Genomic DNA, 57,671 nt, shown 5'->3' with positions numbered 1-57,671 from the left:
CCGCGGCTTCGACGGTACGGACGTGCTGCCGGGGTCGGTGGAGGAGATGGTCGACGACTACATCACCCAGATGCTGCGCATCCAGCCGGAAGGGCCCTTCGACCTGATCGGCTGGTCCTACGGCGGTACCGTCGCGCACGCCATCGCCGCCGAGCTGGAACGGCGCGGGCACCAGGTCGCCTTCCTGGCCATCCTGGACTCCCTGCCCGCGCAGGAAGGGTTCGCGCAGCTGGCCGGCCGGGCGGTGGCGGAATACCGGGCGGACCTGGAGGAGTACTTCGGCCAGTTCGTGAAGACCGACAACAAGGAACAGTTCCTGGACACCATGTCGAAGGTGCTGGCCAACAACCAGGCCGTCATGGCGAAGTACCACTCGCCGGTCTACGGCGGCGACGTGCTGTTCTTCAACGCGGCGCTGAAGGACGAGGGGACGTGGGCGCCCCTGTGGCGGCCGTACGTCCGAGGTTCCATCGAGGAGCACGACGTGCAGGCCACCCACGGCGACCTGCACATGCCCGGACCCGTGTCCGAGATCTTCGCGGTGATCAACCGCAAGCTGGCCGATTGACCGGGCAACTCCGGGACATCTTGCCGAGATGTCCCGGAGCCGGTCCGACGAACCATCGAACGCATGATTGGGGTCGGTTGTGAAAGAACCCGGCACATCCGAGGAGAACCGGGACCGGACCACGCTGCTGTGCGTGCCGTTCGCGGGAGCAGGTCCTTCCTTCTTCCATCCGTGGCAGAAGCCCGCCGGGGACCGGTGGCGAGTCGTCTCGGTCGAACTGCCCGGCAGGGAACGGCGCATCCTGGAAACGCCGTACCGCAATGTCGTCGAGGCGGCCAAGAACGAGATCGACGGCATCGTCGCGGAACTGGGCGAGGGGGCGCGGACCGTCCTGTTCGGGCACAGCCTGGGCGCGGTGCTCGCCTACGAGCTGACGCATCTGCTGGGCGTGCGCGGTGTGCACGTCGAGCGGCTGGTCGTCAGCGGTTCGCCGGGGCCGTGGACGCAGCGCGAGAGGCGCGCGGCGGGGCTCGAGGGCGACGAGTTCCTGGCCCGGGTCGAGGAGTTCGCCGGGTTCCGGCACGAGGCCCTCGACCACCCGGAGATGCGGGAACTGATCCTCCCCACCCTGCAGGCCGACTGCGAGATGCACGAGGCCTACGTCCCGAGCACGGACGTACCGGTGTCGGTGCCGATCACCTCGCTGCGAGGCGCGAGCGACGGCCTGGTCACCGCGGAGGAGGCCCAGCAGTGGCGGGATGCGACCACGGGTGAGTTCGGCTACGTGGAATTCCCGGGCGATCACATGTACCTGGTCGATCTCGGCCGCGAGGTGCTGGACGTGATCGAGGCGGAGTCCGCCCGCGGCCGCTGACCCCGGGACGCCCCCGTCCCCGCCCCCCTCGCACGCCGCCCCGGCGCACCACCCGCCGGGGCGGCGCCGTGCTGCCGGCCGGCGCCCCTGCCCGTGCACGACGACGAAGGCCGCCAGGACCACGACGTGGTTCTGACGGCCTTCGTGACACGGAGCATCGGCCCGGCCGACGGCATCCGTGGACCGGTCACCAGGGGCGTGCGTTCAGCCGCGCAGTGCCGGGCCGAACCAGGTGGCGAGGGCGGTCCGCAGCGCGTCGGTGCCGCCCGCGCCGCCCTCGTCGGCCGCCCAGGCGACATGGCCGTCGGGGCGGATCAGCAGCGCGGCCGGAGCGGGGACCTCGCCGATGGCCGGGACGGTCCAGTGGTCGTCCTCGCCGCGCGCCTCGACCAGGTCCACGCGGTCGGCCCAGCCGCCGGCGACCGCCGCCACCTCGGGGCTGCCGTGCAGGTCGAGCAGGACGGGGCGGGCGGCGTGCAGCAGCTCGTGGACGCCGATGACCCCGTCGGCCGTCTTCAGGTCGGCGTCGGGGACCCGGCGGCCCTCCAGCGGGTGGTCGCCGTCGGCCGGGTAGCGGATGTCCAGCGCGGTCAGCAGGTGGCGCAGGTACCGGTTGACGTCGTCGAACACCATGAGGGAGCCGAACACCTCGCGCAGCGCGTCCGTCTGCGGGCCGGGGCGGACCAGCGCCGACTGCGCCCGGGTGTTGTGCAGCACGCGCGCCGCGACCGGGTGGCGCTCGGCGTGGTAGGTGTCCAGGAGGCTCTCGGGCGCCCGGCCGCGCACCACCGAGGCGAGCTTCCAGCCGAGGTTGACCGCGTCCTGCACGCCCATGTTCAGGCCCTGCCCGCCGGCCGGGAAGTGGACGTGCGCCGCGTCGCCCGCGAGCAGCACCCGGCCCTTGCGGTACTCGGCGGCCTGCCGCGCGGCGTCGCTGAACCGGGAGACCCACCGTGGGTTGCGCATCCCGAAGTCGGTCCCCGCGACCCTGATCAGCGACTCCCGCAGCTGCTCGAACGTCACGGCGTCGTCGCGGCCCGCGACCCGGTCGAACTCGGAGGTGATCACCCGGAACCAGCCCGGCTCGAAGGCGATCGCCGAGTAGTCGCCGGCCGGAGTGCGCCGCACCCAGACGTAGTCCTCGGTCAGCTCCGGGAGTTCGACGTCGCCGATCAGCGCGGTCATCGTCGCCTCGGTGCCGGGGAAGTCGATACCCGCCAGCTTGCGCACGGTGCTGCGCCCGCCGTCGCAGCCCACGAGGTAGTGGGCGCGCAGCGTCGCGGGCCCGGCGTCCGGTGTGTTCAGCTCGACCGTCACGCCGTCGTCGTCCTGGCGGACGCCGCTGATCTCGGCCGACCTGCGCACCCGCACGCCGAGTTCGGCGGCCCATTCCTCCAGCAGCCGCTCGATGGTGGACTGGAGGATCATCAGCGGGTAGGGGTGGCGGGACTCGGACTCGTCGAACTCCAGGTAAAGGCCGGCGAAATGGCCCACCGGTTGGAGCTCGCCCTCCGCCAGGAAGCGGTCCAGGATCCCGCGCTGGTCCAGCACCTCCAGGGTGCGGGAGTGGATCCCGCCGGCCCGTGACTCGCCCGTCGGTTCCGCGAGCCGCTCGGCCACCACCACGTCGACGCCGGCCAGCCGCAGTTCACAGGCGAGCATCAGGCCGGTCGGCCCGGCGCCCGCGACCACCACGTCCGCGTCCATGCCGGTGTGTTCCACGTCGTTGCCCCTTCATTTCCAGTGCTGTTCCACTGATATTCCAGTGCCGCTTCACTGAGCCTGTGGCGGCGTCGGGTCATTTCCGTATGCACGGAACGCGAGCCGCGTGCTTACTTCCCCTGTCCCGCCGGCGGGACGGCTGTTCGGGGAGCGGATGTTCCGGAAGTGTCAGCGTGCGGGCGTACCGGTGCGCTCTCAACCCCACCGGCCGGCGGGCGCAGCACACCGCCGGCAGCGGTGTGCGGAAAGGCGAACGCACGCGACACTCAATTCGGCCATTCGAGGAATGTGTCTCGCCGGCGGGACAGTGCGAAGGAAGGGCTGGAAATGGAATCCTCACCGCAGGTGCTCCACGAGCGAGGTGGGCAGGAAGAGACGCCGCAGCGGCAGGCCGGGCCTTCGGGCGTATCGGCGACCCTGGCGCAGGAGATCGCCGAGCTGTGGGGGGAACACCTCGACAGCCCCGAGGTGGGCCCGGAGGACGACTTCTTCGCGCTCGGCGGCAATTCACTGGCCGGAATCAAGATCATCGAACGGGTGCTCCAGGACCACGGCGTCCGGCTTTCCGTGCGCGACTTCTACCTCGCGGGGACCCCCACCAAGGTCGCCGAGCTGATCGAGCAGGGGAGGGCCGGGGCGTGAGGCTGACGCCGGGTCCCGCGCGCGACGTCGACCTCGACAGCGTCGATCTGTTCGACCTGGACCTCTACTCCACGGGCGATCCGCACCCGATCTGGGACGTGATGCGCGAGCAGGCGCCCGTGCACCACCAGGTCCTCCCGGACGGCCGGGAGTTCTGGTCGGTCACCCGCTACGAGGACGTCCGCCGGGTGCTCGGCGACCACCGGGAGTTCACCTCGGAGCGCGGCACGGTCCCGACCCACCTCGGGACGGACGACGCCGCCGCCGGCGTACTGATGACCTCCACCGACCCGCCCCGGCACACCGAGGTCCGCCGGCCGCTCAACGCCAAGCTCACCGCCCGGGCCGTGCGCTCCTGGGAGGACAAGATCCGCGCGACGGTCCGCCGCTTCCTGGAACCGGCGCTCGACGGCGGGACCTTCGACCTGGCCGAGCAGGCGCTGCTGCTCCCCGCGCTGGTCACCGGCCCGCTCCTCGGCATCCCCGAGAAGGACTGGGCGGAACTCGTCCAGCTCACCGCGATGGTGACGGCCCCCTCGGACCCGCACTTCCTGGTGGGCAGCGAAGCGGCGACCCTGGCCATCTCCCACCACGAACTGCTCAACTACGTCCGGGACTGGGCCACCACGCGGCGGGCGGACGGCGGCGAGGACGACAGCCTGCTGCACCACCTCATGAGCGTCCGCCCCGGAGGCGAGCCGCTGACCGACGAGGAGATCGCCCTCGACGGCTACAGCATCCTCCTGGGTGCCAACGTGACCACCCCGCACACCGTCTCCGGCACCGTGCAGGCGCTCATCGAACGGCCCGAGCAGTTCGCCAAGGCCCAGGCCGACCCGACGCTGATCCCCAACCTGGTCGAGGAAGGGCTGCGCTGGACCTCGGCCGCCTGCAACTTCATGCGGTACGCGGTCGACGACGTCCAGATCGGCGGGGGCACGATCCCGGCACGCGGGGCGGTCGTCGCGTGGATCGGATCGGCCAACCGGGACGCGTCCGTGTTCCCCGACCCGCACACCTTCGACATCACGCGCGACGGCGCCAAGCGCCACGGCGCGTTCGGATTCGGACCGCACTTCTGCATCGGGGCGCCACTGGCCCGGATGACGCTGCGCATCTTCTTCGAGGAACTGCTCGATCAGTTCGCGTCGATCGAGCTCGCCGGTGAACCGCAGCACCTGCGGTCGTACTTCATCGCCGGGATGACCCACCTCCCCGTCGCCGCCCAGAAACGGCACACCCCATGACATCCGGTCCCTCCACCGCCACCGCCACCGCCACCGCGTCGCCGTGGTTCGTGCGGCCGCCGTCCGCCGGGAGCGCCGCCCGGCTCTTCTGCTTCCCCTTCTCCGGTTCCGGTGCGTCGGCCTTCAGCGCCTGGCCCACCGCCCTCGACGACGTCGAGGTCTGCCCGGTGCAGTTCCCCGGCCGCGAGAACCGGCTCGCCCACCCCCACTACGGCACCTACGAGAACCTCGCCGCCGACCTCACCGGAGCGCTGGCGCCGCTGCTGGAGCGGCCGTACGCGTTCTTCGGGCACTGCGCGGGCGCCCTGCCCGCCTACGAGACCGTGCTCGGGCTCGCCGCACTCGGCCTGCCCGCACCGAAGTGCCTCTTCGTGTCGGGCCAGCCCGCACCGCACGACGCCTCGCGCGACCGGATGCTCACCATGACCGAGCCCGAACTGCGCGCCGAGGTGGAAAAGTTCATCCGCGGCCGGGGCATCGAGCCGCGGCCGGACATGGTCGAGCTGGGCCTCATGGTGCTGCTGCGCGACCACGCCGCGGCGGGCGCGTACCGCAGACAGGACCCGGCCCCGGTGCCCTGCCCCATCGTCGTCCTGCACTGGCGGGACGACCCCGACGTGAGCCTCGACGACCTCCAGGGCTGGCGCCGGTACGCCGACTCCGTCGAGTTCCGGGTCGTCGACGGCGGCCACTACGACTTCATGGACGCGCCGGAAGAGCTGCTGAAGACGCTGACCCGTTGGCGGTGACAGGAGTGCAGCCCGTAAGAGCCGTACGCCGAGGGAACCGGAAGGACATCACATGAGTGGCGCAGCCACCGATATTGCCGTCATCGGGATGTCGTGCCGCTTCCCCGGTGTGCACGACCTGGACGCGTTCTGGCGCCTGCTGCTCGACGGGCGGTCGACCGTCGGCCGGTTCCCCGCGCACCGGGCGGCCGACACGCAGCGCACGTCCCCGCCCCACCCGGACGCCGACACGGTGAACGCGGGGTCCTTCCTGGAGGCGATCGACGGCTTCGACGCGGAGTTCTTCGGTACGTCCCCCGGCGAGGCGGCCGCGATGGACCCCGTGCAGCGGCTGGGCCTGGAACTCGCCTGGGAGGCCGTCGAGGACGCCGGGCTGCCGGCGGCCACGCTCGCGGGCCGCGACATCGACGTCGTGGTCGGCGCCGCGCCCTCCGGGTACGACCTGCTGCGCAAGCTGTCCGGCAGCGACCGGGACGACCACTACGCCGCGCTCGGCTCGTCCGGTGCGCTGATCGCCAACCGGATCTCCAACCTCTTCGACGTCCGCGGCATGAGTTTCTGCGCGGACTCCGGCCAGTCCTCCTCCCTGGTCTCGCTGGCCCTGGCCTGCGACCGGATCCGCGGCGGTGCGGTCGACACGGCGCTCGTGGGCGGCGTGCACCTGATCGCCGACCCGGAGGCGGGACTGGGCCTCGCCAACCTGGGCGCACTGTCGCCGGCCGGCGACTGCTTCCCCTTCGACGAACGGGCGGGCGGCTTCGTCCGCGGCGAGGGCGGGGCGTTCGTCCTGCTGAAGCGGCTCGACCTCGCCGTCGCCGACGGCGACCACGTCTACGCGGTGGTGCGCGGCTGGGGCGTCGGCAGCGGCGGCGCCTCCTCCCGGATGCCGGACCCCAGCCCCGCCGGGCAGGCGGCCGCCGTACTGTCCGCGCTGACGCGCTCGGCGGTCCCCTTCGACTCGGTCGACTACGTCGAGGCCCACGGCACCGGCACCCGGCTCGGCGACCCGGCGGAGCTCGCCGGGTTGCGCGAGGTGTTCCGGGAGACCGGACGCGGCCGCCCCCTTGTGGTCGGCTCGGTGAAGGCGAACGTCGGGCACCTGGAGCCGGCCGCGGGCATCACCGGCTTCGTGAAGGCCGCGCTGTGCCTGGACCGCGCCCACCTGGTCCCGCAGGTGAACTTCCGGTCCCCGAACCCGGCCGTCCCCGACTTCGACGAGCACTTCGAAGTGGTCCGGGCCGCGCGGCCCTGGCCGGGCACGCCCGAGAGGCCGCGGCGGGCGGGAGTGACGTCGATCGGGATGGGCGGCACCAACGCGCACGTCATCCTCGAACAGGCCCCCGAGACGCCGACGCGGGCCGAGCCCCGTGCCACGGACGAGGACCCGGCTCTCGCCGCCGCGCCCGGAGTGGTGCCGTGGGTGCTGTCGGCGCGGTCGGAGCAGGCGCTGCGGGAACAGGCGGCGCGGCTGCGGGACTTCGTCGCCGCCGACGCGTCGCTGTCGACGGCCGACGTCGGGCAGGCACTGGTGTCGACACGGTCGTCGTTCGAGCACCGGGCGGTGCTGCTGACCGGTGACCGTGACGAGGCGCTCACCGGCCTCGGAACGCTGGCCGCGGGCGGTGACCCGGCACGCGCGGTGCGCGGCACGGCCGCGGGGCGGACCGGCCCGGTCGTCTTCGTCTTCCCCGGCCAGGGCTCGCAGTGGCTCGGCATGGGCAGGCGGCTGTACGCGGAGTCGGACGTCTTCGCACGCTCGATCGACGCCTGCGCGCGTGCCCTGGAACCGTGGCTGGACTGGTCCCTCCTGGACCTGGTGACCGGCGCGGACACGGCGCCGTCGCTGGAGGGCGGGGACACCGTGGTGCAGCCGGCGCTGTTCGCGATGATGGTGTCCCTGGCCCGGGTCTGGGAGTCGCTGGGCGTGGTCCCCGACGCGGTGGTGGGCCACTCGCAGGGAGAGATCGCCGCCGCGTGCGCCTCGGGCGCCCTCGGTCTCGAGGACGCGGCGCGGGTCGTCGCCCTGCGCAGCCGGGTCCTGGCCGCCCTGGCCGGCCAGGGCGGGATGAGCGCGGTGGCCGAGCCCCTCGCCCGGGTCGAGGACCGGCTGCGGCGGTGGCCCGGGCGGCTCTCGGTGGCCACGGTCAACGGACCGGCCTCCGTGGTGGTCTCCGGGGACCTCGAAGCACTGGACGAGTTCGCCGCGTCGGCGGCCGCCGACGGTGTCCGGGTGCGCCGGCTCAAGGTCGCGTACGCGTCCCACTCCCACCAGGTCGAACGCATCCGCGACCAGGTCATCGAGGCGACCTCGGGTGTCTCGCCGCGGCGGACGGCGGTGGAGTTCCACTCCACGGTCACCGCCGAGCCGCTCGACACACGCCTGCTCGGCGGCTCGTACTGGTACGACAACCTGCGCTCGACGGTGCGGTTCGGCGAGGTCGTCGACAAGCTGATGCGCGAGCGAGGCGGCGTGTACGTGGAGATCAGCCCGCACCCCGTGCTCCGGGTGGCGATGGAGGAGACCGCCGACGCGCTGGCGGACCCGCCGGTGGTGGCCAGCACCCTGCACAAGGACGACGGCAGCGCCGGCAAGATCCTCGCGTCCCTGGCCGAACTGCACGTGCGGGGCGTGCCGGTGGACTGGGAACCGGTGTTCGCCGCGCACAGGCCGCGCCGGATAGGCCTGCCGACCTACCCGTTCCAGCGCCGGCGGTACTGGCTGGCGGCGCCCGGGAGCACCGGTACCGCGCACACCGACCCCGACGCGCGGGCGGGCGGACCGGGCACGCGCACCGGGGCGGCCGGCCTGGACACGAAGTCCTCGGTCCTCGACCTCGTGTGCGCCGAGACGGCGGCGCTGCTCAGCGTGAAGGACCCGGACGTGACGGGCCACGCTCTCGTGGCGCGGTCGGCCGAGACCTTCAAGGACCTGGGCTTCGACTCCTCGACGGCCGTGGCACTGCGCAACCGGCTCACCGCGGCGACCGGAGTGCGGCTTGCGGCCACCGTCGCCTTCACCTATCCCAGCCCGCGCACGCTCGCCGCCCACATCTTCTCCCTCCTCGAACCGGAAGAGCCCGAGGCCCCTGAGGCGCCTGACGTGTTCGAGGCGCCCGAGGCGCCCGGGGGACCGGAAACGGCGGAGGAAACGACACCGGAAAGCGGTAATGACGACGATCTGTACGCATTGATCGACCGCGGATACGTGTAGCCACATCTGTTCTTCTGAATCACCGTTGGGGGAGGCCCTGGTGGAGGACGTCGACAAGCTCCGTTCCTACTTGCGACGCGCCGTAGGCGACGCGCAGCAGCTGCGGGAGCGGGTCCGTGAGCTGGAGGAGTCCGCTCACGAGCCCATCGCGGTCGTGGGCGTGGGGTGTCGCTTCCCCGGTGGGGTGACGACCCCCGAGGGGCTCTGGTCGGTCGTGTCCGACGAGGTGGACGCGATCAGCGACTTCCCGACGGACCGCGGTTGGGACCTGGAGGCGCTGTACTCCCCGGACCCGCAGACGCACGGGACGACGTACACCCGCTCGGGCGGGTTCCTGCACGACCTCCCGGAGTTCGACGCGCCGTTCTTCGGCATCAGCCCGCGCGAGGCGCTGGCGATGGACCCGCAGCAGCGGCTGGTGCTGGAGACGTCGTGGGAAGCCCTGGAGCGGGCGGGCATCGACCCGGCCGCGCTGCGGGGCTCGGCGACCGGGGTGTTCACCGGGCTCTACGCCGTCGACTACGGCCCCCGGACGGGCGGCGGGGCGGGCGGTGAGGTGGAGGGCTTCGCGGCCACCGGCACGTACACCAGCGTGGCCTCGGGCCGGGTGTCGTACACGCTGGGTCTGCACGGCCCGGCGGTGTCCACCGACACCGCGTGCTCGTCGTCGCTGGTCGCCGTCCACCAGGCCATGCGGTCCCTGCGGTCCGGGGAGTGCACGCTGGCGCTGGCCGGCGGGGTGTCGACGCTGTCCACGCCGGGACTGCTCGTGGAGTTCTCGCGGCAGCGGGGCCTGTCCGCCGACGGACGGTGCAAGGCGTTCGCCGACGCGGCGGACGGCACCGGCTTCGCCGAGGGCGTCGGCATGCTGGTCCTGGAGCGGCTGTCGGACGCGCGGCGCAACGGACGCCGGATCTGGGCCGTCGTCCGCGGCTCGGCGATCAATCAGGACGGCGCCTCCAACGGCCTGACCGCACCGAACGAACTGGCGCAGCGCCGGGTGATCCGGGCGGCCCTGGCCGATGCCGGGCTCCAGGCGGCCGACGTGGACGTGGTGGAGGCCCACGGCACCGGCACGAGGCTGGGCGACCCCATGGAGGCGGAAGCGCTGCTGGCCACCTACGGGCAGGACCGGGACCCGGACGCCCCGCTGTGGCTGGGCTCGCTGAAGTCGAACATCGGGCACACGCAGGCCGCCGCCGGTGTCGGCGGCATCATCAAGATGATCATGGCGATGCGGCACGGCGTCATGCCCAGGACGCTGCACGTGGACCGCCCCTCGACCCACGTGGACTGGTCGGCCGGCGCGGTCGAGCTGCTCACCGAGGCCAGGGAGTGGCCCGGCACACCGGAACGCCCCCGCCGGGCCGGCGTCTCCAGCTTCGGCATCAGCGGCACCAACGCCCACCTCATCCTGGAGCAGGTCCCCGAGCCCGCCGAGCAGGAGTCCGCCGAGGCCACCGGCCCGGTGCCGTGGGTGCTGTCGGCGCGCTCGGAGCAGGCGCTGCGCGCGCAGGCGGCGCGGCTGCGGGACTTCGTCGACGCCGACCCGTCGCTGTCGGCGGCCGACGTGGGGCGTTCGCTGGTGGCGACACGCTCGCTGTTCGAGCACCGCCAGGTCGTGATCGGCACCGGCCGGGACGACCTGCTCGCCGCCCTGTCCGCCGTCGCCGCCGGCGACGACAACGGCGTCGCCGGCGCGGTGGCGGGAGTCGCGCGGCCGGTCGGCCGGACCGTGTTCGTCTTCCCCGGCCAGGGCTCGCAGTGGACCGGCATGGGACGGGAACTGTGGGAGTCCTCCCCGGTGTTCGCCGAGCGGATGCGGGAGTGCGCCGACGCGCTGGCACCCTACGTGGACTGGTCCCTCCCCGACGTGCTCGGGGACGCCGAGGCGCTGGAGCGCGTCGATGTCGTCCAGCCCGCGCTGTGGGCCGTGATGGTGTCGCTGGCCGAGCTGTGGCGCTCCTACGGCGTGGAGCCCGAGGCCGTCGTGGGCCACTCGCAGGGGGAGATCGCCGCCGCGTGTGTCGCGGGCGCCCTGTCCGTCGAGGACGCCGCGAAGGTGGTGGCGCTGCGGTCGAAGGCGATCCTGGCGCTGTCGGGACGCGGCGGCATGGTGTCGGTCGCGCTGCCGGCCCAGGAGGTGGCGGAGCGCCTCACGGACGGCCTGTCGATCGCGACGGTCAACGGGCCCTCGTCCGTGGTGGTCTCGGGCGACGTGGCCGAGCTGGACGCCCTGCTGGCCGCGTGCAAGGAGGACGGTGTCCGGGCCCGCAAGGTCCCGGTGGACTACGCCTCGCACTCGGCACACGTTGAGGCGATCCACGAGGAACTGGGGCGCGTCCTGGCGGGACTGGAGCCGCGCCCGGCGAAGGTGCCGTTCTTCTCGACGGTGACGGCCGACTGGCTGGACACGACGACACTGGACGCCGAGTACTGGTACACCAACCTGCGCCGCACGGTCCGCTTCGAGGAGGCGGTCAGGGCCCTGGCCGGGCAGGGCTTCCGGTGCTTCGTCGAGGCGTCCGCCCACCCCGTCCTGACGATCGGTGTGGAACAGACCCTGGACAGCGAGGGCGCCGAGGCCGTCGTCACGGGTACCCTGCGCCGCGACGAGGGCGGCCTCGCCCGCTTCCACCGCTCGGCGGCCGAGGCCTTCACGGCGGGCGTCGCGGTGTCGTGGGAGGCGGCCTTCCCGGGCGGCGGCGGCCGGTTCGTCGACCTGCCCACGTACGCCTTCCAGCGGCAGCGCTACTGGATGGACACACCCGCCGAGACCACCGCCGCGAGCACGTCGGACCACCCGCTGCTCGACGCCGTGATCGACCTGCCCGACGACGCGGAGCACGGCGGGATCGTGGGCAGCGGGCGCCTGTCGCCGGAGCGCCACCCCTGGCTCGCCGACCACGTGGTCCACGGCGCCGTCCTGGTACCGGCGGCGGTGCTGGCGGAGCTGGCGGTGTGGGCGGCGCACAAGGCGGGCTGCGACACCGTCGACGAGCTCACCCTGGAAACCCCGCTGGTGCTGTCCCGGACGGCCGACCGCGAGATCCGCGTCGTCGTCGACGCCCGGCGGGCGATCAGCGTGCACTCGCGGGGCGAGGGCGACGCCGGGTGGACGCGGAACGTTGTCGGCGTCGCCGGATCCGGCAGCGCGGACCCCCGCGAGGAGGAAAGCCTCGTCGCGTGGCCTCCCGCGGGCGCGGTCGGCGTCCCCTTCGAGGACGAGTACGACAGGCTGTCCGCCCTCGGATTCGGCCACGGGCCCCTGCTGCGCGGTCTGAAGCAGGTGTGGCGCCGCGACGACGTCCTGTTCGCTGAGGTGGAACTGCCCACGCCCGACGGCGCCGACCGCGGCGCGTTCCGGATCCACCCGGCCCTGCTCCACGCCGCGCTGCTCCCGCTCGGCCTCGGACGGATCGTCGACAACTCCCGTCCCGAGGGCTGGCTGCCGTACCGCTGCACGGGCCTGCGCGTCGACTCCACCGGGACCGCGGTGCTGCGCGTCCGCCTCGCTCCCGCCGGGGAGAACACGCTGTCCCTCACCCTCGCCGACCAGAAGGGGACCCCGGTCGGCGGCGTCGCGTCGCTGAGCCTGAGGCCCGCCGACGTCGAGGAGCTGACCGAGCTGGGCTTCGACCACCAGGACTCGCTGTTCCGGCTGGACTGGGCTGCCCTCCCGGTCCCGTCCGGCGGGTCCAGCAGTCCGTACGCGGTGCTGGGCGAGGGCGGGGGCGGGGGCGGGGGCACCCCGGACGCACCCCTGGGGGAACCCGACACGGTCACCGCGGCCCTGGGACGGGGCGCGAAGGTCTTCACCGACCTCGCGGAACTCGCCGCGACCGACGGGGAGATACCCCCCGTCGTCATCGCCGCCCTGGACGGGACCGGCACGGACGGCGACGACACGCCCGCCATCGTCGAGCGGACCCTCCACCGCGTGCTGCGCTGGACGCGGGAGTGGCTCACCGACGACCGGTTCTCCGATTCCCGCCTGGTCGTCGTGACGCGGGACGCGATCAACGACGACCGGCACCCCCGCACCGACCCGGCGGCGGCCGCCGTCTGGGGATTCGTGCGCACCGCGCAGACCGAGAACCCGGGCCGCTTCACCCTCGTGGACACGGACGGCAGGCCCGCCTCGTGGGCCCGCGTCCCGGCCGCGGCCGCCACCGGCGAAGCACAGCTCAAGGTCCGGGACGGACAGGTGGCCGTACCGCACCTGGTCCGCGCCCCCGGCACGGTCCCGGGCCACGACGGAGCCGAGGACGCCCCCGCGCTCGGCACCGGGACGGTCCTGATCACAGGCGGCACCAGCGGCCTGGGCGCGAAGCTGGCCCGGCACCTGGTGGCCCGGCACGGCGTGCACCGCCTGCTGCTCACCAGCAGGCGCGGACCGGCGGCCCCGGAGGCGGCGGCGCTGCGGGAGGAACTCACCGGCGCCGGCGCCCACGTCGAGGTCGTCGCCTGCGACGTCACCAGCCGGGACTCCGTCGCCGGGCTGATCGCCTCGGTGCCGTCCGCACACCCGCTCACGGCGGTGATCCACTGCGCGGGCGTGCTGGACGACGGCGTCGTCCAGACGCTCACCGAGGACCGCGTGGACGCGGTGCTCGCGCCGAAGGTGCGCGGCGCGTGGCACCTGCACGAGCTGACCGCGCACCTCGACCTGTCCGCGTTCGTGCTGTTCTCCTCCGTCGCGAGCGTGCTCGGCACGGCCGGACAGGCCAACTACGCGGCGGCCAACGCCTTCCTCAACGGCCTCGCCGAGGCCCGCCACGCCGCCGGACAGGCGGCCGCCTCGCTGTGCTGGGGCTTCTGGGCGGAACGCAGCGAGATGGTCGCCGACCTCGTCGACGCGGACCTCGTCCGCCTGCGACGCCAGGGCGTGCTGCCGATGTCGTCGCAGGAGGGGCTCGCCCTCTTCGACGCGGCGCTCACCCTGGACGAACCGGTGCTCGTGCCCGCCCGCCTGAGCCTCGCGGCGCCCGACGCCGCGTCGCCGCTCCTGCGCGGCCTGGCCGGCGGACCCGCCGGACCCGGCGGCCCGGCGAACCCGGGCGGCACCGACGGCGGACTCGCCCAGCGGCTGACGTCGCTGCCGCCCCACGAGGCGGAGGCGGCGCTGCTCACCGCCGTCCGGGAGCAGACCGCGCTGGTCCTCGGCCACCCCGACACCGGGCGGATCAGCCCGACCGCGGCGTTCAAGCAACTGGGGATCGACTCGCTCACGGCGCTGGAGCTGCGCAACAAACTGGCGTCGGTGACCGGTCTGAAGCTGCCCGCCACGATCGTGTTCGACCACCCGAACGCGAGCGCCCTCGCGCGGTTCCTGAGCGCGAGCATCGCCCCCGGCCCGGAATCACCGGCCGGTCTCCTGGTCAAGGAGATCGAAGAACTGGGCGCCCGCCTGGAGGACGCGTTCCTCGACCTCGAAGGGGCGGACCAGGCGGCCATTTCCACTCTGCTCGGCGAGCTGCAGGGCCGAGTCCGTTCGATGGCGGGCGCCGGAGCACCCGTCGGCATCGCCGACCAGATCACCTCGGCAGCCTCGGCGGGAGAGCTTCTCGCGCTGCTGGACCAAGAGCTCGGCTAGGGGAGAACGATGACCAACGACAACAACGCCGATGTTCTCGAGTACCTGAAACGGACATCGATCGAGCTGCTCGAAACGCGCAAGCGCCTCCAGGAGGTGACGGAGGCCGCCGCCGAACCCATCGCCGTCGTGGGCGTGGCCTGCCGCTTCCCGGGCGGGGCCTCGACCCCGGAGGCGCTGTGGGAGCTGGTGCGGGCGGGCGCGGACGCCATGTCGGACTTCCCCGACGACCGCAACTGGGACCTGGAGAACCTGTACGACCCGGACCCGGACCGGCCCAACAGCTGCTACGCGCGCTCGGGCGGTTTCCTCTACGACGCGGGCGACTTCGACGCCGACTTCTTCGGCATCAACCCGCGCGAGGCGCTGGCCGCCGACCCGCAGCAGCGGCTGCTCCTGGAGACCTCGTGGGAGTCCCTGGAGCGGGCCGGTATCGACCCGGAGAAGCTGCGCGGCAGCGACACCGGCGTGTTCGCCGGCCTCGCCTACTTCGGCTACGGCAACCACTTCACCACCCCCGAGGCCATCTCGGGCTACGCGCAGACCGGTTCCCTGCTGAGCGTGGCCTCGGGCCGGGTGTCGTACACGCTGGGCCTGGAGGGCCCGGCGGTGTCCACCGACACCGCGTGCTCGTCGTCGCTGGTGGCGGTGCACCAGGCGGTGCAGTCGCTGCGGCAGGGCGAATGCGGCCTGGCCCTGGCCGGCGGCGTCACCGTCGTGGGGATGCCGCAGGTGTTCCGGGAGTTCTCGCGGCAGCGGGGCCTGTCCGCCGACGGACGGTGCAAGGCGTTCGCCGACGCGGCGGACGGCACCGGCTTCGCCGAGGGCGTCGGCATGCTGGTCCTGGAGCGGCTGTCGGACGCGCGGCGCAACGGACGCCGGATCTGGGCCGTCATCCGCGGCTCGGCGATCAATCAGGACGGCGCCTCCAACGGCCTGACCGCACCGAACGGACCGGCCCAGCAGCGCGTCATCCGGGCGGCCCTGGCCAACGCCCGGCTCCAGGCGGCCGACGTGGACGTGGTGGAGGCCCACGGCACCGGCACGACGCTGGGCGACCCCATCGAGGCGCAGGCGCTGCTGGCCACCTACGGGCAGGACCGGGACCCGGACGCCCCGCTGTGGCTGGGCTCGCTGAAGTCGAACATCGGGCACACGCAGGCCGCCGCCGGTGTCGGCGGCATCATCAAGATGATCATGGCGATGCGGCACGGCGTCATGCCCAGGACGCTGCACGTGGACCGCCCCTCGACCCACGTGGACTGGTCGGCCGGCGCGGTCGAGCTGCTCACCGAGGCCAGGCAGTGGCCCGGCACACCGGAACGCCCCCGCCGGGCCGGCGTCTCCAGCTTCGGCGCCAGCGGCACCAACGCCCACCTCATCCTCGAAGAGGCACCCGAGCCCGAACCGGCCGCCGACACCGCCGGGGCCGGGCAGCCGGCCGACACCGCCGACCCCGCACCGGCCGCCACCGGCGGCCCCGTGCCGTGGGTGCTGTCCGCGCGCTCGCAGCAGGCACTGCGCGCGCAGGCCGCCAAGCTGCGCGAGTTCGTCGCCGCCGACCCCGACGCGGATTTCGCCGACATCGGCGCCTCGCTGGTGTCGACCCGATCGTCCTTCGAGCACCGCGCGGTGGTCGTGGGCCGCGACCGCGACGACCTCCTGAACGCTCTCACGGCCCTCGGCGACGGCGCGGAATCCCCCGCCGTCGTACGGGGCGAGGCCGGTGAACCCGGCGAGCGCGTCTTCATGTTCCCCGGCCAGGGCGCCAAGTGGACCGGCGTGGCGCGGGAGCTGTACGACACCTTCCCCGTCTTCGCGCAAACCCTCGACGAGGTCTGCCGGCACTTCGACGCGCACCTCCCCTTCGCCCTGAAGCCCCTGCTCCTCGCCGACGAGCCCGAGGGACGCGGACGCACCGACGTCATGCAGCCGGCGCTGTTCGCCCTCCAGGTCGCCCTGTACCGGCTCCTCACCCGGTACACCCCCCGGCCGGACCGTCTGATCGGCCACTCCGTCGGCGAGATCGCCGCCGCCCACGTCTCCGGCGTCCTCGACCTGGACACCGCGACCCGGCTCGTCGCCGCCCGTGGACGCGTCATGCAGACCGTCACCGAGCCCGGCGCCATGCTCGCCGTACGCGCCCCGCTCGCCGAGGCCGACACGCTGCTCGCCCCGTACACCCGGGTGGGTCTCGCCGTCGTCAACGGCCCCGAGTCGGTGGTGCTCGCGGGCCTGCGCGACGAGGTCCACGACCTGCGCGACCGGCTCGTCGCCGACGGCAGGTCCGCGAAGCTGCTCCCGGTCGACCACGCCTTCCACTCCCCGCTCATGGACCCCGTCCTGGACGAGTTCGCGCAGGCCCTCGGCGCGTTGCCCACCGACGGCGAGTTGTCGATCCCGATCGTCTCGACGCGCCTGGGCCGCGAGGCCACGTTCGAGGAGTTGACGTCCGTCGAGCACTGGGTGCGGCACGTCCGCGAGCCCGTGCGCTTCCACGACGCGGTGGAGCGGGCCCGCGAGGCGGGGGCGAACGTCTTCGTCGAGGTCGGTCCGGGCTCGACGCTCGCCGGCCTCGTCAAGGACGCCTTCGCCGGCCAGGGCGTCGCCGACGCGGTGGTCCTCTCCACCTCGCGCACGGGCCGCGGGACGGCCGAGGCGCTGACCGGCGCCCTCGCCGGACTCCACGTCAGGGGCGGGTCGGTGGACTGGGCCGCCCTGTTCGGGCCGCGCCCGCCGGTCGACCTCCCGACGTACGCGTTCCAGCGGCAGCGGTACTGGATGGACTTCCTGGCCGGACAGCGGTCGGCGGACGTCACCTCGGCCGGCCTGTCGGCCCCCGGCCACCCCCTCCTGAGCGCCGTGGTGGAGCACCCCGGCACCGACGAGGTGGTCTTCACCGACCTGTGGTCCCTGCGGACCCACGACTGGGTGGCCGACCACGCCGTGTTCGGCGCGGTCGTCGTACCGGCCACCGCCTACCTGGACCTGGCGCTGTCGGTGGGCGAGCGCGTCGGGTGCGGCGCGGTCGAGGAACTCACCCTGGCGGTACCCCTGATCCTGCCCGACACCGGCGACGTGCGGGTGCGGGTCGTCGTCGGCGCGGAGGACGAGACCGGTCGCCGCTCCCTGGAGGTGTACGCGCGCCCCGACGAGGACGGCCCGACGGCGGGCGGCTGGACCCGTCACGCGGCGGGAACCCTGTCACCGGACACGCCGGACGCCTCGGGCACACCCGCCGCCGATGCCGAGGACACCCGCGCGTTCGCCGCATGGCCCCCGGCCGGGGCGGAGCGGATCGGCATCGAGGACCTCTACGACTCCTTCGCCGACGCGGGCTTCGACTACGGCCCGGCGTTCCGCGGGCTGCGCGAGGTCTGGCGCCGCGGCGACGACCTGTTCGCCCTCGCCACCCTGCCCGAGAGCGCCGAAGCGGCCGGCGGCGGGTTCGTCCTGCACCCGGCGCTGATGGACACCGTCCTGCACGCGGCCGTGGCCGGCGGAGCCGTCCCGGTGACCGGCGGCCAGGGCTGGATGCCCTTCTCGTGGTCCGGCGTGCACGCGCCCGGCGCGTGCGGGGCGACCGTACGCGTCCGGCTCTCCGCCGCCGCCGAGGGCGTCGTGTCCCTGACGCTCGCCGACGAGCGCGGCCGCCGCGTCGCGCACGTCGAGGCGCTGACGTTCCGGCCGGCCGGCGCCGAGCAGGTGCACGCGGCGCACGGCGGACAGCAGCGGTCGCTGTACGAACCGCACTGGCGGCCGGCCCGGCAGGGCGAACGCGAGACCCACCGCGGGCCGTGGGCCGTACTCGGCGCGAAGGACGGCCGGGCCGCCCTGCTTGCCGCGGCCGGCGACGAACGCGTCTCCCTTTACGAGTCCCTCGACGAGGTCTTCCAGGGGGAGCCGCCCCGGCACCTCGTCCTGTGCCTGGACGACATCGTCACCGACGGCGCCGACCCGCTCACCGCGGCCGGCGACGCGGACAAGCACGTCCTCGCCCTCGTCCAGCGCTTCCTCGCCGAGGAACGGCTCGCCGACTCCACCCTGGTCGTCCTCACCCGCCTGGCCCTGGACACCGGCGTGGGGGAGAGCCTCGAGAGCCTCCCCGGCGCGTCCGTGTGGGGCCTGGTCCGCTCCGCCCAGACCGAGCACCCCGGCAGGTTCCGGCTGCTGGACATCGACGACGAGGAGACCTCCCGCTCCCGCCTCGCGGACGCCCTCGCCCTCGCCGAGGACCAGCTCGCCCTGCGCGACGGCACGGCCCTCGTCCCCCGCCTCGCGCCGGCCGCGCCCGCGGACCACCGGATCGAGCCGCCGGCGGACGGCACCCACCGCCTCGGCATCCCGAACAAGGGAACCCTGGAGAACCTGACCTGGGTGCCCTGCCCCGAGGTGGCAGAGCCCCTGACGAGCGGGCAGGTCCGCATCGCCGTGCACGCCGCCGGGCTCAACTTCCGCGACGTCACCATCGCCCTGGGCCTGATCGACCGTACGGCCATCGACGCCGGACTCGGCAGCGAGGGCGCCGGCGTCGTCCTCGAGGTGGCGGACGACGTGACCGGCTTCGCGCCGGGCGACCGCGTGACCGGCATCTTCTCCGGTGCCTTCGGCCCCGTGGCCGTCGCCGACCACCGCATGCTCGTGCCCGTCCCCGACGGCTGGAGCTACGCCGAGGCCGCGTCCGTGCCGTGCACCTTCCTCACCGCCTACTACGCGCTCTTCCGCGCCACGAAGCTGGAGAAGGGACAGCGGATCCTCGTCCACGCCGCGGCCGGCGGCGTCGGCATGGCCGCCGTCCAGCTCGCCCGGCACATCGGCGCCGAGGTCTACGCCACCGCCAGCCCGGCCAAGTGGCCCACCCTGCGCGCCCTGGGCATCGACGACGCGCACCTGGCGTCCTCGCGCGACCTGGAGTTCGCCGGGAAGTTCCTGGACTCCACCGACGGGCGCGGCGTGGACGTCGTACTCAACTCCCTCGCGCACGACTTCGTCGACGCCTCCCTGACCCTGCTCCCCGGCGGCGGCACGTTCCTCGAGATGGGCAAGACCGACATCCGCGACCCCCAGAGGGTGGCGGCCGGCCACCCCGGAGTCGACTACCGGGCCTTCGACCTCTACGCGTCCGGCCCGGACACCATCCACGCCATGTTCCAGGAGGTCATGGCGCTGTTCGCCGACGGACGGGTGCGGCTGAGCCCGGTCTCCGTGCGTCACATCCGCGACGCGCGCAGGACGTTCCGCGAGATGAGCCAGGGCCGCCACGTCGGCAAGCTGGTCTTCGAACTGGGCGACGCCCTCGGCGGCGGCACGGTGCTGGTCACCGGCGGAACCGGCGGCGTCGGCTCGATCGTGGCGCGGCACCTCGTCGCCGAACGCGGTGTGCGCAGCCTCGTCCTGGCCAGCCGCCGGGGCACGGCGGCCGACGGCGTGCCGGAACTGGTCGCGGACCTCGAGGGCGCGGGCGCCACCGTCCGGGTCGTGGCCTGCGACGTCGCGGACCGGGCCGCCGTGGCGGACCTGCTCGCGGACATGCCGCCCCGGTACCCGCTGACGGCCGTCGTCCACGCGGCGGGCACGCTGGCGGACGGCACCGTGGAGTCACTGACCGCCGAGAGCCTCGACCACGTGCTGGCCGCCAAGGCCCGCGGCGCGGTCAACCTGCACGAGCTGACCCGGGACCGCCCCCTGTCGGCGTTCGTCCAGTTCTCCGCCCTCGCCGGCACGCTCGGAACCGCCGGACAGGCCAACTACGCCGCCGCCAACGCCTTCCTGGACGGACTGGCGGCGCGCCGCAGGGCGTCCGGCCTGCCCGGCACCTCGCTGTGCTGGGGCTGGTGGGAACAGAGCAGCGGCATGACCGGGGACCTGGACCAGGCCGACCTCTCCCGGCTGCGGCGGATGGGCATCGCCCCGATGCCGACCCCCGAGGCACTGGCGCTGTTCGACGCGGCGTGCGCCCTCGACAAGCCGGTCCTCGTACCGGCCCGGGTGGACGTCGCCGCGCTGCGGGGCAGGACCGGCGACGACGTGCCGCCGCTCCTGCGCGACCTCGCCGACGGCGGCCGCCCGCGCCGCAACCGGTCGGGCACCGCCGGGGACGGCGGCTCCCAGGCCCTGGCCGCCAGGCTTGCCGCCCTGCCGGCCGACGAGGCGGAGGCGGCCGTCCTGGACTGGGTCCGCGACCAGGTCGCCGTCGTGCTCGGACACCCCTCCGGCGCCGTCGTCAACGTCGACCAGGCCTTCACCCAGCTCGGATTCGACTCGCTGACCTCGGTCGAACTGTGCAACCGCCTGGCCTCCTCGACCGGCCTGCGCCTGCCGACCACCCTCGTCTTCAGCTACCCGACCCCGCGCGAGCTGAGCGAGTACCTGTCCGGCCTGCTGCGCCCGGCCGCGGACCCCGGCACGGACACGGACGGGGACGAGGACGCGCGGATCCGCGAAGCGCTGCGGAACGTGTCGATCGACAGCCTGCGCGCCGCCGGCCTCCTGGACCTGGTCCTGGCCTGCGCGGACCCGCACCCGGCGGACGACGACACGCCGGCGGCGGACGCGGACACCGGCGCGGACGAACTGACGGACCTGGACCTGGAAGCACTGGTCGACCTGGCCTTGGACGAGAAGAGGTAAGTGACATGACCAACTCCGCGGATCGCACAGCGGACGGCGCGGACCGGGTCCAGCGGGCGCTCCGCACGCTGCTGGAGGAGCGCGACCGCCTCCGGCAGGAGAACGAAGCCATGAAGGCCGGCCGCGGCGAGCCCATCGCCGTGGTGGCCATGGCGTGCCGCTACCCGGGCGGCGTGTCGTCGCCCGAGGACCTGTGGGGCGTGGTCCGCGGCGGCCTGGACGTCGTGGACGACTTCCCGAAGGACCGCGGCTGGCGCGACGTGTACGACCCCGATCCTGACGCCGCCGGCAGCTCGCACACCCGCCAGGGCGGCTTCCTGAGCGACGTGGCGGGCTTCGACGCCGAGTTCTTCGGCATCAGCCCGCGCGAGGCACTGGCGGTCGACCCGCACCACCGCCTGCTGCTGGAGACGTCCTGGGAGGTCTTCGAACGGGCCGGCATCGTCCCCGCCGACGTGCGCGGCGCCGACGTCGGCGTCTTCTCCGGCGTCAGCTCCTCCGAGTACGGCTGGCGCTTCCTGAACAACAGCCCCGAGGAACTGGAGGGCTACCTGCTGTACGGCAGCGCGCTGAGCGTCGCCTCCGGCAGGGTGGCGTACCAACTGGGCCTGACGGGACCTGCGGTGTCCGTGGACACGGCGTGCTCGTCGTCGCTGGTGGCCCTGCACATGGCGGTGCAGTCACTGCGCTCGGGGGAGTGCTCCCTCGCGCTGGCGGGCGGCGCGTCGGTCATCTCGACGCCCGCGATGTTCGTGGAGTTCTCCCGGCTGGGCGCCCTGTCGGCGGGCGGCCGGTGCAAGGCCTTCGCGGACGGCGCCGACGGCACCGGCTGGGCCGAGGGCGTGGGCGTCCTGCTGCTGGAGCGGCTGTCCGACGCCCGCCGCAACGGCCACCCGGTGCTGGCCGTCGTCCGCGGCAGCGCGGTCAACCAGGACGGGGCCAGCAACGGCCTGACCGCCCCCAACGGCCGTGCCCAGGAGAAGGTGATCCGCAAGGCACTGGCCAACGCCGGCGTCGCCCCTTCCGAGGTCGACCTGGTCGAGGCCCACGGCACCGGGACCGTCCTCGGCGACCCCATCGAGGCGGGCGCGGTGCTCGCCGCCTACGGGCAGGGCCGGGCCGAGGACCGGCCGCTGTGGCTGGGGTCCCTGAAGTCGAACCTCGGGCACGCCATGGCCGCCGCCGGTGTCGGCGGCGTCATCAAGGCCGTGATGGCCCTGCGCCACGGGTACCTCCCCAAGACCCTGCACGTGGACGCGCCCACCTCGCACGTCGACTGGTCCTCCGGCGACGTCGAGCTGCTCGTGGAGGGCCGCGAGTGGACCCGCGCGGAGGCTCCCCGGCGGGCCGGGGTGTCGTCCTTCGGCGTCAGCGGCACCAACGCGCACGTCGTCCTGGAGGAAGGACCGCCCGAGGAGGAGCGGGCGGCCGAGGACGGGCCCGAGGCGGGCGTCGTCGGCGGACTCGTGCCGTGGGTGGTGTCGGGCAGGAGCGCGGCGGCCCTGCGGGCCCAGGCGGGCAGGCTCCGTGACGTCGCCGCCGCCGGCGCGGACCTGGACCTCGCCGGCGTCGGCTGGTCGCTGGTGTCGGGCCGGTCGACGTTCGAGCACCGCGCGGTGGTGCTGGGCCGCGACCAGGACGAGCTGCTGAGCGGTCTGACGGCGCTCGGCGACGGTGCGGAGTCCGCCGCCGTGGTGAGCGGCGTCGCCGCCGGGACGGGCCCGGTCGCCTTCGTGTTCCCCGGCCAGGGCTCGCAGTGGGCCGGCATGGGCCGGCAACTGTACGACGCCTTCCCGGTCTTCACCGAGGCTCTCGACGCGTGCGCGGACGCCCTGGCCGAGTGGGTCGACTGGTCGCTGCTCGACGTGGTGCGCGGCGTGGAGGGGGCACCGGGCCTGGACCGGGTGGACGTGGTCCAGCCGGCGCTGTTCTCGGTGATGGTGTCCATGGCCGCCCTGTGGCGGTCCTGGGGTGTGGAGCCGGCCGCGGTGGTCGGACACAGCCAGGGCGAGATCGCCGCCGCGTACGTGTGCGGCGCGTTGTCCCTGCGGGACGCCACCCGGGTCGTCGCGCTGCGCAGCAAGGCCCTCGTGGACCTGATCGGCCACGGCGGCATGGCATCGGTCGCGGAATCCGCCGAGGTCGTGGCGGAACGCCTCGCTCCGTGGGAGGGGAGGGTCAGCGTCGCCGTCGTCAACGGCCCCCGCTCCGTGGTGGTGTCCGGCGAACCGGACGCGCTCGACGAGTTCGTCGAGAAGATGAAGGCCGACGGCGCCCAGGCCCGGCGGATATCCGTCGACTACGCCTCCCACTCCCACCACGTGGCCCGGGTCCGCGACCAGGTGACCGGCGCGCTGTCCGACGTGAGCCCGAGCACCTCGAAGCTGCCCTTCTACTCGACCCTGTACGGCGAGAAGACCGACAGCGCGCGGCTGGACGCCGGCTACTGGTACGACAACCTGCGCGAGAAGGTCGTCTTCGAGACGTCCGTGCGGCGGCTGGCCGAGGACGGCTTCCGGGTTTTCGTCGAGATGAGCCCGCACCCCGTGCTGACCGTCCCGGTGCAGGAGACCGTCGAGGACGTGGCCGACGCGCTGGTCCTGTCGTCGACGCGACGGGACCGCGACGAGGTGGAGGCCGTGCTCGGCTCGCTGGCCCAGCTCCACGTCCACGGCGGATTTGTCGACTGGTCCGCCCTGTTCGCCGCCCGCCGGCGGGTGGACCTCCCGACGTACGCGTTCCAGCGGCGGCGGTACTGGCTGAACCCCACGCACACGGCACCCACCGCGCAGCTGCCCGCGACGGAGCCCCCCGCCGCCGACGACGACACCCTCGTCCCCCTGGCGGACCGGATCGCCGGCCTCTCCGACGACGACGCGCGCTCCCTCGTCCTCGACCACGTCCTGGAGCGGGTCGCCCTCGTCCTCGGACACTCCGCCGACCAGGTGGTCGACCCCGACGAGGAGGTCCTGAAGATGGGCTTCGACTCGATGCTCTCGGCGGAACTGAGCAAACGCCTCACCGCGTCCACCGGGCTCAAACTGCGGGCGAACATGGTGCTGCGGCACCCGACCCCGCGCCTGATCGCCGAGCACGTCACGACCTCACTGGCGGGGCGCGGCACACGCTGAACGACCGCGCGCCGGGGCGTCGGACCGCCGGCGGGACTGTCCCGCCGGCGGGACACCGCGAGGCCGGCGGCGGCCTGTCCCGCCGGGTACCGACTTGTCTTGTACGGCAGGTACACCCCCCGGAAGATGGGGGCGATCTGTGAATTCTTCCGTTACCCGGGCCTGTCTGCTGAGGGGTTGATCTGTGTGCCTTCGTTCGGTGCGTCGTCTGCGCATGAAGGGATGTGGCGGGCGCAGCACATGGCTCCCGACACGCCGAATCACGCGCTGACCATGTGGGATGTGGACGGGGAACTGGACACGGCGGTCATGGAGTCCGCGTTCCGGCACGTCATGGGCGAAGCGGAAGTGCTGCGCGTCAACTTCGCCGACCACGACGGCGAACTGCGGCTCGTACCCCGGGAACTGGGGGACTGGCGGCCCTTCCACCTCGACCTCAGCGCCGAGGCCGACCCCGAGCAGGCGGCCCGCGACGCGCTCGCCGACCTGGTGCGGCAGCCGTTCGACCTGGAACGGGACCTGCTGTTCCGGCTGGGCGTGGTCCGGCTCGCCGCCGACCGCTCCCTCCTGGTGATCGCCTACCACCACCTCATATCCGACGGGTTCGGCGCGGGCGGCCTGCTGTCCCGGCGCCTCGCCGAGGTCTACACGGCCCTGGTCCGCGGAGAGCAGGTCCCTGAGCTGCCGCACCCGTGGGACATCGAGTCCTTCGCGGCCGAGGCCGTCGAGTACCGAGGCTCGCAGCGGTTCACCGAGGACTCCGAGTTCTGGCGCGACTACCTGAAGGACGCGCCGGCGCCCGCCCAGGTTCCCCGCATCGCCCTGTCCGACGCGCAGCGCTCCGCGCTCTCCGAACCGCTGAGCAGCGCCGACCGCTGGTCGGAAGTGGCCGAGACCATCGGTATGGTCAGCCGCACGCTGACCGTCCCGCGGGCCGAGGCCGACACGTGGACCCGGACCGCGAAGTCCATGGGCCTGTGGATGTCGCAGCTGATCACCGCTGCCGCGGCGGTCTACTTCCGGCACCGCTGCGACCGCCCCGAGTTCCTCCTCTCGCTCGCCGTGGGCAACCGCGTCGGCGTGGCCAGCAGGACACCCGGCCTGGCCGTCAACGTGGTGCCGGTGCGCGTCGGCATCCCGCTCGGCGCGACCTTCACCGACATCGCCGACCAGCTCGTCGACGAGACGTACGAGATCTTCGACCACGCCGCCTGCCACTACTCGGACATCCAGCGCGCCGCCGGCACCGTCCTGAGCGGCCGCGGCAGCTTCGGCACCGTCATCAACGTCGTCGAGTTCGTGGAGCGGCTCCACTTCGGCGACAGCCCGGCCCGCTACTCGGGCGCGACGACCGGAACCTTCGAGGAACTGTCGATCGGCGTCTACACCGACGGCAGCGCCGACAGCGACCTCTACATCCGCCTCGACGCCCCCGCCAACCTCTACCACCGCGCGGAGCTGCGCTTCATCGGCGAGGAGCTGATCGCGCACATCCGCGCCACGGTCACCGCCGGCGCGCAGCCGGTCGGCGCCCTGGACGTGGTCGGCGGCGCCGAACGGCACCAGGTGCTCCGGGCGCCCAACGACACCCAGGCACCGCTGCCAGAAACGACGGTCGCGCACCTGTTCGCCCGGCAGACGGAGCGGGACCCCGACGCCGTCGCGCTGGTCCACGGCGACGCGGTCCTCACCTACCGGGAACTGGACGAGCGGTCGGACCGCCTCGCCGAGGAACTGCGCCGGCGGGGCGTCGGCCCCGAGACGGTCGTGGCGGTCGCGCTGCCCCGGTCGGCCGGCCTGGTCACCGCCCTGCTGGCCGTGGCGAAGGCGGGCGGAGCCTACCTGCCCGTCGACCCGGCCTCCCCGGCCGAGCGGATCCGATCCCAGGCCGGCACCGGCACGGCACTCCTCCTGCTCACCGACACGGCGAGTGCCGGCACGCTCCCCGCCGGCCTCGCCGTGCCCGTACTCGTGTGCGACGACATCCGCCCGGACTCCGCCGCCGACGCCGCGTCCGATGCCCCGGCCCCGTCGCCCGCCCACCCGGACAGCCTGCTGGCCGTGCTGTACGGCTCCGGATCGACCGACGGGGCCACGGCGGTCGCGCTGACCCACCGGAACATGCTCCGGTTCGTCCTGGACCGGCACTGGAAGGAGGCCGGCCCCGCCACCGTGCTGTGGCACGCGCCGCACACCTCCGACGCCCTCGCCCTCGAGGTGTGGGCGCCGCTGCTGAACGGCGGCCGCGTGGTCGTCGCCCCCGAGGGACGGCTCGACGCGGACGTGCTGACCGCGGCGCGAGCGGCGCACGGCATCACCACCGTGTGGCTGCCCGCGGGCCTGTTCTCGGCGATCGCGGCGGGACACCCCGAGCGCCTCGCCGGGTTGTGCGAGGTCTGGACCGGCGGTGACCGCGTGTCCGCGGCGGCGCTGCGCCGGGTCCGCGAGGCCTGCCCCGAGCTGACGATCGTCCACGGCCACGGCCCGAGGGAGACGACCGTGTTCGCCGCCCGCCACCGCCTGCCCGCCGGCGATCCGGTGCGCCACGCGGACGCGGTCGGCCGCCCCATGGACAACACCGCCCTCTACGTCCTGGGCCCGGGACTGGCGCCGGTCCCGGCCGGCGTGACCGGTGAGCTGTACGTGGCCGGGCCCGGCGTGGCACGCGGCTACGCCGAACACCCCGGACGGACCGCCGAGCGCTTCGTGCCCTGCCCGTTCGGTCCGGCCGGTGCGCTCATGTACCGGACCGGGGACCGGGTCCGCTGGGGCACCGACGGCCGCCTCGACTACGTGGCCCGGGCCGACGCCCAGGCGGACGTGCGCGGCGTGCGGGTCGAGCTGGCCGAGGTCGAGGAGGTGCTGTCCGAGTACAGCGGCCTCGCCCGCTCCGTCGTGGTCGTCCGGGAGGACGCCACAGGCCAGCAGCGGCTGGTGGCCTACGTGGTCCCGGCGGCCGGCCGGACCGTCACCGCCGACGAACTGCGCCGCTTCGCCGCGGGATGGCTGCCGGAGTCCATGGTGCCGTCACTGTTCATGGTGCTGGAGCGCCTGCCGGAGACGGCCGAGGGCAGGGTCGACCGGGCGTCGCTGCCGGAACCCCGGTTCGACGACGGGACGTACCGCGCACCGCGCAACGACACCGAACGGGCCCTGGCCAAGGCCTTCGCCGAGGTGCTCGAACTGGACCGGGTGGGCATCGACGACGACTTCTTCGACCTCGGCGGCAACTCGCTGCGGGCGATCCGCCTGGTCGGCCTGATCCGGGCCGAGCTGGACCAGGAGGTGTCCATCCGCAGGCTGTTCGCGGCGCGCACCGTCACCGGCCTGTCCGACATGTGGCGGGACCTCGCCCAGTCCGGCAGGCCGGCCCTGCGCAGGAGGACGAAGGCGGGCGCGGTCCTCTGAGGGCCGTCCGCGCCGGGACCCCCGGGGCACCCGGCGACGCCAGTCGCCGCAGGTGCCGGGAGGTCCTGGTGCCGGGAGGCCTGTGCCGCGAGGGCCCGGCGCCGGGTGGTCCAGGCTGGTCGCCCCGGCCGGTCCGGCCGGGCGGGCCGTCACTGGTACGGGATGTCGACGCCGGCCGCGCGCAGGTTCGCCTCGAGCAGCTCGGTCAGCCGGGCAGCCGCCGGCGCCTGGTCCTCCCGGTGGTGGTTGATCAGCCCGTAGCGGGTGGCGGCGTCGGGCCTGGCCCGGAACTCGGCCGGCATCGTCAGCAGTTCGCGGTCGGCCAGCAGTTCGGCGGACAGGTCGGACGCGAGCTGGTCGAGCCGCGGATCGTCCGGAGCCCACGACTCGACGTCCTGGCAGAGCTTCATCAGCTCGATGTACCGGGGATGGGCGAGCTGGCGTTCGAGCTGGACCACGAGGCTGTCGAAGATCTCCGGTACCAGGGTACGGGCCAGCATCAGGGCTTCCTGCTGGAGGGCCACGTAGTCGGCGCTGAAGCCGAGCTCGGCGAGCCGGTCCAAGGCCGTACAGGCGCGCTCGGGCAGCAGGAGCCGGTCGCCTGCGGCGAGCCGGCGCAGCGCCGCGCGGCGCGCGATCAGTTCCTCGATCCGGTCGTTGAGCCGCCGCTCCACGTCCTCCAGGGCGGCGGCGAACCGCTCGGGACCGGCGTCGAGCAGGTCCCTGACCTCGGCCAGCGGCACTCCCGCGCCTGCGAGCGTGCGGACCTGGACCAGACGCAGCATGTCGGACGATCCGTAGCGGCGGTAACCGGAGCTGTCGCGTTCCGGTTCGTCGACCAGACCGAGCCGGTGGTAGTGGCGCACGGCCTTCACCGTGACGCCGGCGAACGCGGCCGCCTGACCGATCGTCAGTCCGTACACCATCTGCTCAGCGGGCCCCTTGGTCGTGCGTGGCCGCGATCTCGCGCACGGCCTCGGCGACGGCCCGGAAGTCCTTGCGCAGAATGCGGGAGTGGTTGCTCGCGACCTTCGCGCTGACCTGGAGGTGCGGGTTCCGGGCGAGCACCGGGTCGAGCGAGGCCCGCATCCGCTCCATCTCCTCCCGGTCCCCGCCGAGGTTGCCGTCCGTGGCCAGGACGTACCGTACCGGGTAGGTCGCGCGGTCGAGGACCGGCCCGAGGGCGGCGCAGATCTCGTTGATCTCGATGTTGACCTCGGCATGCTGGTCGGCGGTCATCCGCGCGGACAGACCGAGCGGGCGCAGCAGCGGCAGCAGCAGGCGCATCCGGCGGAACAGGCGCCGGATCCGCTCACGGGCCTCCTCGCCGGTGATGCCGTACGGAACGGCGCCGTCCACGGACACCACACCCAGGACGCGGTCGGGGTTCCGGTCGGCCCAGTGGACGGCCAGAGCCGCGCCGTAGGACCACCCGACGAGCAGCGGACGGTCCACGCCGGTCGCCTCGAGAACGGCGTCGAGGTCTCGGACACACGCTTCGAAGGAGTAGTCCGCCGACCGCCTGGACCGGCCGCGAGCCCGCTCGTCGTACGTGATGTGCCGCCAGCCGGAGCCGAGTTCGGAGATCACGGGCCGCCAGGGCCGGTGGCCGCAGTAGGAGCCGTTCAGGTAGACGACGGGAAGGCCGGGGCCGCGCGTGTCGGTGACGGACAGGGCCGTGTCGTCGACGGGGAGCATGCCGGCCCGGGACGAAGCGGTGGAAGTGGTCATGGACGTCAGCGTCCACCCTGACCCTGGGTCAGGGTCAACCGACGACATCGAGCCAGGACCCGAGCCCGGCCGCCGGCCCGCGCGCTCAGGAAGCGGCGGTACCGGCGAGCCACCCTTCGGTGACGACCACGGCTATCCGGTGGATGTGGTCGGCGAGGTAGAAGTGGCCGCCGGGGAACACCTTCAGCGCGAAGTCACCACTGGTGTGCTCCCGCCAGGTCCGAGCCTCCCGCACCGTCACCATCGGGTCGCGGTCCCCGATCAGGGCGGTGATCGGAGCGGTGAGCGGCTCTCCCGCGCGCCAGTCGTACGAGGCGAGGGCCCGGTAGTCGGCCCGCAACGCCGGCAGCACCAGCTCCAGGAGGTCGGGGTTGTCGAGCATGGCCTGGTCGGTGCCGCCCAGCCTGCGTACCTCGGCCAGCACGTCGGCGTCGTCGTAGTGGACGTAGTGGGCGCTCTTCCCGGTGTCCGGAGCGCCCCGGCCGGACAGGAACAGCCGCTCGGGGGCCGGCAGTCCGGCCGTGCGGAGCCGCCGGGCCGTCTCGAAGGCGACGAGCGCGCCCATGCTGTGGCCGAACAGGGCGTACGGCCGTCCGGGGTCCGCGGCCAGCTCGCGGGCCAGCTCCTCGGCCACCGCCTCGACGAGCCGGTCCAGGCTCGTGAACGGCGCCTCGTTGTACCGGTCCTGGCGCCCCGGGTACTGCACCGCCACCACGTCGAAGTCCGCCGGCAGTGTACGCGCGAGCTGGGTGTAGGCCGTCGCGGAGCCCCCCGCGTGCGGGAAGCACACGAGCCGCGGCCCGTCCCCCGCGGTCGTGGTGAAGCGCCGGAACCACTCGCTGTTCACAGTTGGTGCGTCCCTTCGTCTGTGCCGGCCGACCGGTCCGGCACTGCGCGGAAGGCCCGCCGGTGCCCACGGGGGTGGGGGGCGCCGACGGGCGACCGGATGCCCCGCGAGGGCTCATGCCCGTCCACACCGGAGCTCACGACCCGAGCGTCGCGCCCCGTCCTCGACGGCTGCTCGCAGGCCGGTGGAGAGCCACCCGGCCGGCGTCATCCCGCGCTCCATCCGGCTTCGAGCGACATGACGGAGGCTTCTCGGTGGTTCATGACGACGGCCGGAAGGGGACCTCATGACCGCCCTGGACGACAAGCCGGCCGGGCAGCGGCTCGGCACGGTCGCCGAGCTCGAGGCCGTACGGGTCGCCATGCGTGAGGGTCCCGGCGTGCGGGCCACCGAGGCGCAGCACGCCAAGGGCAAGCTCACCGCCCGCGAACGGCTCGCACTCCTCTTCGACGACGGCCGCTTCACCGAGGTCGAAGGGCTGCGCCGGCACCGGGCGACCGGATTCGGCCTGGAGGACAGGCGCCCCCACACCGACGGTGTGGTCACCGGCTGGGGCCGGGTGTCCGGACGCACCGTCTTCGCGTACGCCCACGATTTCAGGATCTTCGGAGGCTCCCTCGGCGAGGCGCACGCCGACAAGATCCACAAGATCATGGACATGGCCGCCACCGCCGGGGCCCCCATCGTGGGCCTGTGCGACGGCGCCGGGGCGCGCATCCAGGAAGGCGTGACCGCGCTCGCCGGCTACGGCGGGATCTTCCAGCGCAACGTCCGCAACTCCGGGGTGGTCCCGCAGATCAGCGTCATGATGGGTCCCTGCGCGGGCGGGGCGGCCTACTCCCCGGCGCTGACCGACTTCGTGTTCATGGTGCGCGGCACCTCGCAGATGTTCATCACGGGGCCGGAGGTGGTGAAGGCCGTCACCGGAGAACGGATCAGCCAGGACGAACTGGGCGGCGCCGACGTCCACGCCGCCTGCTCCGGGGTCGCCCACTTCGCCTACGACGACGAGGAGAGCTGCCTCGCCGACGTCCGCCACCTGCTGTCCTACCTGCCCGCCAACAACCGCGAGCTGCCGCCGTCGCAGCCCTGCGCCGACCGGCCCGACCGGCTCACCCCGGCCCTGTACGACCTGGTGCCGACCGAGCCCAAACACGCGTACGACATGCGGAAGGTCATCGAGGAGTTCGTCGACGCGGGCGACTACTTCGAGGTGCACGAGGCCTGGGCGCCCAACATGGTGTGCGCCCTGGCCCGACTGGACGGCCACACCGTCGGCATCGTCGCCAACCAGCCAGCCTCCTTCGCCGGGGTCCTCGACATCAAGGGCAGCGAGAAGGCGGCCGGCTTCGTTCAGATGTGCGACTCCTTCAACATCCCGCTCGTGACACTGGTGGACGTGCCGGGGTTCCTGCCCGGCGTCGACCAGGAGCACGGCGGCATCATCCGGCACGGCGCGAAACTCCTCTACGCGTACTGCAACGCCACCGTCCCCCGCGTCCAGCTCATCCTGCGCAAGGCCTACGGGGGCGCCTACATCGTCATGGACTCCCGCTCCATCGGCTCGGACCTGTCGCTGGCCTGGCCCGGCAACGAGATCGCGGTGATGGGCGCGGAGGGCGCCGCGGGCGTCGTCTTCCGGCGCGAGATCGCCGCCGCCGCCGACCCCGAGGCCGCCCGCGAGCAGTACATCAAGGAGTACCGGGACCAGCTCATGCACCCGTACTACGCCGCCGAACGCGGCCTGGTGGACGACGTCATCGATCCCGCCGAGACCCGGGTCAGACTGATCGACGCGCTCGCCGTGCTGCGCACCAAGCACCTGGCGCAGCCCTCCCGCAAGCACGGCAACCAGCCCCAGTGACGCCCCGGTCCCACGCGCGGACCGGCAACGACAGGAGCCGACACACTCATGTCCGTCGAAACCACTGCCCCCGTAGCCCCGGGGGCGGTTGACAAAGAAGTCCGCCGGCTGAACCGGGTGGTGATCCGGTTCGCGGGCGATTCGGGTGACGGGATGCAGCTCACGGGCGACCGTTTCACTTCGGAGACGGCGTCCTTCGGCAACGATCTGTCGACGCTGCCGAACTTCCCGGCGGAGATCCGGGCGCCCGCCGGGACGCTGCCGGGAGTCTCGTCGTTCCAGCTGCACTTCGCCGACCACGACATCCTGACTCCCGGCGATGCGCCGGACGTGCTGGTGGCGATGAATCCGGCGGCGCTGAAGGCGAACGTGGGTGATCTGCCGCGGGGTGCGGAGATCATCGTGAACACGGACGAGTTCACCAAGCGGGCGATGCAGAAGGTCGGCTACGCCGTCTCGCCCTTGGAGGACGGTTCGCTGGACGGGTTCCACGTGCATCCGGTGCCGTTGACGACGCTGACGGTGGAGGCGCTGAAGGAGTTCGACCTCACGCGGAAGGAGGCCGAGCGGAGCAAGAACATGTTCGCGCTCGGGCTGCTGAGCTGGATGTACCACCGGCCCACCGAGGGCACCGAGAACTTCCTGAAGACGAAGTTCGCGGGGAAGCCGGACATCGCGGCGGCGAACATCGCGGCGTTCCGGGCGGGCTGGAACTTCGGGGAGACGACCGAGGACTTCGCGGTCTCCTATGAGGTGGCTCCGGCGGCGAGGGCGTTCCCGCCGGGCACGTACCGCAACATTTCGGGGAATCTGGCCCTGTCCCTGGGGCTGGTTGCGGCGTCGCGGCAGGCCGACCTGCCCCTCTTCCTGGGCTCGTATCCGATCACGCCGGCCTCGGACATCCTGCACGAACTGTCGAAGCACAAGAACTTCGGTGTGCGTACGTTCCAGGCGGAGGACGAGATCGCCGGCATCGGGGCCGCGCTGGGCGCGGCGTTCGGCGGCTCCCTGGCGGTGACCACCACCTCCGGGCCCGGCGTGGCGCTCAAGAGCGAGACGATCGGGCTGGCCGTGAGTCTGGAGCTGCCGCTGCTGGTCGTCGACATCCAGCGCGGCGGGCCCTCCACGGGGCTGCCGACCAAGACCGAACAGGCGGATCTGCTGCAGGCGATGTACGGGCGCAACGGTGAGGCGCCGGTGCCGGTCGTCGCTCCCCGCACTTCGGCGGACTGCTTCGACGCGGCGCTGGAGGCGGCCCGGATCGCGCTGGTCTACCGCACCCCGGTGTTCCTGCTCTCCGACGGCTACCTCGCCAACGGGTCCGAACCCTGGCGCGTCCCCGAGACCGATGAACTCCCTGATCTCGCGGTGAGCTTCGCGCAGCACCCGAACCACACCCTGGACGACGGCTCCGAGGTGTTCTGGCCCTACAAGCGTGACCCGCACACCCTCGCCCGCCCCTGGGCGGTGCCGGGCACGCCGGGGCTGGAGCACCGGATCGGCGGGATCGAGAAGCAGGACGGGACGGGGAACATTTCCTACGACCCGGCCAACCACGACTTCATGGTCCGCACCCGCCAGGCCAAGATCGACGGCATCACCGTCCCGGACCTGGAGGTCGACGACCCGGACAGGGCACGGACCCTGGTGCTCGGCTGGGGGTCCACCTACGGGCCGATCACCGCTGCCGTGCGGCGGCTGCGCGCGGCCGGGGAGTCTGTCGCCCAGGCCCACCTGCGCCACCTCAACCCCTTCCCGCCCAACCTCGGCGAGGTACTCACCCGGTACGAGCGCGTCGTCATCCCGGAGATGAACCTCGGCCAGCTCGCCACCCTCATCCGCGCGAAGTACCTCATTGACACCCACTCCTACACCCAGGTCAACGGCATGCCGTTCAAGGCGGAACAGCTCGCCACCGCCCTCAAGGAGGCCATTGATGGCCACTGATCTCGTACTCACGGCGAAGGACTTCAAGTCCGATCAGGAAGTGCGCTGGTGCCCCGGCTGCGGTGACTACGCCGTCCTGGCCGCCGTGCAGGGCTTCATGCCCGAACTCGGTCTGGCCCGGGAGAACATCGTCTTCGTCTCCGGCATCGGGTGCTCCTCCCGTTTCCCGTACTACATGAACACCTACGGGATGCACTCCATCCACGGCCGCGCCCCCGCCATCGCCACCGGCCTGGCCACCTCCCGCCGCGACCTGTCCGTGTGGGTCGTCACCGGCGACGGCGACGCCCTCTCCATCGGCGGAAACCACCTCATCCACGCCCTGCGGCGCAACGTCAACCTCAAGATCCTGCTGTTCAACAACCGGATCTACGGCCTGACCAAGGGCCAGTACTCCCCGACCTCCGAGGTCGGCAAGATCACCAAGTCGACCCCGATGGGCTCCCTCGACGCGCCCTTCAACCCCGTCTCGCTGGCCATCGGCGCGGAGGCCTCCTTCGTCGCCCGGACCGTCGACTCCGACCGCAAGCACCTCACCGAGGTGCTGCGCCAGGCCGCCGCCCACCCCGGCACCGCCCTGGTCGAGATCTACCAGAACTGCAACATCTTCAACGACGGCGCCTTCGACGCCCTCAAGGACAAGCAGCAGGCCCAGGAGGCGGTGATCCGCCTCGAACACGGCCGGCCGATCCGTTTCGGCGCCGACGACACCAAGGGCGTCGTCCGCGACCGGCAGACGGGAGACCTCGAGGTCGTCACCGTCACCGCGGAGAACGAGGCGGACATCCTGGTCCACGACGCGCACGCCGCGTCCCCCACCACCGCCTTCGCCCTGTCCCGCCTCGCCGACCCCGACACCCTGCACCACACCCCCATCGGCGTCCTGCGCTCCGTGGACCGGCCCGCCTACGACACCCTCATGGCCGACCAGCTCGACACCGCCATCGAGCAGAACGGCAAGGGCGACCTCGACGCGCTCCTCGCCGGCGGCGACACCTGGACCGTCGTCGGCTGACGCCGGCCCTGTGGAAACGGAAGACGATGAAGGACAACACCAGAACAGGCGAGTCCGGGCTGCCCATCGAACCGGTCTACGGGCCCGACGCCCTGGCGGGCTGGGACCCGGCGGAGCAGCTGGGCGAGCCGGGGACGTACCCCTTCACGCGGGGTGTGTATCCGTCGATGTACACGGGCCGTCCGTGGACGATGCGCCAATACGCGGGTTTCGGTACGGCGACGGAGTCGAACGCCCGGTACAAGCAGCTGATCGCGAACGGCACGATGGGGTTGTCGGTCGCCTTCGACCTGCCGACCCAGATGGGCCATGACTCCGACGCGCCGATCGCGAGCGGTGAGGTCGGCAAGGTGGGGGTGGCGATCGACTCGGTCGACGACATGCGGGTGCTGTTCGGGGGGATTCCGCTGGACAAGGTGTCGACGTCGATGACGATCAACGCCCCCGCCGCCCTGCTGCTCCTGCTGTACCAACTGGTCGCCGAGGAGCAGGGGGTCAGTGCCGACAAGCTCACCGGCACGATCCAGAACGACGTGCTGAAGGAGTACATCGCGCGGGGGACGTACATCTTCCCGCCGAAGCCGTCGCTGCGTCTGATCGCGGACATCTTCAAGTACTGCAAGGCCGAGATCCCGAAATGGAACACCATCTCGATCTCCGGCTACCACATGGCCGAGGCGGGAGCCTCGCCGGCGCAGGAGATCGCCTTCACCCTTGCGGACGGCATCGAGTACGTGCGCACGGCGGTCGCCGCCGGCATGGACGTCGACGACTTCGCGCCCCGCCTGTCCTTCTTCTTCGTGGCCCGCACCACGATCCTGGAGGAGGTCGCGAAGTTCCGTGCGGCCCGCCGGATCTGGGCGCGGGTGATGCGTGAGGAGTTCGGCGCGAAGAACCCCAAGTCGCTGATGCTGCGTTTCCACACCCAGACGGCGGGCGTGCAGCTGACGGCCCAGCAGCCCGAGGTGAACCTCGTCCGTGTCGCGATCCAGGGCCTGGGCGCGGTCCTCGGCGGCACGCAGTCGCTGCACACCAACTCCTTCGACGAGGCCATCGCGCTGCCCACCGACAAGTCCGCCCGCCTCGCGCTGCGGACGCAGCAGGTGCTCGCCTACGAGACGGACGTGACGGCGACGGTCGACCCCTTCGCCGGTTCCTACGTCGTCGAGAAGATGACCGACGACCTGGAGACGGAGATCGTCGCGCTCATGGACAAGACGGAGCAGCTCGGAGGGGCCGTCCGCGCCATCGAGCACGGCTTCCAGAAGTCCGAGATCGAGCGCAACGCCTACCGCATCTCGCAGGAGACCGACTCCGGCGAGCGTGTCGTGGTCGGCGTCAACCGCTTCCAGCTCGACGCGGAGGAGCCCTACGAGCCCCTCCGCGTCGACCCCGCCATCGAGGCCCAGCAGGCCGAGCGGCTGGCCAGACTGCGCGCCGAGCGGGACCAGGTGGCCGTCGACACGGCGCTCGCCACCCTGAAGAAGGCCGCCGAGGGCGAGGACAACGTCCTCTACCCGATGAAGGACGCGCTGCGGGCACGCGCCACCGTCGGCGAGGTCTGCAACGCCCTGCGCGAGGTCTGGGGCACGTACGTGCCGACGGACGCGTACTGACCCAGGACCGCCCGGCAACGGTCAGGCCACTTCCGGCGCGGGCACGTACCGTCCTTCTGCGCGGTGCGCGCCCACGCCGGAGAGGGCGCGCCCGGCCTCCCTCCCGGCCTCCAACTCGGCCTCCAGCACCCCGGCCAGCCGGCGCACCCCCTCGCGGATCCGGTCCGGTGCCGGGTAGCAGTAGGACAGCCGCATCTGGCGGCTGCCGGACCCGTCCGTGTGGAACCCGGTGCCCGAGGCGTACGCCACCTGTGCGGCCACCGCGCGCGGCAGCATCGCCTTGGTGTCGACGCCCTCCGGCACCGTCACCCACACGTAGAACCCGCCGTCCGGCGTCGTCCATGTACAGCCCGGCGGCAGGTACCGCTCCAGCGCGGACAGCATCGCGTCGCGGCGCTCGCGGTAGTTCTCCCGGAACACCTCGATCTGGCCCTGCCAGTCGTGCGTGGCCAGGTAGCGCGACACGATCGTCTGGTTCAGGGTGGGCGGGCACAGCGTCGCCGACTCCGTGGCCAGGACCAGCTTCTCCCGCACCGCGGTCGGCGCCAGCACCCAGCCGACCCGCAGCCCGGAGGCGAACGTCTTCGAGAACGAGCCCAGGTACACCACGTTGTCCGGGTCCAGCGAGCGCAGCGCAGGATAGGTCTGCCCGTCGAAGCCGAGCAGGCCGTACGGGTTGTCCTCGACCACCAGCACGTCGTACGTGCGGCAGATCTCCAGGATCTCCGCCCGCCGTTCGACCGCCAGCGTCACGCCGGCCGGGTTGTGGAAGTTCGGGATCGTGTAGAGCAGTTTCACGCGCTGCCCGGCGTCCGCGGCCTGCCGCAGCGCGGCCCGCAGCGCCTCCGGCACCAGGCCGTGCCCGTCCATCGCCACGTGCACGACCCGCGCCTGGTACGCGGTGAACGAGCCCAGCGCGCCGACGTACGACGGGCCTTCGGCCACCACCACGTCACCCGGGTCGCAGAACAGCCGGGTCACCAGGTCGAGACCCATCTGCGAGCCGACCGTCACCACGACGTCGTCCGGATGCGCCGTGATGCCCTCCAGCGCCATCACGTCGCAGATCTGCTCCCGCAGCAGCGGCGAGCCGTGCGCCGACGCGTACTGGAGCGCCGTCAGGCCGTCCTCCGCGATGATCCGCGCGGTCTGCTCCGCGAGCGTCCGCAGGGGCAGTGCGGCCAGGTTCGGCATGCCGCCGGCCAGCGAGACCACCTCCGGTCTGCTCGCGACCGAGAACAACGCCCGGATCTCGGAGGCCGTCATGCCCGCGGTGCGCGCTGCGTACCGGGCCCGGTGCGGGTCCAGGACGGTAGGAGGGCTGTACGGCTTCGCTGGGCTGTTCTCGGTCATGGAGGCGACCTTCTGGGCTCGGTGGACAAGGTCACTGCCGTACGGGGACCGCGGGGAGCGCTCGGGCCGCTCGGCGACGTCGTCCCGGTCCGGACACCCGTCCGCACCGCTGAGGCCGGACGGTTCCCGGTAGCGCCGGAACGACGTCGTGCCCTCGCGCAGGTCGACCCGCTCGATCGTCGCGGCGGGCGTGGCACGGCCGGCCCCCATGCCCACCTGGCCGCAGTGGGCGAGGGCCTCCGGTTCCGAGGCGAACACCAGCCGCCCGTCCACCACCGCGTGATGGACCGCCTCGGTGCCGGAGCGGTCCCGCGCGAAGAGGATCTCGTCCCGCCGCCGGTCGAGGACCGCCAGCGCGAACGTCCCGCGCACGGCGTCGAGGAAGGCGAGGCCCTCGGCCTCGTAGAGGTGCAGCAGGATTTCGCGGTCCGACTGCGTCCGCAGCCGTACCCCGGGCAGTGCGGCGGCGAGCTCCCGGTGGTTGTGCACCTTGCCGCTCGCCATCAGCACGATCTTTCCGTCCGCCGACACGAACGCGTGGGCACCGTCCTCGAGCGCGGCCGACGCCGGCCACGCGCACCCCATCACCGCCGAGCCGTCCCGCACCACAGCACGCCCGCCGGGGCCCTGGCGGTTCAGCGCGTCGAGCATCGAGTCCACCGCCGCCGCCTCGTGGTCCGTGGCCCGGGACGCGGCCGATCCGAGCACCGCCAGTCCTGCCAGCCCGCCCATGTTCCCTCCACCCTTCGGTCCGGTTGCTCCCCGCGGGGCCCGGCGATCGCGGCCCGCGTTCGCTTTCGGCCCGGTGAGCCGGCCCGGACACGGGAGTCGCGCGTACTCGTCGCCCGGCGGCCGTGGCGGAACCCCGGCCCCGGACAATCGCACGCACCGAATCGCCACCTTGTCCAGCCTCGCCGGACAGCATGGGCAGGTCCGCTCGGGATCGGCTCAAGTCCGCCTAAGCAACCGGTCGGGAAAGGAAAGGGCCGGCCGAAGGTCACCCCGACGGACCGCCGCTCCACGGCCCGTGGGGCGCCGCGTACTGCGCGAGCGGTCCTCCACCCGCCCTCGACGGGCGAGAACCACCCTGGTGCCGCCGCAGACCCGCCAGGGGAAGGACGCACATGTCGGAGGAAGAGCCGCCACGGCTCCGCTGCTTCGCGCACGCCGGCCCGGCGGTCTCCGCGCTGCACGGCCGGCCGTCCACCGCGGGGCCCTTCCCCCGACGGTGAACCACTCGCCCCGCTCTTCGACACACGCCCCGCCGCCCGGCGCGGCTCCGGCTCGGCACCGGCACCGCGCGGGTGATCCGGGTGCCGCGCGACGACCGGGCCGCCGAGCAAGCGCCGGGCAGCGCGGCCCGCCGGTCACTCACCCCGCCGGCCCGGCGCACGACGCCGGACACCGGGGCACGGGCGGCACGTTGGACCACGACTGCTCACGCCTAGGAGAGACATGGCAACCCGGCTGTTCACCTCGGAGTCCGTCACCGAGGGCCACCCCGACAAGATCGCCGACCAGATCAGCGACGCCGTCCTGGACGCCCTCCTGAGCCAGGACCCGGCCTCCCGGGTGGCGGTGGAGACCCTGATCACCACGGGTCAGGTCCACGTCGCCGGGGAGGTGACCACCTCCGCCTACGCGGACATCCCCGGCATCGTCCGCGAGACCGTCCTGGGCATCGGCTACGACTCGTCGGCCAAGGGCTTCGACGGCGCCTCCTGCGGGGTGTCCGTGTCCATCGGCGCCCAGTCGCCGGACATCGCCCAGGGCGTGGACACCGCGTACGAGAAGCGGCTCGGCGGCACCGACGACGACCTCGCCGCGCAGGGCGCCGGGGACCAGGGGCTGATGTTCGGGTACGCCACCCGCGAGACCCCCACCCTGATGCCCCTGCCCATCGAACTCGCGCACCGGCTGTCGCGCCGGCTGGCCGAGGTCCGCAAGGACGGGCTGATGCCCTACCTCCGCCCCGACGGCAAGACACAGGTCACCATCGAGTACCGCGACGACCTCCCGGTACGCCTGGACACGGTCGTGGTCTCCTCCCAGCACGCGGCCGGCATCGACCTCGACCACATGCTGACCCCGGACATCCGCCGGCAGGTCGTGGAACCCGTCCTCGCCCAGCTGGCCGAGGACGGCATCAAGCTGAAGACCGAAGGACACCGGCTGCTGGTCAACCCCACCGGCAAGTTCGAGATCGGCGGCCCGATGGGCGACGCCGGCCTGACCGGCCGCAAGATCATCATCGACACGTACGGCGGCATGGCCCGCCACGGCGGCGGCGCCTTCTCCGGCAAGGACCCCTCCAAGGTGGACCGTTCGGCCGCCTACGCGATGCGCTGGGTCGCCAAGAACGTCGTCGCGGCGGACCTCGCCGAACGCTGCGAGGTCCAGGTCGCGTACGCGATCGGCAAGGCCGAGCCGGTCGGCCTGTTCGTCGAGACCTTCGGCACGGAACACGTACCGCCCGCTGCCGTCGAGCGGGCCATCCACGAGGTGTTCGACCTGCGTCCGGCCGCCGTCATCCGTGACCTCGACCTGCTGCGCCCGATCTACGCCCGCACCGCGGCGTACGGGCACTTCGGCCGTGAGCTGCCCGACTTCACCTGGGAGCGCACCGACCGCGCCGACCGCCTCCGCGCCGCCGCAGGCCACTGAACCGGCCGCGCCGACAAGGGCTGGGAGTTGCCATGCGCATCGCCGTGACCGGTTCCATCGCCACCGACCACCTCATGACCTTCCCCGGCCGGATCGTGGACCAGCTGCTCCCCGACCGGCTCGACCGGGTGTCACTGTCGTTCCTCGCCGACGACCTGGAGGTGCGCCGCGGCGGGGTCGCCGCCAACATCTGCTACGGGCTCGGCGGGCTGGGACTGGACCCCGTGCTCGTCGGAGCGGTCGGCAGCGACTTCGGTGAGTACGTGGCCTGGCTGAAGGAACCCGGCGTCGACACCGGCGCCGTACACGTCTCCGCCCGGCGGCAGACGGCCCGGTTCGTGTGCCTCACGGACCAGGACGCCAACCAGATCGCCGCGTTCCACGCCGGCGCCATGACCGAGGCCCGCGACATCGACCTCGGGCGTCTCGATCCGCTGCCCGACCTCGTGCTCGTGGCACCCGACGACCTCGAGGCCATGCTGCGCCACACCGCGCGCTGCCGTGCGCTCGGCATCGCCTTCGCCGCCGACCCCTCACAGCAACTGGCCCGCCTCGACGGCGACCAGGCACGCACCCTGCTCACCGGGGCGCGCTGGCTGTTCACCAACGAGTACGAGGCGACCCTGCTGCTGGAAAGCACAGGCTGGAGCCGCGACGACGTCCTCGGCCACGTCGGCGCGTGGGTCACCACGCTCGGCGCCGACGGCGTCCGGATCGAGGCCGCCGACCGCCCGGCGTTCAGCGTGCCCGCCGTCTCCGGCGTCCGGCCCACCGACCCGACCGGAGCCGGCGACGTCTTCCGCGCGGGCTTCCTCGCGGCCCTCGCCCGGGGCCTGGACAGCCCGCACGCGGCCCGGCTCGGCTGCGCGCTGGCCTCCCTGGCCCTCGCCGAGGTGGGCTCCCAGGCCTACACGCCCGACCCCGTCCGGCTCACCGTCGTCCTCGCCGAGACCTACGGCACGGCGGCGGCCGAGGTCATCGCGGCCCGCCTGGGAGGCGTGCCATGCCAGCGGTGACGGCAGGCGGCGAGACCCTCCGCGAGGTGCTCGCCACGCGCGTGGTGGTGGCCGACGGCGCGATGGGCACCATGCTCCAGGCCCATGACCCGACCATGGAGGACTTCCAGCAGTTGGAGGGCTGCAACGAGGTCCTCAACGCCACCCGCCCGGACATCGTGCGCTCCGTCCACGACGCCTACTTCGCGGCGGGCGTGGACTGCGTGGAGACCAACACCTTCGGCGCGAACCACACGGCACTGGCCGAGTACGACATCGCCGGCCGCGTGCACGAACTGTCGCAGGCGGGCGCCCGCATCGCCCGGGAGGCAGCCGACGCGGCCACGCGGCGCACCGGACAGCGGCGCTGGGTCCTGGGCTCCATGGGCCCGGGCACCAAGCTCCCCACCCTCGGCCACATCGGCTACGCCACCGTCCGTGACGGCTTCCAGGCCAACGCCGAGGGCCTGCTCGCCGGCGGCGCGGACGCGCTGCTGGTGGAGACCACGCAGGACCTGCTCCAGACCAAGGCCTCCGTCCTGGGCGCCCGGCGCGCCATGGAAACCCTGGGCACCGAGGTCCCGCTCCTGGTCTCCATGGCCTTCGAGACCACCGGCACGATGCTGCTGGGCTCGGAGATCGGCGCGGCCCTGACGGCGCTGGAGCCGCTGGGCATCGACATGATCGGCCTGAACTGCTCCACCGGCCCGGCGGAGATGAGCGAGCACCTGCGCTACCTCGCCCGCCACTCCCGCATCCCCCTGCTGTGCATGCCGAACGCGGGCCTGCCGGTCCTCACCAAGGACGGCGCGCACTTCCCGCTCGGCCCCGAAGGACTGGCCGACGCGCAGGAGACGTTCGTCCGGGAGTACGGGCTGTCCCTGGTGGGCGGCTGCTGCGGTACCACGCCGGAGCATCTGCGTCAGGTCGTGGAGCGGGTGCGTGGCACCGTTCCGGCGGAGCGGGACCCGCGTCCGGAGCCGGGTGCGGCGTCGCTGTATCAGACGGTGCCGTTCCGGCAGGACACGTCGTATCTGGCGATCGGTGAGCGGACGAACGCGAACGGGTCGAAGAAGTTCCGTGAGGCGATGCTGGAGGGCCGCTGGGACGACTGTGTGGAGATGGCCCGGGACCAGATCCGCGAGGGCGCGCACATGCTGGACCTCTGCGTGGACTACGTGGGCCGCGACGGCGTCGCGGACATGGAGGAACTGGCCGGCCGCTTCGCGACCGCTTCGACGCTTCCGGTGGTGCTGGACTCCACGGAGGTGGAGGTCATCCGGGCCGGGCTGGAGAAGCTGGGCGGCCGGGCGGTGATCAACTCGGTGAACTACGAGGACGGTGACGGTCCGCAGTCGCGGTTCGCCAAGGTCACCAAGCTGGCCCGGGAGCACGGTGCGGCGCTGATCGCGCTGACCATCGACGAGGAGGGCCAGGCGCGGACGGCGGAGAAGAAGGTCGAGATCGCGGAACGGCTGATCGCCGATCTGACCGGGAACTGGGGGATCCACGAGGCGGACATCCTGGTCGACTGCCTGACGTTCACCATCTGCACCGGGCAGGAGGAGTCCAGGAGCGACGGCATCGCCACCATCGAGGGCATCCGCGAGCTCAAGCGCCGCCACCCGGACGTGCAGACCACGCTGGGCCTGTCGAACATCTCCTTCGGCCTGAACCCGGCCGCCCGCATCCTGCTGAACTCCGTCTTTCTGGACGAGTGTGTGAAGGCGGGCCTGGACTCGGCGATCGTGCACGCGTCGAAGATCCTGCCGATCGCCCGCTTCGACGAGGAGCAGGTGCAGACGGCTCTGGACCTGATCTACGACCGGCGCCGTGATGGCTACGATCCGTTGCAGAAGCTGATGCAGCTCTTCGAGGGCGCCACCGCGAAGTCGCTGAAGGCGTCCAAGGCTCAGGAGCTGGCCGCTCTCCCGCTGGAGGAGCGTCTCAAGCGCCGCATCATCGACGGCGAGAAGAACGGCCTCGAAGCCGACCTGGACGAGGCGCTGACGCAGCGTCCGGCGTTGGACATCGTCAACGAAACCCTGCTGGACGGCATGAAGGTCGTCGGGGAGCTGTTCGGCTCCGGGCAGATGCAGCTGCCGTTCGTGCTCCAGTCCGCCGAGGTGATGAAGGGTGCGGTGGCCCATCTGGAGCCGCACATGGACAAGACCGACGACGACGGCAAGGGCACCATCGTCCTGGCCACCGTCCGCGGTGATGTCCACGACATCGGCAAGAACCTCGTCGACATCATCCTGTCCAACAACGGCTACACCGTCGTCAACCTCGGCATCAAACAGCCCGTCTCGGCGATCCTGGAAGCCGCCGAGGAACACCGCGCCGACGTCATCGGCATGTCCGGTCTCCTGGTGAAGTCCACCGTGATCATGAAGGAGAACCTGGAGGAGCTCAACCAGCGGGGCCTGGCCGCCGACTACCCGGTCATCCTCGGCGGCGCCGCCCTCACCCGCGCCTACGTCGAACAGGACCTCCACGAGATCTACGACGGAGAAGTCCGCTACGCCCGCGACGCCTTCGAGGGCCTGCGCCTGATGGACGCCCTGATCGGCATCAAGCGCGGCGTGGCCGGCGGGAAGCTGCCCGAACTCAAGCAGCGCCGGGTCCGCACCGCCACCATCGAGGTCGAGGAACGGCCCGAGAAGGGCCATGTCCGGTCCGACGTCGCCACCGGCAACCCGGTCCCCGCCCCGCCGTTCTGGGGCACCCGCGTCGTGAAGGGCATCCAGCTCAAGGAGTACGCGTCCTGGCTGGACGAGGGTGCCCTGTTCAAGGGCCAGTGGGGGCTGAAGCAGGCCCGCACCGGCGAGGGGCCCTCGTACGAGGAACTGGTCGGGACGGAGGGCCGGCCCCGTCTGCGCGGCCTGCTGGACCGCCTCCAGAGGGACAACCTCCTGGAGGCGGCCGTGGTCCACGGCTACTTCCCCTGCGTGTCCAAGGACGACGACCTGATCGTCCTCGACGAGGCCGGCAACGAGCGCACCCGCTTCACCTTCCCGCGCCAGCGCCGCGGCCGGCGCCTGTGCCTGGCCGACTTCTTCCGGCCCGAGGAGTCCGGAGAGACCGACGTCGTCGGCTTCCAGGTCGTCACCGTCGGCTCCCGCATCGGCGAGGAGACCGCCCGCCTCTTCGAAACCAACGCCTACCGCGACTACCTCGAACTCCACGGCCTGTCCGTCCAGCTCGCCGAAGCCCTCGCCGAGTACTGGCACGCCCGCGTCCGCACCGAACTCGGCATCGCGGCGGACGACCCGCGCTCGCTGGACGGCATGCTCCGCACCGAGTACCAGGGCTGCCGCTACTCGCTGGGCTACCCGGCCTGCCCCGACCTGGCCGACCGCGCGAAGATCGCCCACCTGCTCCGGCCGGAACGCATCGGCGTCCACCTGTCCGAGGAGTTCCAGCTCCACCCCGAACAGTCCACCGACGCCATCGTCGTCCACCACCCGCAGGCGAACTACTTCAACGCGGGAGGCCGCGCATGACGACCTTCTCCTTCGAGTTCTTCCCGCCGAAGACCGCCGCCGGCGAACGAACGCTGTGGCAGGCGATCCGCCGGGTGGAGACGCTGCGCCCGGACTTCGTCTCCGTGACCTACGGCGCGGGCGGCTCCTCCCGGGACCGGACCATCGAGGTCACCCGGCGCGTCGCGGCGGAGACGACCCTGCGTCCCGTCGCGCACCTCACCGCCGTGGGCCACTCGGTGACCGAGCTGAGGCAGATCATCGGCGCCTACGCGGACGCCGGCATCAAGGACGTCCTCGTCCTGCGCGGCGATCCCCCCGGCGACCCCCGAGGGCCCTGGGTGCCGCACCCGGACGGCTTCACCCACGCCTACCAGCTGGTCGAACTCGTCGGCTCCCTGGGCGACTTCACCATCGGCGTCGCCGCCTTCCCCGAGCGGCATCCCCGCTCGCCCGACTGGGACACCGACATCCGGCACTTCGTGGCCAAGTGCCGCGCCGGCGCCGACTACGCCATCACGCAGATGTTCTTCCACGTCGAGGACTACCTGCGGCTGCGCGACCGGGTGGCCGCGGCCGGCTGCGACATCCCGATCGTCCCCGAGATCATGCCCGCCACCGACGTACGCCAGATCCGCCGCTTCGCCGAGCTGAGCGACGCCGCCTTCCCCGAGGACCTGGCCCACCGTCTGGAAGCCGCTCGCGAGGATCCCGCCACGGGCCACCGCATCGGCGTCGAGTACGCCACCGCCATGGCCGAACGCCTCCTGGCGGAGGGCGCGCCCGGTCTGCACTACATCACCCTGAACAGGTCCACCGCGGCCCTGGACATCCACCGTAGCGTCATCAGTTCAAGGAGCATTCGTGTCGCCTGAGTTCGCGGATTTCAAGGTTGCCGACCTCTCGCTGGCCGCGTTCGGCCGCAAGGAGATCACCCTCGCCGAGCACGAGATGCCCGGACTGATGGCGATCCGCGAGGAGTACGCCCAGGCGCAGCCCCTGGCCGGCGCCCGCATCACCGGTTCCCTGCACATGACGGTACAGACCGCCGTCCTGATCGAGACCCTGGTCGCCCTGGGCGCCGAGGTCCGCTGGGCGTCCTGCAACATCTTCTCCACCCAGGACCACGCGGCCGCCGCGATCGCCGCCGCCGGCATCCCGGTCTTCGCCTGGAAGGGCGAGACCCTCCAGGAGTACTGGTGGTGCACGGAACAGGCGCTGACCTGGCCGGACAGCCCCTCCGGCGGCCCGAACATGATCCTGGACGACGGCGGTGACGCCACCACCCTCGTCCACCAGGGCGTCGAGTACCTCAAGACCGGTGAGCTGCCCCCGGCCGACAACGAGGAACTGGCGGCCGTGGCCGCCCTGCTGAAGGCGAGCACGCTCGACTGGACCGGCATCGCCGCGCAGATCCGCGGGGTGACGGAGGAGACCACGACCGGCGTCCACCGCCTGTACGAGATGCACCGCGAGGGCTCTCTCCTGTTTCCGGTGATCAACGTGAACGACGCGGTGACGAAGTCGAAGTTCGACAACAAGTACGGCTGCCGGCACTCCCTGATCGACGGCATCAACCGCGCCACGGACGTGCTGATCGGCGGCAAGACCGCGGTCGTCTGCGGCTACGGCGACGTCGGCAAGGGCTGTGCGGAGTCCCTGCGCGGTCAGGGCGCCCGCGTGATCGTCACCGAGATCGACCCGATCTGCGCCCTCCAGGCCGCGATGGACGGCTACGAGGTCACGACGCTGGACGAGGTCGTCGACAAGGCCGACATCTTCATCACGACCACCGGCAACAAGGACGTCATCCTGGCCTCGGACATGGCCAGGATGAAGCACCAGGCGATCGTCGGGAACATCGGCCACTTCGACAACGAGATCGACATGGCCGGCCTCGCGAAAGTCCCCGGCATCGTCAAGGACGAGGTCAAGCCGCAGGTCCACACGTGGACCTTCCCCGACGGCAAGAAGATCATCGTGCTGTCCGAGGGCCGCCTGCTGAACCTGGGCAACGCCACCGGTCACCCGTCGTTCGTGATGTCCAACTCGTTCGCGGACCAGACGCTGGCCCAGATCGAGCTGTTCACCAAGCCAGACGCGTACGAGACGGGCGTCCACGTGCTGCCCAAGCACCTGGACGAGAAGGTCGCCCGCCTCCACCTCGACGCGCTCGGAGTCAAGTTGACGACGCTGCGCCCGGAGCAGGCGGCGTACATCGGTGTCGGGCCCGAGGGCCCCTACAAGCCGGACCACTACCGCTACTGACGACGCTGAGCGAAGGCAGGCCCGTCGCGGCTATCAGGGAGATAGCGGCGACGGGCCTTCGTGGATCGGGGCGTTCGTCGTGTGACGTTGTCGGCCGGGGGCGCGGGCGGTGGCCCGCGCTGTCACGGTGCGGACTACTTCGCGTCGCGGTTGAAGGTCGAGGTGGACCAGAAGTAGCCCAGGACCGTCAGCGCCAGGCACCAGACGACGGCGAGCCAGCCGTTGTGGCCGATCTCGGTGCCGAGGAGCAGGCCGCGCAGGGTCTCGATGGCCGGCGTGAAGGGCTGGTACTCGGCGATCGGCTGGAACCAGCTTGGCATCGAGTCGACCGGCACGAAGGCACTGGACAGGAGCGGCAGCAGGATCAGGGGCATGGCGTTGTTGCTGGCGGCCTCGGCGTTGGGGCTGACCAGGCCCATACCGACGGCGATCCAGGTGAGCGCCAGCGTGAAGAGGGCGAGCAGCCCGAAAGCCGCAAGCCACTCCAGGGCGGTGGCGTCGGTGGAACGGAAGCCGATGGCCACGCCGACGGCGCCGACGAGGACCACGCTCAGGATCGACTGCAGCACGCTGCCGGCCACGTGCCCGACGAGGATCGAGGGCCGGTGGATGGCCATGGTGCGGAAGCGCGCGATGATGCCCTCGGTCATGTCGTTGGAGACGGAGACCGCGGTGCCGATGACGGTGGAACCGATGGTCATCAGCAGCAGACCGGGGACGATGTAGGCGATGTAGGCGGAGCGGCCGCCACCGCCGATGCCCGCGCTCATGGTGTCGCCGAAGATGTAGACGAACAGCAGGAGCAGCATGATCGGCGTGAGCAGCAGGTTCAGTGTGAGCGACGGATAGCGGCGCGCGTGCAGCAGGTTGCGGCGCAGCATCGTGTTCGAGTCACGCACGGCGAGGGACAAGGAACTCATCGGACAGCCTCCTTGGGCTGGGTGGGGACGCCGGCGCCGCTGGTCAGGGCGAAGAACACGTCGTCGAGGTCGGGGGTGTGCACGGTCAGTTCGTCGGCCTCGATGCCGGCGGAGTCCAGCCAGTCGAGGACGGAGCGCAGCTCGCGCTGGCTGCCGTCGCTGGGGATCTGAAGGGCGAGTGCGTCGTCGTCCCGGTTCGCCTTGTCCAGCGCGAGGGCGGCGGCCTGGTAGGAGACCGGGTCGGTGAAGCGGAGCCGGACGTGGCCGCCGGGGACGAGGCGCTTGAGCTCGGCGGCGGTGCCCTCGGCGGCGATCTTGCCGTCGTTCAGTACGGCGATGCGGTCGGCGAGTTCGTCGGCCTCCTCCAGGTACTGCGTGGTGAGGAAGACGGTGACGCCGTCGGCGACCAGCTCGCGGATGATCTGCCACATGTTGTGGCGGGAGCGCGGGTCCAGGCCGGTGGTGGGCTCGTCGAGGAAGATGATCCGCGGGCTGCCGACCAGCGTCATGGCGATGTCCAGACGGCGCTTCATGCCGCCCGAGTAGGTAGAGGCGGGCTTCTTCGCCGCCTTCACCAGGTCGAAACGCTCCAGCAGTTCGGCGGTCACCCGCCGTCCCTCCTGCTTGGACAGGTGGTGCAGGTCGGCCATGAGGAGCATGTTCTCCTCACCGGTGATCAGACCGTCCACGGCGGAGAACTGTCCCGTGACACCGATCGCGGCACGCACCGCCTGTGGGTCCGCGGCGACGTCGTGACCGGCGACCTGGGCCTGTCCGCCGCCGGCGGCGATCAGAGTGGACAGGATCTGCACGGTCGTGGTCTTGCCGGCCCCGTTCGGGCCGAGCAGGGAGAAGATCGTTCCCTCGGGGACGATCAGGTCGACGCCGTCGAGCACGGTCTTGTCACCGTACGACTTGCGCAGCCCGTTCGCTGCGATGGCCGGCTTGGTCATGAGGAGAGCTCCTTTTACAGGCTGCGGGCGGTGATGTCGCCGTAGGCGGTGGTGGCGTGGATGGTGAGGGCGGCGGCGGGTCCGTCGGTGTTGGTGAGGGTGTTGTCGATACGGCCGTGGGTGGTGCCGGCGTCGAGGGTGGCGGAGGTGCCGCGGGCGGCGCCGACGGTGATGTCGCCGTGCTCGGTGCGCAGGGTGACCTTGCCGCGCACGGCCTCGGTGACGTGCAGGTCGCCCTTCTGGGTGCTGATCTCGGCGGGGCCGTTCAGGCGGTGGACGGTGATGTCGCCGGCGGCGAGGGTGAGGCGGGCGCCTTCGGCTTCGGCGAGGTCGACGGTGGCCTGGGCGCTGTCGAGGGTGACGTGACCGAGCCGTCCGGTGCCGTGGAGCTGGATGTCGGCGCCCTTGGCCTCGACGCGGGAGCCGGCGGGCAGGTGCACGGTCACCTCGATGGTTCCGGAGGAGCCGAGGACCTGGTTCTTGGCAGTGGGGGCGTCGATGCGCAGGGTGCCGTCGGTGCAGGTGACCGTGGTCTGTTCGGCGGCCTTCACGTCGCGGCTCTTGGAGGCGTCGGCGGGCATGACCTCGACGGTGGTGTCGGTCCGCTCGGCGGCGATGAACCGGACGCGTCCCGCGGGGATGTCGAGGACGGCCGCGACGGGGGCGGGGGTGTCGAACTTCTGCATGGTGCACTCCTTGTTCTGCATCGTGCGCTCCTGCGACCCGATGTTTCTGATGATGGAAACGCTACGTTGCATTTATGAACTCGGCAACATGCTTGTTGCGTACAGGTGCCATAAATGCAGGTCAGACCAGTAAAATCGTTGCACTGGAGCTGGGTGTTAATGCAACAACACCCATTCCGCTCGTTGCGATGAGGTGGAGGTGAACGCTATGCCGGAGGCATCCGGAGCGCGCAGGGGGCCGCGAAGCCGCAAAGAGGCCCCGCCCGGCAGGAACCGGACCGGGCGGCTGGGGGCGTGGAGCCGGAGCAGGGCGTCGGCGTGCGCGGCGGCCGGGGCGTGCGGGTGAAGTTTGGCGCACCGGAAGGCGATGCGGTCGCATCGTCCGGCGATCCGGTCGGGGCGGGCGGCGCGCAGCAGGGCGCGGAGCGCGTGCAACAGATACCGACACGGGGCGAGGACGCCGGACGGCCGGGCGGTGGGGAGATCGGCGTACCGGTGTGGGACGGTGCCGCGCGGCGTGGGCCCTTCGCGCCGCGGTGGCTGCGGGACGCGACCGGTGCCGGAAGTCGGGGTCGCCATGGGATCAGTGAACCGGAGGCCCGCGGCGGTGACCATCGGTCTCGGCCCGACCTTGAGCGGCTCTCGAGCGGCTCTGCAGGACACGGCGGCCCAGGCCGTCTCCGGTCTCTCCCCGGGGCCCGGCCCGCACAACCACGACGGCCCGGTGCGACCTGAACCAGGTCGCACCGGGCCCTCGTCGGTCACCCGCGCACCGCCTCAGTGCACGAGGTCCCGCTCGTGGTCCGGGTCGCTCCGGGGCGCCGACGGCGGCGGACCGGACGGCAGCCGCCGCCGCAGCCTCTCGCCCTCGACGTCCACGTTGGGCAGCAGCCGGCCGAGCCACTTCGGCAGCCACCAGGCGGCGTCGCCGAGCAGCGAGTGCACGGCGGGCACGATCGCCATCCGGACCACGAAGGCGTCGAACAGAACGGCGGAGGCGAGGCCGAAGCCCATCATCGCGACCAGGTCCTCGTCCTCCACGACGAAGCCCGAGAAGACGCTGATCATGATGACCGCGGCGGCGGCGACCACCCGGCCGCTGTGGTGGAAGCCCGAGACGACGGCCTCCTTCGCCCGGACGCCGTGGACGTACGCCTCACGCATCCGCGTGACCAGGAAGACCTCGTAGTCCATGGCGAGGCCGAAGACCACACCGATCATGAAGATCGGCATCGTCGTCATGATCGGGCCGGTCTGCTCGATGCCGAAGAAGTCGGCGGCCCACCCCCACTGGAACACCGCGACCAGCGCGCCCAGTGCCGCGCTCACCGAGAGCAGGAAGCCGAGCGCGGCCTTCAGCGGGACCAGGAGCGAACGGAACACCAGGAGCAGCAGCAGGAAGGCCAGGCCGACAACCAAGGCGAGGTAGGGCAGCAGCGCGTCGGACAGGGTCTGCGAGAAGTCGATGAACAGCGCGGTCTGGCCGGTCACCAGGATTTCGGTGGCACCCGCGGACGCCCCGAGCGAAGCGGCCCTCGCGCGGATGTCCTTGACGAGCTGTTCGGTCCTGGCGTCGGTCGGCCCGGTCTCCGGGACGACGCTGAGGATGGCGGTGTCGCCCGCCTCGTTGGCGTTGGCCCCGGAGACCGAGGCGACGCCCGGGGTCTTCTTCAGCGCCTCGCCGACCTTGTCGCCGGCGGCGGCCGCGTCCTCGCCCTCGACGGTCAACGTCAGCGGTCCGTTGAAGCCGGGTCCGAAGGAGTCGGACAGCAGGTCGTACGCCTTGCGCTGGGTGGTGTCGGTCGCCATCGTGCCCTCGCCGGGCAGGCCGAGCTCCAGCTTGGTGGCGGGCAGGGCGAGCGCGCCGAGTCCGGCCACCGCGACGACGAGCACGGCGACCGGGTGGCGCACCACGAAGGAGGCCCAGCGGGTGGACACGTTCGGCTTGGTCCGCGCGGCCAGTTTCGCGGCCTTCTGCTCGGACCTGCGCAGTTTGCGCGCCGACAGCGGCTTCCTGGTCTGGACGAGCCGGCGGTCCGCGACCCGCAGCACCCGGCGCGGCGCGAAGCCGAGCAGGGCGGGCACGAAGGTGACCGCGATCAGTACGGCGACGGCGACCGTGCCCGCCGCGGCGAGGCCCATCTTGGTGAGGATCGGGATGTCGACGACCGCGAGGCCGGCGAGCGCGATGATGACCGTGAGCCCGGCGAAGACGACGGCCGAACCGGCCGTGCCGGTCGCCAGCCCCGCCGCCTCCTGGGGGGAGCGGCCCTCGGCGATCTCGGCACGGTAGCGGGAGACGACGAACAGGGCGTAGTCGATGCCGACCGCGAGGCCGAGCATCATCGCCAGTGTCCCGGTCGTGGCGGACAGCCCGAGGGCGCTGCCGAGCGCGGCGATGGCGGAGGTGCCGACGGCGACCCCGATCAGGGCCGTGAGCAGCGGCATGCCGGCGGCGATCAGCGAGCCGAAGGTGAGGAACAGGACGACGGCGGAGATCAGCACGCCGACCTGCTCGCCGGTGCCGGACATGGTCTGCTCGACCATGACCGCGTCCCCGCCCGCCTCGACGGTCAGACCGCCTTCGCGGGCCCGGTCGGTGGCCGCGGTGAGCGCCTCACGGGCCTCGTCGGTGAGGTCGGGCGCGGCGACCTCGTAGGTCACCACGGTGTAGGCGGTGCGACCGTCCTCGCTGACCGAGTCGGCCGTGAACGGGTCGGCGACGCCCGCCACCTGGGGCGCCTTGGCGAGTTCGCCGACGAGCGCGCCGATCGCCGCCTTCTCGCCCTCGATGCTCCCGCCCTCGGGCGCGCGGACCACCACACGGGCGGTGGCGCCGTCGGTGCCGGCGGCCGGGAACTTCTCCTCGAGCAGGTCGAAGGCCTTCTGCGACTCGGTGCCCGGCATCGAGAACCGGTCGGTCGGCGGAGCGGGAGCGGACGCGGCCGCGGCACCGACGCCGCAGACGATCAGCACCCACAGCAGGGTGACGAGGCCGCGTCGCCGAAAGGCGAAGCGGCCGAGTTTGTACAGGAAGGTAGCCACGGGAAACCGCACTTCCGTCGGATGAGGGGGGTGAGGAGGAACGCGTACGGCCGGCCGTACGGGCATGACGGCCGGGCGGACGGCTCGGACATGCGCACACGGTGACCCAGTCGGCGGCTGCGAGGCCAGATTCTCCACCGGGGGAGGACTGGTCCTCGAGCGGACGTCGAGCAGACGGACGCTCCCGGCCGCACGGGCCGTACGCCGCGAGGGACGTCGCCGTACCGGATTTCGCCGTACCGGATCTCGCAGCGAGGGGCTACGTGGCCCGCGCCGGTGTGCGCCTACGCGACCGCGAGGCCGGGGGAGGCCGTTCCCTGCCGCGTCGACGGCCGTGCGGCCCGGGCGGGGCGGCCGGCGAAGACGTAGAGGCGCAGGGCGAGGAAGCGGCCCGCGCCGGCGAGGCCTGAAGCGCCGAGGTAGACGATCTGCTCGGTCGGCATGCCGGCGGAGGGCCGCACCAGATGCAGGACGTGAACGGCGACGCCGGTCGCCAGGAAGGCGACGGTCGCCGAGCCCGCGGACTGCCAGTGCTCCCGCCATCCGGCGCCGCGCCCCTTGGCGAAGGTGAAGCGGGCGTGGAGCTCCGTGCACAGCAGGGTGGAGAGGATGGTGACGATCGCGTTCGAGACCACCCAGGGCAGGGGCACGGCCAACAGCGGTACCGCGAAGCTGGAGACGACTCCGACGCCGCCACCGGAGATCACGAACCGTACGAAGGAGGCGACCGGCCCGGGACCGGCCGAAGCCGCCACCTCGCACCTCTTCCCGAGCAGTGACTTCATGGCGGCGTCCTTCCTGGTGTCGGGGGCTTCTACAGGCTGCGGGCGGTGATGTCGCCGTAGGCGGTGGTGGCGTGGATGGTGAGGGCGGCGGCGGGTCCGTCGGTGTTGGTGAGGGTGTTGTCGATACGGCCGTGGGTGGTGCCGGCGTCGAGGGTGGCGGAGGTGCCGCGGGCGGCGCCGACGGTGATGTCGCCGTGCTCGGTGCGCAGGGTGACCTTGCCGCGCACGGCCTCGGTGACGTGCAGGTCGCCCTTCTGGGTGCTGATCTCGGCGGGGCCGTTCAGGCGGTGGACGGTGATGTCACCGGCGAGGAGGGTGAGGCGGGCGTTCGCGGTCTCGTCGAGCTTGACCGATCCCTGCGCGCCCTCGAAGACGACGTCGCCGAGGCGTCCGACGCCCCTCAGCTCGGCGCCGGCGGCCTTGGCCTCGACGCGGGAGCCGGCCGGCAGCTGGACGGTCACCTCCAGGGCACCCGAAGAGCCGAGGAGCCGGTTCCTGGCCGCCGGGGCCTCGATGCGCAGGACACCGTCGGTGAAGGCGACCGTGGTCTGCTCCGCCGCCTTCACGTCCCGGCTCCTGGAGGCGTTGGCGGGCAGGATCTCGACTGTGGTGTCGGTCCGGTCGGCGGCGATGAACCGGATGTGCCCGGCGGGGATGTCGAGGACGGCCGCGACGGGGGCGGGGGTGTCGAACCTTTGCGTCGCGCTCTTGGTCAGCTGCATCGTGCACTCCTTCGATCCGCTGTTTCTGATGATGGAAACGCTACGTTGCATTCATTGATGCTGCAACTCATTCGTCGCATGCACGCGGCATCAATGCAGGTGAAAGCCAAGAAAACGTTGCAATGGTCATAAAGCTAATGCAACACGCTAACCTTGTTCGTTGCAATGGATTGGATTGAACGCTATGGTGGAGGACGCGACGGCGAGAAACACACGAAGGGACGGCGCCGCCTGAGCCACGTCTCACCCGCCCCCACCCCTCACCCGCGGCTCCTCCAGCACCCGCGCGAAAACACGGGCACGCCCGACGCTGACGACGGACGCCCCGACGACCTCACGCAGCGATCCGCAAGCTCGCGATTCGCACGCTCTCGACGCGCACGCTCTCGACGCGCACGATCGCCGGGCACCGTCCCAAGGTCCACCGGAGACCCGCTGAAGCCTCGCTGGAAGCTCGTCACAGAAGGAGTCCCGCCCGCCGCCCGTCCCTCCCCAGGAGCGGCCCGGAACGGTGGGGGCGACCCCGAACGGCACGTTCGTCACGCTCGGGGCCACCGAAGTCGCCACTCGCGCGCAGGCGGCCGGCAGCGCGGCACGAGGACATGCGGCGACCGTCAACGCCGCCCCGGCGTCACCTCCTGGAGCGAGGACGGCACCCCGCTTTCCCGCGCTCATGGATTTGCCAGACCCGGTGTGACTCCCTACCGGCGAAGGCCGCGCATACTCGAAGTGGTCCACGCCGGATCCCGCAGAGACGTTGAACTCAGCCTCCGAAAAAACCTCAGTCAGATCTTCGGGGCCAGGCGATGTCGATGGGGGTGGGACCGAAGACCGGGCGAGGTGAGCCCCAGTGCTCTGTTGTCGCGTCCGGCGTTCATGTGGTCGAGCCAGCGCTCGTACCAGTCGAGGAAGTCAGCGGCCGACGAGACGTCGGGGCCCCAGTGGCCGTCGCTGTTACCGGTCAGGACGCGGCCGGCCAACGGGCCGCTCACGGCAAGGACGCATACGTCCGCGCAGCCCATCTCAATGATGTGGAGGAATCGGTCTCCGCCGCTGTCCGGAGGTCCTGCGGGATCGAAGCCGCGCGGGGTGCCGGGTTCTTGCGCGGGCTGCATGTGAAGCAGCTGCCACTGTTCCAGTGGCATGAGTCCGTAGAAAGGGGCCGCGCCTGAACCACCGGCATGCAGGAGGAAGTGCCGGAAGGTGACCGGGAGGTCGACGTGGTGCTCGGCCTCGAATGCGTCGACGCGTGCCGCTGCCAACGGTTGGCCGAGATGGAATCGGTGTTTCCTGCGGCCACAGCCCCAACTGCGCCAGGCCCGCGCCCCCCGCGCTGTTTCACGCGACCGAGGTCAGAACGGCGCCAAGAGCATTGGCTCAGTGAATTCCTCGGTGAGGGCGGAAGTGAACGGCCGGCTCGCAAGAAGTACGCCGGTGATACGGCATCCGTCTCAGGTGCTTCTTCCTGCCCTGTGGACATGAGGGGAATGCGTCTCGTGTTTCCGGCCCACGGGAAAGCAGTTCTCAATGGCTCCGGGTAGCACGCCCGTTGGGATGCTGTTCGGCCGGAGCCTCAGGGGACCGAATGGCCTCGTCGAGGCCGAAAGGAAGGCGCCACGATGTTCCGCAGAATTCGCCGGGCTTCTTTTGCCGTCGCCGCTGCCCTGAGTGTCACAGCGGCCCTGTCCGGGACGGCCACCACGGCCATGGCCGCTCCGGCGGCGGACGGCGGCCAGGTCACCTGTCTCGTCAACGCGACGATCACATTCACGCCCGGCCTGACCCTCTACCCCACCCCGCAGCACATCCAGTTCGACGTGCACTACAGCGGCTGTACCTCGGCGACGGGCTCACCGGTCACTGGCGGTGCGCACTCAGGGTCGTTCGACGGCCTTCGCGGGTGCCTCTACGATCCCGCCCCCACCGGGATGACCTTCGACGTGGATTGGGACGAAGGCCCGGACAGTCACGTGGTGGGCCTCGCCAAGGGCGAGGACCTGGGCGGCCAGTCCGTACACACCATCACCGGTGCCGTGACCGGCGGCCAGTTCATGGGGTCGTCGTTCGAGGAGGTGATCAACCAGAACAGCCTGGACCTCCGCCAGTGCGCGACCACCGGCGTGAAGTCGCAATCCGGAACCGGGTTCGTGACCATCACGCCGGGTGCGGCCGGGTGACGGTCGGCCCATGTCCGCCCGCTCGCCGCTCCGGCGGCGTGCGCCAAGGACCGGCGTAGGGCTGGAGCGATCTCCCGAGGCCAACCGTGGACCACCGCAGCGGTCGGCGGCATGCTGCGCCGGGTCGCAGCCCGTGTGGAGATCGGCCGGGTGGTGCCGCATGCCTTCCGGCGCTGATTCCGACGGGCCGGCCTCTGAACCAGGCGCAGGCCCCAGACCAGATGTGCGGAAAGGGTGGAACTGGGAGCCTGGCCCTCGAGTCTCATGCTCCGGGAGTGGCCGACGAGGGACAGGAAACGGTGCGTCAGCTGCTGGGCCGCAGCCCGGCTCCCGGCCTGTTCGTCCGGTTTCTCGAGGAGACGACCCGGTGGGACAACGTCGGTGTCTACGGCATCAAGCGCAAGAACGCACTGCCCGACGCTCCCCTGGACTACAGCCGCTACCTGCGTCTGCGCCGGCAGGGATCCCAGTTCGGCGGCTTCGCCTACGTCTACGCGGAGTACAGCACCATCAATCTCCGGCTCAACTACAGCCAGCAGAAGCTCGACGAGCTCGGCATCAAGTCCGCCCGGACCCTCACCACCGGGCACCGGGAGTACCGCGTCAGCGTCGACCTCACCGACGAGACAAGCCTGGCCGACGCCCTTCAGCTGGCCGAGCTCGCCTACAACGCCACCTAAGCACGTCACCCTCTTGACCTGCTGGAACAGCTGACAACGCTGGATAACCGGGGACTCAGGCCGGCGCAGCTCTCCGGCCGCACCTTAGAAGAGGCCCCTGGTCGCCACCTTAGGTTCTAGCGATCGTCGCAACACCCCAGCCCAGGGGTGCGATGTTCGAGATCCGCAAGACCCGGACGGTGGCTCAGGGCCGCAGGAAG

32 protein-coding genes and 1 pseudogene (1 of these 33 running past the window's edge) are annotated in these 57,671 nt (G+C 72.1%); 21 read left to right on the top strand and 12 right to left on the bottom strand.

Annotated elements, in window-relative coordinates:
- Window positions 1-568, top strand: the 3' portion of a protein-coding gene (locus ACWD1U_RS35405; protein WP_451113469.1) for a non-ribosomal peptide synthetase. 3,293 nt of this gene lie to the left of the window's left edge; the window shows 568 of its 3,861 coding nt (coding positions 3,294-3,861); its start codon lies off the left edge, out of view; the stop codon is at window positions 566-568.
- 79 nt (window positions 569-647) lie between these two features.
- The gene (locus ACWD1U_RS35400) at window positions 648-1,382 is read left to right on the top strand and encodes a thioesterase II family protein (RefSeq protein ID WP_451113468.1); all 735 of its coding nucleotides are present in this window, start codon (window positions 648-650) and stop codon (window positions 1,380-1,382) included.
- Between the two features lie 204 nt (window positions 1,383-1,586).
- On the opposite strand, the gene ACWD1U_RS35395 is transcribed toward ACWD1U_RS35400, so the two are convergent.
- Window positions 1,587-3,089 carry an FAD-dependent monooxygenase gene (locus tag ACWD1U_RS35395; RefSeq protein ID WP_451113474.1) on the bottom strand — a complete coding sequence of 501 codons (1,503 nt, stop codon included), beginning with the start codon at window positions 3,087-3,089 and terminating at the stop codon, window positions 1,587-1,589.
- A 342-nt stretch (window positions 3,090-3,431) separates the two neighbouring features.
- Between ACWD1U_RS35395 and ACWD1U_RS35390 the strand changes: the two genes are divergently transcribed.
- The 8 genes and pseudogenes from ACWD1U_RS35390 (at window position 3,432) to ACWD1U_RS35355 (ending at window position 27,718) form a co-directional block, all read left to right on the top strand.
- Window positions 3,432-3,746 (top strand): acyl carrier protein, encoded by a 315-nt coding sequence (locus tag ACWD1U_RS35390; protein WP_451113467.1) that lies wholly within the window; start codon window positions 3,432-3,434, stop codon window positions 3,744-3,746.
- Window positions 3,743-4,993, top strand: coding sequence for a cytochrome P450 (locus ACWD1U_RS35385; protein WP_451113466.1), 1,251 nt, complete (start codon window positions 3,743-3,745; stop codon window positions 4,991-4,993). The genes ACWD1U_RS35390 and ACWD1U_RS35385 overlap by 4 nt, the downstream gene beginning before the upstream one ends.
- Window positions 4,990-5,742 carry a thioesterase II family protein gene (locus ACWD1U_RS35380; RefSeq protein WP_451113465.1) on the top strand — a complete coding sequence of 251 codons (753 nt, stop codon included), beginning with the start codon at window positions 4,990-4,992 and terminating at the stop codon, window positions 5,740-5,742. Before ACWD1U_RS35385 ends, ACWD1U_RS35380 begins: the two co-directional genes overlap by 4 nt.
- A gap of 52 nt (window positions 5,743-5,794) precedes the next feature.
- Window positions 5,795-8,953 carry a type I polyketide synthase gene (locus ACWD1U_RS35375; protein WP_451113464.1) on the top strand — a complete coding sequence of 1,053 codons (3,159 nt, stop codon included), beginning with the start codon at window positions 5,795-5,797 and terminating at the stop codon, window positions 8,951-8,953.
- An 85-nt stretch (window positions 8,954-9,038) separates the two neighbouring features.
- A pseudogene (locus ACWD1U_RS35370) lies at window positions 9,039-14,549 on the top strand (SDR family NAD(P)-dependent oxidoreductase); the annotation flags it as partial.
- Window positions 14,550-14,558: 9 nt separating this feature from the next.
- Window positions 14,559-21,179, top strand: coding sequence for a type I polyketide synthase (locus tag ACWD1U_RS35365; protein WP_451113463.1), 6,621 nt, complete (start codon window positions 14,559-14,561; stop codon window positions 21,177-21,179).
- Between the two features lie 5 nt (window positions 21,180-21,184).
- Complete coding sequence (locus ACWD1U_RS35360) at window positions 21,185-24,310, top strand: type I polyketide synthase (protein ID WP_451113462.1); 3,126 nt, start codon at window positions 21,185-21,187, stop codon at window positions 24,308-24,310.
- Between the two features lie 126 nt (window positions 24,311-24,436).
- Window positions 24,437-27,718: a non-ribosomal peptide synthetase gene (locus ACWD1U_RS35355; protein WP_451113461.1), complete on the top strand. Its 3,282-nt coding sequence runs from the start codon at window positions 24,437-24,439 to the stop codon at window positions 27,716-27,718.
- A 149-nt stretch (window positions 27,719-27,867) separates the two neighbouring features.
- On the opposite strand, the gene ACWD1U_RS35350 is transcribed toward ACWD1U_RS35355, so the two are convergent.
- From ACWD1U_RS35350 to ACWD1U_RS35340, 3 genes are all read right to left on the bottom strand, one after another.
- Window positions 27,868-28,644: a MerR family transcriptional regulator gene (locus ACWD1U_RS35350; protein ID WP_451113460.1), complete on the bottom strand. Its 777-nt coding sequence runs from the start codon at window positions 28,642-28,644 to the stop codon at window positions 27,868-27,870.
- Between the two features lie 4 nt (window positions 28,645-28,648).
- The gene (locus ACWD1U_RS35345) at window positions 28,649-29,449 is read right to left on the bottom strand and encodes an alpha/beta fold hydrolase (RefSeq protein ID WP_451113459.1); all 801 of its coding nucleotides are present in this window, start codon (window positions 29,447-29,449) and stop codon (window positions 28,649-28,651) included.
- 85 nt (window positions 29,450-29,534) lie between these two features.
- Entirely contained in the window at window positions 29,535-30,296 is a 762-nt protein-coding gene (locus ACWD1U_RS35340; protein ID WP_451113458.1) for a thioesterase II family protein, read from the bottom strand.
- A gap of 286 nt (window positions 30,297-30,582) precedes the next feature.
- Here ACWD1U_RS35340 and ACWD1U_RS35335 point away from each other — a divergent pair, with 286 nt between their 5' ends.
- Genes ACWD1U_RS35335 through ACWD1U_RS35320 form a run of 4 tightly spaced genes read left to right on the top strand, consistent with a single transcriptional unit; the run spans window position 30,583 to window position 36,738 of the window.
- Window positions 30,583-32,160: an acyl-CoA carboxylase subunit beta gene (locus ACWD1U_RS35335; protein ID WP_451113457.1), complete on the top strand. Its 1,578-nt coding sequence runs from the start codon at window positions 30,583-30,585 to the stop codon at window positions 32,158-32,160.
- 48 nt (window positions 32,161-32,208) lie between these two features.
- Window positions 32,209-34,107, top strand: coding sequence for a 2-oxoacid:acceptor oxidoreductase subunit alpha (locus ACWD1U_RS35330; RefSeq protein ID WP_451113456.1), 1,899 nt, complete (start codon window positions 32,209-32,211; stop codon window positions 34,105-34,107).
- Window positions 34,097-35,122 carry a 2-oxoacid:ferredoxin oxidoreductase subunit beta gene (locus ACWD1U_RS35325; RefSeq protein ID WP_451113455.1) on the top strand — a complete coding sequence of 342 codons (1,026 nt, stop codon included), beginning with the start codon at window positions 34,097-34,099 and terminating at the stop codon, window positions 35,120-35,122. Before ACWD1U_RS35330 ends, ACWD1U_RS35325 begins: the two co-directional genes overlap by 11 nt.
- Window positions 35,123-35,148: 26 nt before the next feature.
- Entirely contained in the window at window positions 35,149-36,738 is a 1,590-nt protein-coding gene (locus ACWD1U_RS35320; protein ID WP_451113454.1) for an acyl-CoA mutase large subunit family protein, read from the top strand.
- 21 nt (window positions 36,739-36,759) lie between these two features.
- Here the strand turns inward: ACWD1U_RS35320 and ACWD1U_RS35315 are convergent, their stop codons facing one another.
- Window positions 36,760-38,823 (bottom strand): aminotransferase class I/II-fold pyridoxal phosphate-dependent enzyme, encoded by a 2,064-nt coding sequence (locus ACWD1U_RS35315; RefSeq protein WP_451113453.1) that lies wholly within the window; start codon window positions 38,821-38,823, stop codon window positions 36,760-36,762.
- Window positions 38,824-39,546: 723 nt separating this feature from the next.
- Between ACWD1U_RS35315 and metK the strand changes: the two genes are divergently transcribed.
- Genes metK through ahcY form a run of 5 tightly spaced genes read left to right on the top strand, consistent with a single transcriptional unit; the run spans window position 39,547 to window position 47,503 of the window.
- Window positions 39,547-40,755, top strand: coding sequence for a methionine adenosyltransferase (gene metK, locus ACWD1U_RS35310; RefSeq protein ID WP_451113452.1), 1,209 nt, complete (start codon window positions 39,547-39,549; stop codon window positions 40,753-40,755).
- A gap of 32 nt (window positions 40,756-40,787) precedes the next feature.
- Entirely contained in the window at window positions 40,788-41,771 is a 984-nt protein-coding gene (locus ACWD1U_RS35305) for a carbohydrate kinase family protein (protein WP_451113451.1), read from the top strand.
- Window positions 41,759-45,256 carry a methionine synthase gene (gene metH / locus ACWD1U_RS35300; protein WP_451113450.1) on the top strand — a complete coding sequence of 1,166 codons (3,498 nt, stop codon included), beginning with the start codon at window positions 41,759-41,761 and terminating at the stop codon, window positions 45,254-45,256. The genes ACWD1U_RS35305 and metH overlap by 13 nt, the downstream gene beginning before the upstream one ends.
- Window positions 45,253-46,110 carry a methylenetetrahydrofolate reductase [NAD(P)H] gene (metF, locus tag ACWD1U_RS35295; protein WP_451113449.1) on the top strand — a complete coding sequence of 286 codons (858 nt, stop codon included), beginning with the start codon at window positions 45,253-45,255 and terminating at the stop codon, window positions 46,108-46,110. Before metH ends, metF begins: the two co-directional genes overlap by 4 nt.
- On the top strand, window positions 46,100-47,503 hold the full coding sequence (ahcY, locus tag ACWD1U_RS35290; protein ID WP_451113448.1) for an adenosylhomocysteinase: 1,404 nt from the start codon (window positions 46,100-46,102) through the stop codon (window positions 47,501-47,503). The genes metF and ahcY overlap by 11 nt, the downstream gene beginning before the upstream one ends.
- A gap of 134 nt (window positions 47,504-47,637) precedes the next feature.
- Here the strand turns inward: ahcY and ACWD1U_RS35285 are convergent, their stop codons facing one another.
- The 7 genes from ACWD1U_RS35285 to ACWD1U_RS35255 all read right to left on the bottom strand — a co-directional run bounded on the left by ACWD1U_RS35285 (window position 47,638) and on the right by ACWD1U_RS35255 (window position 55,606).
- The gene (locus ACWD1U_RS35285; protein WP_451113447.1) at window positions 47,638-48,423 is read right to left on the bottom strand and encodes an ABC transporter permease; all 786 of its coding nucleotides are present in this window, start codon (window positions 48,421-48,423) and stop codon (window positions 47,638-47,640) included.
- Entirely contained in the window at window positions 48,420-49,376 is a 957-nt protein-coding gene (locus ACWD1U_RS35280) for an ATP-binding cassette domain-containing protein (RefSeq protein WP_451113446.1), read from the bottom strand. Before ACWD1U_RS35280 ends, ACWD1U_RS35285 begins: the two co-directional genes overlap by 4 nt.
- Before the next feature lie 14 nt (window positions 49,377-49,390).
- Window positions 49,391-50,062, bottom strand: a complete 672-nt coding sequence (locus tag ACWD1U_RS35275) for a DUF4097 family beta strand repeat-containing protein (RefSeq protein WP_451113473.1) — start codon at window positions 50,060-50,062, stop codon at window positions 49,391-49,393.
- Between the two features lie 777 nt (window positions 50,063-50,839).
- Window positions 50,840-53,107, bottom strand: coding sequence for an MMPL family transporter (locus ACWD1U_RS35270; RefSeq protein ID WP_451113445.1), 2,268 nt, complete (start codon window positions 53,105-53,107; stop codon window positions 50,840-50,842).
- 284 nt (window positions 53,108-53,391) lie between these two features.
- A complete protein-coding gene (locus ACWD1U_RS35265; RefSeq protein ID WP_451113444.1) occupies window positions 53,392-53,892 on the bottom strand; it encodes a GtrA family protein in 501 nt (166 codons plus the stop codon).
- Between the two features lie 29 nt (window positions 53,893-53,921).
- Window positions 53,922-54,614, bottom strand: a complete 693-nt coding sequence (locus ACWD1U_RS35260; protein WP_451113443.1) for a DUF4097 family beta strand repeat-containing protein — start codon at window positions 54,612-54,614, stop codon at window positions 53,922-53,924.
- 785 nt (window positions 54,615-55,399) lie between these two features.
- Complete coding sequence (locus tag ACWD1U_RS35255) at window positions 55,400-55,606, bottom strand: hypothetical protein (RefSeq protein WP_451113442.1); 207 nt, start codon at window positions 55,604-55,606, stop codon at window positions 55,400-55,402.
- A 627-nt stretch (window positions 55,607-56,233) separates the two neighbouring features.
- On the opposite strand from ACWD1U_RS35255, the gene ACWD1U_RS35250 reads away from it, so the two are divergent.
- Complete coding sequence (locus ACWD1U_RS35250) at window positions 56,234-56,791, top strand: hypothetical protein (protein ID WP_451113441.1); 558 nt, start codon at window positions 56,234-56,236, stop codon at window positions 56,789-56,791.
- A gap of 275 nt (window positions 56,792-57,066) precedes the next feature.
- Window positions 57,067-57,471: a hypothetical protein gene (locus tag ACWD1U_RS35245; protein ID WP_451113440.1), complete on the top strand. Its 405-nt coding sequence runs from the start codon at window positions 57,067-57,069 to the stop codon at window positions 57,469-57,471.
- Window positions 57,472-57,671: the final 200 nt, after the last annotated feature.

Source organism: Streptomyces sp. NPDC002788, from assembly GCF_053592115.1.
The sequence above is the reverse complement of the archived record's forward strand: the minus strand, read 5'-3'. Positions and strand labels throughout refer to the sequence as shown.

Excerpts from the sequence above, each read along its gene's own strand:
- ACWD1U_RS35395 (WP_451113474.1), bottom strand. The coding sequence starts at position 3,089 with ATGGACGCGGACGTGGTGGTCGCGGGCGCCGGGCCGACCGGCCTGATG.
- ACWD1U_RS35390 (WP_451113467.1), top strand. The coding sequence starts at position 3,432 with ATGGAATCCTCACCGCAGGTGCTCCACGAGCGAGGTGGGCAGGAAGAG.
- ACWD1U_RS35380 (WP_451113465.1), top strand. The coding sequence starts at position 4,990 with ATGACATCCGGTCCCTCCACCGCCACCGCCACCGCCACCGCGTCGCCG.
- ACWD1U_RS35375 (WP_451113464.1), top strand. The coding sequence starts at position 5,795 with ATGAGTGGCGCAGCCACCGATATTGCCGTCATCGGGATGTCGTGCCGC.
- ACWD1U_RS35365 (WP_451113463.1), top strand. The coding sequence starts at position 14,559 with ATGACCAACGACAACAACGCCGATGTTCTCGAGTACCTGAAACGGACA.
- ACWD1U_RS35360 (WP_451113462.1), top strand. The coding sequence starts at position 21,185 with ATGACCAACTCCGCGGATCGCACAGCGGACGGCGCGGACCGGGTCCAG.
- ACWD1U_RS35355 (WP_451113461.1), top strand. The coding sequence starts at position 24,437 with ATGGGGGCGATCTGTGAATTCTTCCGTTACCCGGGCCTGTCTGCTGAG.
- ACWD1U_RS35350 (WP_451113460.1), bottom strand. The coding sequence starts at position 28,644 with ATGGTGTACGGACTGACGATCGGTCAGGCGGCCGCGTTCGCCGGCGTC.
- ACWD1U_RS35345 (WP_451113459.1), bottom strand. The coding sequence starts at position 29,449 with ATGACCACTTCCACCGCTTCGTCCCGGGCCGGCATGCTCCCCGTCGAC.
- ACWD1U_RS35335 (WP_451113457.1), top strand. The coding sequence starts at position 30,583 with ATGACCGCCCTGGACGACAAGCCGGCCGGGCAGCGGCTCGGCACGGTC.
- ACWD1U_RS35330 (WP_451113456.1), top strand. The coding sequence starts at position 32,209 with ATGTCCGTCGAAACCACTGCCCCCGTAGCCCCGGGGGCGGTTGACAAA.
- ACWD1U_RS35325 (WP_451113455.1), top strand. The coding sequence starts at position 34,097 with ATGGCCACTGATCTCGTACTCACGGCGAAGGACTTCAAGTCCGATCAG.
- ACWD1U_RS35320 (WP_451113454.1), top strand. The coding sequence starts at position 35,149 with ATGAAGGACAACACCAGAACAGGCGAGTCCGGGCTGCCCATCGAACCG.
- ACWD1U_RS35315 (WP_451113453.1), bottom strand. The coding sequence starts at position 38,823 with ATGGGCGGGCTGGCAGGACTGGCGGTGCTCGGATCGGCCGCGTCCCGG.
- metK (WP_451113452.1), top strand. The coding sequence starts at position 39,547 with ATGGCAACCCGGCTGTTCACCTCGGAGTCCGTCACCGAGGGCCACCCC.
- ACWD1U_RS35305 (WP_451113451.1), top strand. The coding sequence starts at position 40,788 with ATGCGCATCGCCGTGACCGGTTCCATCGCCACCGACCACCTCATGACC.
- metH (WP_451113450.1), top strand. The coding sequence starts at position 41,759 with ATGCCAGCGGTGACGGCAGGCGGCGAGACCCTCCGCGAGGTGCTCGCC.
- metF (WP_451113449.1), top strand. The coding sequence starts at position 45,253 with ATGACGACCTTCTCCTTCGAGTTCTTCCCGCCGAAGACCGCCGCCGGC.
- ACWD1U_RS35285 (WP_451113447.1), bottom strand. The coding sequence starts at position 48,423 with ATGAGTTCCTTGTCCCTCGCCGTGCGTGACTCGAACACGATGCTGCGC.
- ACWD1U_RS35280 (WP_451113446.1), bottom strand. The coding sequence starts at position 49,376 with ATGACCAAGCCGGCCATCGCAGCGAACGGGCTGCGCAAGTCGTACGGT.
- ACWD1U_RS35275 (WP_451113473.1), bottom strand. The coding sequence starts at position 50,062 with ATGCAGAAGTTCGACACCCCCGCCCCCGTCGCGGCCGTCCTCGACATC.
- ACWD1U_RS35265 (WP_451113444.1), bottom strand. The coding sequence starts at position 53,892 with ATGAAGTCACTGCTCGGGAAGAGGTGCGAGGTGGCGGCTTCGGCCGGT.
- ACWD1U_RS35260 (WP_451113443.1), bottom strand. The coding sequence starts at position 54,614 with ATGCAGCTGACCAAGAGCGCGACGCAAAGGTTCGACACCCCCGCCCCC.
- ACWD1U_RS35250 (WP_451113441.1), top strand. The coding sequence starts at position 56,234 with ATGTTCCGCAGAATTCGCCGGGCTTCTTTTGCCGTCGCCGCTGCCCTG.